Consider the following 57,671-nt stretch of genomic DNA (forward strand, 5'->3'; position numbering starts at 1 on the left):
GTACAATTGGTGGTGCTGCTTTGCCATTGGTAGCTGATTGTTCCTGATCCCGTAGCCACTACGCTGGTGAAGGCGCTGGGGTCGCTGCCGCTGCAAATAGTTTGATCGCTTCCTATTGTTCCGGCGGTTGCGTTATTAATTGTTACGGTAACGCAATTGCTGGTGGCGGAACAGGGAACCCCGTTGAGCGTAGAAGTTGCAATGCGGCGATAGTAGGTTGTTGTTGCCAGTCCGCCGGGAATATCATAGGTTGCGCCCGTAGCACCGCTGATGTTTGCGAACCCGTTAGTACAATCAGTAGTACTGCTTTGCCATTGATAGGTTATGGAACCGGAGCCTGTAGCGGCTGTTGTAATGGTGAATGCCGCAGGATCTCCGCCGTTGCAAATGGTTTGATCGGAGCCTATTGTTCCAGCTGTAACAGCATTTACAGTTACAGTAACGCAATTGCTGGTGGCAGAACATGGCACGCCGTTGAGCGTAGATGTTGCAATGCGGCGGTAATAAGTTGTTGCAGCCAGTGCTGCCGGTACATCATATGTGGCGCTGGTAGCGCCGCTGATATCTGCAAAACCGGTGGTACAATTGGTGGTGCTGCTTTGCCATTGATAAGAGATTGTTCCCAATCCGGTGGCGTCTGTGCTGGTGAATACATTGGGGTCGCCGCCGTTACAAATGGTTTGGTCGCTATTGATGCTTCCCGCAGATATGTTATTTATGGTTACCGTAACGCAGTTGCTGGTGGCGGTACATGGCACCCCGTTGAGTGTAGATGTTGCAATGCGGCGATAGTAAGTTGTTGTAGCCAGTCCGCCAGGTACATCATACGTTGCGCTGGTAGCACCACTGATGTCTGTAAATCCGGTGCTACAATCGTTGGTGCTGCTTTGCCATTGATAACTCAATGTGCCCGAGCCGGTGGCTGCTGTTGCTATAGTGAAGGCGGCCGGATCGCCGCCGCTGCAAATGGTTTGATTGGTTGCGATAACCCCTGGCGTTACATCATTGATGGCAATTGCCACATTTCCCGCCATGGTAGCTGATACGCCCGCAACAGTTCCTACTACAGTATAAGTTCCGGCTGCAGTTTGATTGCCAAAACTGAGGGCGCTTCCTGTACCGGCAATTGGAGCGCCAATATCAACACCGTTCAACTGAAGTTGATAACTTCCCCCCGCTTCCGAACCATCGAGCCCTACGGGCATTCCGCTGCCACCGGTGCAATAAGTACCCCCGCCAGTTACATTATATACAATGGTTGAAACTCTTAAAACTGAAGAGGCAGATCTGGCCTTGTGTAGAGAGTCGAGTCGTTTATTGTTATTGCCAAGGTGTTGTGCCTGAAGAAAGAGCGGCGCAGTAAGGCATAATAGCAAGCATGTAGATACCCATAAACGATTAATGCTATGCTTTAAATCGTGTGAAAGGGTCGCAGATTCAGTTGAAAAGATATGTGAGCAACAATCTTTCATTAACAGTTAGCTGTCAGTTTGTGGTAGTAACTAAATCCTCACTGCATTTCGGATTAATTATGAATGCGTATCCAAACTGCACCTGCGTAAAGGTTTAGAGCACCGGTAGCATGTTAGTTGATTAACTAACGGGCATAGATATCTTAATCGAGGAAGTATAAATGCTTCATCAATACATTTTGGTGATTAAAAACCTTTAGATCAGATCATGTTGGACCTGGATTCATGTTGGTTTTACCGAGAATAAAAGGAATAACTTAATAACAGAGTTACAGATAAATGGTGGCTACAAAGGCTTTCGGGGGAGATTGGAAATGAAACATTGTGGATTAAAATGTTTCCAGGTAATCAGGCTCACCTAAAAGGGTTCTATTTCTTATACAATATAGTTAAGATATTTTAACATTTAATGTGTAAAATAGATTATTTCAATATTATTGACTTTAAGCAAGTTTTGAATACAAAGTCTTGTTATTCAAATGCAGAAAGTGATGATCCTGGTCATAATTTTATTCTGTTCCAGCGACGGGACGTCATTTCTGACTAACCCGCCTGAATTTGTGCGTATTGGCATTGAGCGTAATGATGGGGTTAACCATATCAATCATTTCGCTATAACTGAAGAGAGTTTATCATGTTTCGTAATTGTGTTAAACAGCTTTCTGCGCCTGTTTGTATAATAAGCGTTATCTGGCCACTAACAAAAGTGACATCCTGTAACAATTAATTTTAGATGAGAATTGACTTGAATTAGCACTTTGTAAATCAGAGATCAGATTGACCTTGTAATTTTGTCACAGTGAAATAAAAATATTTAATTTTGTAAGGAACCAAAACCATTGTAATTGTGATTATGATAGGCGGAGCCTTACGCTCAGTTAAGTCAATTATCAATTATCCTTTCATTAAACCAGCGGCTTTTAATTCCTCGCTCTTCCTCCCAATCCAAATCTTATTTCTCCAAGTGCCTCATTTTGTAAAATCTAAAACAAAAACTTATGTGCAAAATGTTAAGATATGTGCTGATGCTTGTTGTCTTTCCGGTCTCTGTTACCGGTCAGTCAGATAAAATCACCTATGCCATCACATCTGCCAATATGGGAAGCAACGATTGGGTTGCCTTACGAACCGTGAATATGAGGACGGGGAAAGTAAACCAGATGCTGTTAAACATGAACGACAGGGGACTACTTCAATACGACACGGCTACTCACAAGTTTAATGATAAAATAGCCTGGCCTGTTTTGTCATTTCCTATAGTGGATAATAACACTGCTGTGCCCAAAGTAAACTCCGGAGTTGCAGCCATTGCCTTTGACCAACAGACAAACCGGCTGTTCTATGTTGCCATGAGCGATGACATACTGAGGTATATCGATCTTTCGACCATGAAAGTTTATGCCGATGCAGAGTGGTCTTTCAGCAAGGCAGGTAATTATACTTTTAAAAGCACCAATCCGGTTACCAGGCTGGTAATAACGCCCGATGGGTATGGATATACTATTACGACTGACAACAATCGCCTGATCCGCTTTACCACAAATAACAAGCCTTCATTTACCGACATGGGCGAGTTGAAAGATGATCCCCGCAACAAGGAAATGTCAATACTCAATACCTGTAGCAACCTTGGCGGCGATATGGTTGCCGATGATGCAGGAAACCTTTATCTTATTACTGCCAGTAACCACGTTTATAAGATCGAAATCAAAACCAGGCTGGCGACCTACCTTGCAACAATTTCAAAATTACCGGCTGCATTTACGACCAATGGAGCTGCAATAAATGAAAATGGGAACCTGCTTGTCAGCAGTTCGGTATACACAGAAGCATCTTTCATTGTTGACCCTAAAAGCTGGCAGGCATCGCCTTCTCCCGCAATACAGGACTTGTATGGCATCGCCGATCTGGCAAGCAGTAATGTGCTCCAAATAAAAAAATCAAACCCTTCAGTTATATTATTTGGCAAGCCACTTTTAAAAACCGGTAATATCAAAGTATATCCCAATCCTGTGTTGTATGATGAAGTAAATATTCAATTCAATGATCTGCCTACCGGTAAATATATAATTGAATTGACGGATCCATTAGGAAGAAAAGTAGTTCAACAGAAAGTAAAGTTGACAAGCCAACGCCAAACCGAACTAATAAAGATTCCTACCATTACAGCACAGGCTTTTTACTATATACGCATATTGAATGAAAAGAATGCGCTGGTAAGTACGCAGAAGCTGGCGGTAGAAAGGTGGTAGTTTTTAGGTTTCATTATTCCAAAACCTGTTGGAAAGCTTATAGATTGATTTCTAAATATTGACAGAAGCGTGGAAAGGATTGGAATCAAATTCGATCATTTTACACTTCAAACAGCGATCAGGAGTCGTTTTTGGGAAAGCCCGGCTGAAAAGTTGCTAATTATGCCGCATTATGCCGCATATGTTGCAAACGATGGGGCACTTGTTGCAAACGGTGGGGCACTTGTTGTAAACGATGGGGAGCTTGTTCGCAATCTATGGGACACTTGTTGCAAACGATGGGGCCAAAGTTGCGAACGCTGGGGTCAAAGTTGAAAACGCTGGGGTCAAAGTTGAAAACATTGGGGTCAAAGTTGAAAACATTGGGGTCAAAGTTTAAAACATTGGGGTCAAAAGTTTAAAACATTGGGGTCAAAATTGAGAACATTGGGGTCAAAAGTTTAAAACATTGGGGTCAAAGTTGCGAATTTACGCGGCAAAGTTTGACTGAATGAGGCAAATAAAATTTTTAATCATTTTGTAGCATATTTTTCAGGAAATCAATTTTTTAACTAAATTTGCACCCCCAAAGCGGACTTCAGGTGGGAGAAAACCTGTCAAAAGCAGGTCAAAAACCACTGAAATAAGCTGATTCGGGTGGTGGCGCAGCCCGGTAGCGCACTTGTATGGGGTGCAAGGGGTCGCTGGTTCGAATCCAGTCCACCCGACGAAGAAAGCTTCTGGTTATTACCGGAAGCTTTTTATTTTTTATCTTTTACCATGTTGGTGCTGCTTAGTTGCTTTTAAGGGATCAGGTTGAAATTTTGGGGGATTTAGGAGAAAGTAGTTGTTACCAGTAAGGAATTAATTGCCCTGCTTTTTAACGGCATCATGTGAACCACAGAATAAATAGTTCTTTCTGCTTTTGCTGCAGTCCGCATGTACTGCTCTATTACGTTGTTGAGATTGCCAGTGGTTGCATAAAGACGGATCCGTCCCATCGCTTTATACTGTAAGCAACAAAGATACTTGAGATGGAGGTAATTACTTTCGGGAATGATCGGAAAGCGCTGTTGTTTGGAAATCAAAAGATCAACCTTCATGAACAAGGTAATGAAATTGATCCCAAAGCGGCGTTTCTTACAAGTGGATCGGGAGATCTTTGTTTTATAGACACCTATTGAACTTGTATTGAAAGAGTTGGAAAGTAAAAATATTCAGATATTAGAGGGCGGGATCGTAGAAAGAACAGGTGCAATTGGTAAAATAAGATCGGTTTATTTCCGCGATCCAGATAACAACTTATTGGAGGTTAGTAATTATATATAAACTAAGAAGTTAATAATAGTACAGGCTGAATATTTGTAAAGTTTATAAAGTCACTGATTACTGCGTTGCTGTTTTGCCCTGTCGCTTTATTATATTCGGCTACATCTTTCACGTAAAAATAACCAACAGCCAAATAAGAGACTTTTTCATTTAGCGTTCTGCCTGCTATGCCTTTATTATGACGTGCCGATTAACTCCTTCATAAAATAGCAACTGAATTTATTTATATCTTCAAAGCATTGGGAAAAATATATGCGCAAAAAACTGGATCACTGACAACTATCAGGCATTAAATTGAGCCAGGTTATTTTAATAGAAGTTGCTGCATACTACTTTACCTTTAAAAAACACCAGAGACTCCTGCCCTTCCCATGGGTAAAAAATCGTGAACAAGGCTATTGCCGTTATATTCATAATTGTACCGGCAATTGGATCCTTTGCATTTGTTGCCGAACCAGCTGCACCGCATAAAGGCCAACCTGATCAAAATCAAATCCTGTGCTGCTCACCATCAAATAAAAAATATTGCAGAGAAGTTATTTTGAAAAACAATTTAAGCTATCATTAATCACAGCAAGTCAATTGTATGAAAACGATAAAATTCAAAAGTGACGAAGCATGGCAGAAAAAATTCGCCGCTGCAGTACGTAGCAATGTAAACAATTACTTTAAGGAAAACGGAATCTCTACCAAAGGGAATTTCACCCTCCTGACACAAACGGTAGGAATGTTATCACTCTATATCATTCCGTTTGTGCTTTTACTTACAATTTCCATGAATATATGGGCCTCCATTCTATTGGTGATAACTATGGGGATAGGAATGGCCGGAATTGGAATGTGCGTTATGCATGACGCGGTTCACGGTTCTTATTCCAGCAAAGAATGGATCAATAGAATATTTGGGGGAACCATGTATCTGCTGGGAAGTAATGTATTTACCTGGAAAGTACAGCATAATATGATGCATCATGCTTACACCAATATTGACGGTTGCGATGAAGACATTGCAGGAAAAGGACCCATTCGGCTCTCTCAATATGCCTCTTTAAAAAAGATTCACCGTTACCAATATATACATGCCTTTTTCTTTTATGGGCTTTTGACTTTTGCAAAATTGATCAATGATTTCACTCAGCTTGCTGAATACAATAGAGAAGGAATTACAGTAAAATACCATATAAACCCCGTACAGGAGTATATTAAAATGGTCGTGATAAAACTCATTTATTTGTTCACTTTCATCGGCCTGCCAATTATATTTACTTCATATGCATGGTGGCAGGTTCTTCTTGGCTTTTTTTTCATGCACTGGACCGCCGGATGCATACTTAGCACCATTTTCCAGATGGCGCATGTGGTGGAAGGAGCTCAGCAATTCAAACCGGATGCCAATGGCGTCATTCATTCTGAGTGGGCCGTCCATGAACTTCAAACAACAGCAGATTTTGCAAGAAATAACCTTATCCTGAACTGGTACATCGGAGGTTTGAATTTTCAAATCGAACATCATCTTTTTCCTAATATATGTCACGTACATTATAGAAAAATTGCTCCCATTGTAGAACGTACCGCCCGGGAATTCAACGTGCCCTATAATTTGAAACCTTCCTTTATTGCAGCGCTGCGTTCTCATATTCGCAGGCTAAAATTACTAGGGACACAACCCGAAAAAACTGGCGATCAAGTAAAAGACCAAACATAAATTTTTTTGCGGAAAAACTACGCCAGGCAACAGTCAAATAGGTTGTCTGAATTGAGACAGTAAATTGATTTAATTTTTTACCTTCAGAGATTAAGCTTGAAATTTTGTCCTTTTAACTCCCTATTTCATACGATTGAAGGTGGTAGGCTCCAATTTAAAGATGAATGCAGTGGTTACTTTGTGTGGAGTCATTTAAAGGAACAGGATATTATTTTCCAATAAAAGGAATTGTGCTGCCAGTCTGCCAGTCATCTGTTCAAACGATAAAAATTCAATCTTCTAAAAACTACCGGGTAATTTTTACAGGACCCTTCTGCCCTGGATTATTCTTATAATTATAGCAATCACTGCAATAACAAGCAGAACGTGAATGATTCCTCCAACATGAAAACCGAAGAATCCAATTAACCATCCAATGATGAGTATTACGGCAATAATATAAAGTAAGTTAGACATAAACATTTTTTAATTATTAGAGTATAATGATGCCTTGTTCACGATTTTTTATTCATGGGGGCAACATTGTGATTTCTACGCTGGATTCATCAAACGTTGGATTAGTTTACCGGAGATGATTTTTTGCTGAATCAAAAAACCGCCCCAGAATTTCTCTGAGACGGTTCCCGTATCAATCCTGTACTTTAGTTTTAAACTTATGGTTTGGTTCTCAATTCATGCTTTGCTATAGGCGCTTGTGCCCCTATTTATTAACCAAATAGTATTTTGAATGCTTGTCAACAATAAACTTTTACTTGTTTTTGGAAATTGCAACACGATACAAAAATGCGCTAATTTTCTCATACAACTGTTACACAATTGAAGGAATAAGTTATAATATTCACACATTTTATAGCATTCAGATTAATTGGTGTAGCTTAGAAGATCAACAAGGAGATTCATTTGTACCTTTAATAAAGGTTACCGTTCTAGCCGGGCATTCAACCCCTTCTTAAATACAGGTTGGTATAAGTGCAAACCACTGTTGATTTAATGATAAGCCTTTTGAAACTGTACATTAAAAATATTGTTTTGCATTCGTTGCAAGATGGTGGTGAAAGAGGCGTATGTGTACGGCGAAAAATATTGTTTGTTTTTGCAGTGCTTTTTGTTTTGCATTGCTTCCTTATTGTTGTGTATATGCTCAAGTAAACGACTCTACGGTACATCCCTTACCCAAAAAGAATATAACATTTTCGCGGTTTCTCTTAAATGTAATAACTCGAAGCAACGTAGATACGTCCATGCAGCCGGGTGCGCTCTTCAGTAAAAATGAATGGCCATTTCTGCCTCACCAGGGTAAAGGCATCAGGCGTATACTGATCAAAGAATTCGGGTTTGATAAAGCGCTTGCAGATACGACAAATGAAATCAATTATTTTGGTAAAAATTTTATAAAACACCTGCATAGGATTACCAGAGAAAGGATAATACGCAACAATCTGTTCATTAAAGAAAAGACTGCACTCAATGCTAATGTGGTGGCAGATAATGAACGATATCTTCGTTCACTGAACTACATACATGACGCACGTATACTGGTAGATACGATTGCGAATGAACCTGATTCCATCGATTTGATAGTTGTAACCAAAGACTTCCTTAGCCTTACATTTCAATTCGATAACGCTACCAGAGAAAAGTTTAAAGCCGAAGCAGGCGATGTTAATTTAATGGGTACGGCGCAAAGCATCCGGTTTACAGCATTGCTTGAAAAAAATCGCGACCCTCATTTCGGCTATGAAATACTATACGAAAAAAATAGTATTGCCAATACTTTCGTTAATGCCACTATTCGCTATTCAACAATCAACTCTGATCAGTACGATGGCACCTTGGATGAACATACCTGGCACCTTGCAATCGAAAGGCCATTGGTGTCGCAATACCTGCATGTTGCAGGTGCAATAAAGCTTGCTCATAGCCAAACATTTAATAATTATTTAAAACCTGATAGCCTGTTCTATAATTACCATTACGATACTTATGATGCATGGATTGGATATAACCTGGGTGTGCGTAAATTCCTGTTCCTGAAATCTATACTAAACAGGCAATTCATTGGCATTCGTTATTTTCGAAACAGGTTTAATCAAAGGCCGTACCAGGTAAACGATGGATTTAATTTCAGGTTAAATGATCAGGAAGCCATTCTGGCTCAATTCACTTTTTTCAGGCAAAACTTTTATAAAACCAATTATGTTTTTGGTTTTGGTATCACAGAAGATGTTCCTTATGGTTATAATATTGCGTTAACTGCCGGTTGGTATAAACAGTTGCACATGGAAAGGCTATATTCCGGGATTGATGCCAACCGGTATGTTGTAACAGACAGGGGATATGTGAGGCAGTACTTTTTGCGTGCAGGAACCTTTTTAAATGGAGGCAAAATTCAGGATGCAACGGTTTTAACAGGCGCCAGTATCTTCAGTCGTATTTATAGCTTCAGAAATTTAAAAATGCGGCAATACCTGAGGTTTAGTTATACGAAGCAATTTAACCGCATTGGTCTCGATCCGCTTGGGATTAATAATGTATTTGGACTTCAATATATCTCTTTTGATTCGGCAAGCGGGCACCAGCGTTCAAGTGTGCACACAGAAACATTCTTTTTTCTAAAATACAAAGCGTTGGGTTTTAAGTTTGCCCCGTTTACAACTGTCGACGTTGCACTCTTTACAACTGAAAATAAAAATTCCTCCAATTCAGGCTTCTATTTTGGTTTAGGCGGGGGGATGCGGATACGTAATGAAAATATATTGTTTGGCACCGTAGAATTACGGTTCATGTATTTTCCCCGAAAATCAATACAACACAATGCTTTCAAACTCACATTGGAAACCAACCTGCGTTTCAGGTATAATAACAGTTATGTAAAAGAACCGGATATTATTCAGGTAAACAGTGATCCTAATAATAATATATACTGAGCATCAGGCATGCTGTGCATCTTCGTATATGGCAATGTGTGAATGATATAATTTATTTGTTCAATTGTGTAACACTTTCCATCAAAAAGAGATCCACCTTTACACAATAAGTTTTTAATTTTAAAAAAGCAACTTAAATATTTACAAAAATGAAAAAATCAATTCTTATAGTAACATTATTGTTTGCCGGGTTTGCATTTAAAACTGCTACCGCACAATTTAATGTGAGTGTAAGGGCGAATATAGGCGCTCAGCCTGTATGGGGTCCCGTAGGGTATGATTACGTTGATTATTATTATATGCCTGATATCGATGTGTTTTATTATGTTCCCAATCACCAATATATTTATCAGCAACGCGGACGCTGGGTGTATGCCAGCGCTTTACCTTCCCGGTATCATAATTACAATATATACAACGGGTACAAAGTGGTAATTAATGATCCATATCCTTATCGTCATGCAGATACCTACAGAACAAGATATGCCGAATACAAAGGCCATCACGACCAGGAAATAATCCGTAATAGTCACGAGTCGAAATATTTTGTAAACAAAGGCCATCCTGAACATAATAATTGGAAAAGGGATCACGATCAGCGGAACTATGATCGTAACCAACAGAATGATCGCAATCAACAGAATGATCGAAATCGAGGAAGAAATGATCGAAATCAACAGGATAACGATCACAATCGACACAACAAATGAGAAGATCCTCAATGATCGTCAGTACTATTACTGACGATTTTTTAATAATTATAAAAAATAGTTTTATGGGGAATTTACTTTATATCGTTGCCCTCATTTTCATTGTTGGCTGGTTGGTTGGATTTCTCGGATTTCATGCCGGCGGCGCAGTTCACCTGTTGCTTGCTTTTGCATTAATTGCCTTATTGGTAGACACTATGCAGGTGAGCGACAAAAAAATTGCCAGCCCTGGTACTCCCTGACGTTCCATAACTTTAATATTTCTTGTGTATATTGCAGCCCTTGCTTATACCTGTTATAAAAAATATGAACCTATTTACCCGAAAACTGCTTTGTCTGTTTTTTTTGAATCTTGTCTTTTGTAGCCTGAAGAGCCAACTGATACTTCCCGTTGGGCCCGTTGTAGGGATCATTAGGGGAAGTGTACCAACGGTGAAATTATTCAAATCCTGTAAGTTTGATTCTTCCGATGCAATTTTCGGGATTGATCTGGCCGATACTACGAACGGCAGGGATGGACTATTTAATTTCATTATTGACAATTCAAAGGACCTGGCTGAATTAAAGAAAAGCTGGATCTTTAAAGATGCGGCCCGTTCACAAAGAGGTCAAAAAGTTTTCAAAGTTTTTTACACAAGAAATAAAGTGGTAAAACGTACCTGGGTTATTTTCCCCGAAGCGTTTTGTATAGCAACAGATGAGGGCGCTTATCTGTTTGATGTATCGATGTTGACAAAGCTTCATTCAAAAAGCCCGCTGGTGTATCGTGTGCGCACAGATACCCTCGGAAGCCGCGATGAATTTATAAAGTTTTATGATAGTGTTAAAGCAATTTCATCATTTCTTTATTTAAATGAGCCGGATGTGGGCGAAGGTTCGTTTGAGGTTAAATTAAAGGCTGCTACAAAGAATGTTCCTGAAGATATAGGTCTTAGAATAATTGACATTTGTAATGAAATAAAGCCAAAAACTGCCTTTAGGGTTTATTTTAAAAATGGTGAGGAGGCAGTGGACAGCAAGAGCAAGACTTATGTTGTACGGTGTGATCGCTCCCTGTTTGAACAATTTTCTTATCCCGATATGGAAAAGGGCGAATGGGCGCCGGCCACATATATCATACAATCTTATTGGCGCAAATAATGTTATTATGAAACTTGAAGTGCTAATACGCAACATGCGCCAAATAAACAATTGAATAACTGACCATACAGTAAATGGTTTCCGTATTTATTGTTTGAAAAAGAGGTTCCTTATTTGTATTGCTTCTCGTACAAAATATAGCCAGCAGCCAAAAACCAAGTGAAACATTGATATCCATTAAATCGAACCGGCCGTTCAAAAAATGGAATAACTGTAATACCTCCATGAGTATGGCTGCCAGGATGGGTACAAATACCAGGTCCCATTTTTTCTTTTTCACCTCTACGTAAAAAAAGCTTGAGGTCACCGTAATACAAAATACCCACAAGCCTTCTGGCACTGAATAAATAATAAAACCGGGCAGCGGCAGAAAAGACCTGATGCTGGTTTCTAAAGAGGAATACTCCGCTCGCGAAAACAACGAAATAAAGAGCCGGGTCACCAGGGTTTTATCTGTGCGGTAAAAAACATAAACAAATAAACAGAAAAACAGGGATACTGTCAGGAAAGGAAGATACTTTTTCACGGCCTTGTATAGATAAGGAGTTTATAATAAGAGCCTATTCCAAGCTCCATTTGCTTACGTAATGAAAAACGCTGCAGCCCTTTTATATTGTGCAGGTAAAAGATGGATCTGAAATGAAAAAGAAATGAGAGTGGTTGAAATAGCCAATCAATATACTTCAACCCGTTGTCTGGAGTAAAATGATTGAGGATAAACAATTTTCCTCCGGGTTTTAATACTTTATAAACCTGCTCCAATAACCGGTCTGCATTTTTTGTAACTGCCAGCACATGACAAATAACCACATAATCAAAACTTGCTTCTGAAAACAACAGCTCTTCTCCATTCATGAGCTGTAGCCTGGTTTTCTCCCCTTTATATCGGCTCGCTTTTTCAAGCATGGCATTCGAAATGTCGATACCGGTAATTTCATGCGCTTTGTACAAGGGTAAATGGGAGCCATCGCCAACACCGATCTCTAACAGGTTTCCTGGTAAAGCACTATTAACTGCTTCAATGAGGTTTTTTCTATGTGCTTTTAAAAAGTAATTGATGACGGGGTATATAAAGGAGATGCGGTTATAAAATATACGGGTAGAATACACAGTATTTTAGTTTTTAAAAGGGCTTTGTATTTCAAAGTTGATGAGCAAAAATAAAGGTATGATCAGTTGATGGCATAAAACATGGTAATAGGCATTGCTGTTGTTTTATTTGAACCCAAATAGTAAAGGGAAAATAAAGGTTACGATAATTGTCCAGATGAAATAAATGGGCAGGTAAAAAGAAATAGCCTTCCCTACCCCGCTTATGTTCGCTTTTTTAGTAACTGTTCGAACCAATTGCACAGTTACCAAAAGTAGGTTTATTAAGATCAGGATATTGCCCCCCAGCACCGCCGTTCTGTTGGGGGTAATTCCCCATTCAGCCATCCGGAATAAAATTGCAGAAAGCGCAATACCATTTACAAGTATGGTTACCAATGATAACAGTAAAAGGACCCAGGTTTCGGTGAGGCTTTTTGTAGTTCGGGCCGCTTCGGCAACTGAGAAGAATATAATGGCCATTACGCCTATTAATAATGCATTAAAGACGACTAAGAACTCACGGTCGTTATAAGGGTTTTTCCCTGAGTAGATCATGGCCACGAGATAAATTAACAACATCACCAACACGAGCGGACTGAAAATTTTAGCAATCACCGGTGAAACTTTACCTACTAACTGCGGATTGGTTTGGGTAAGATAAGTGCCTGCGATAGGGGCAGCAGGAAGGGCAAAAAATACAATATTCTCTATATAAAAGGTTTTAATATTAAGACCGATCAGGGAGAAAAGGCCAATGGTCATACCGCTCAGGATGGCCGCTGCTATCACAATGAGCGTTGTTATTACTACCAGGTCTCCGTTGTACTTTAAAAAGCCCAATCGCTTTTCATCGTTGTTGTTGAGATCGCCAACAAATGCAAAACCCAATACCGACCACAACAATAAGAGTAAATGAACGCATGATAAAATAAGGGTATCGCTTTGCTTAACATCAGGAAAGGAATTGATAAAAATTAAACCGGTAAGCGTTGTGCCGGCTATGAATGCAATTTTACCGGTTGATAATTTATTTTTCCAGGCAAAATAAGCGGTTAGAACCGGGAATAAGATAAAACCGATATTTCTGGGATAGAAAAAATCTTCACTGATATGCAGGAATGCCGGGAGCTTTGCAATAATACCTGCCAAAACAGCTGCCATGATCACCCATACGAGTTCTTTGCTGCCGTTGCGCGTGATCTCTTCCCTGGCAAAATTCAGCCGTTCATTCCAGAAAGCGGCAAGGGTGTTATTGGTAAGCTCAGGATACAACGCGTTAAATACGCGTTTAAAGGTTGATTTATCGGTTCTGTACAACCTTTCCAGCTGCCCGGGATTATTGAGATTTGACAGGATCTCCTCTTTCATAAATCAGTATTATGCGTTAATTAATATGACTGGCCAACGCTATATTACCCCTTCCCTTTTCTGATTGTTATCCTGTGACTTTCTTTGTTCTAAAAGTACTTTGTAATTCAAAGTTATAGTATAAATCACATTTATACAAGAACAATCCGAATTATTTATTTAAGGAATTGGAGAAACCGGGAATTGTTGTACATATATATTGAGGATGAAGAAATTATTAACGAACAACCAGCAATAACGGGTTAGCGGCAAAGTTTAGCATTACTAAATTATTAAGCGTCGGTATGCTTACTACTTCATTTGTATAATTGTGAAAATTACACCTTAACTGGTTTACAAATGCTAAACAACCTAATATGAAAAAAACAAACCTGTTCGCCCGGTTACTTTTGCTGACCTTACCATTGTTCTTTATTCTCATTGGTTGCTCTAAACAGCAACAAACGCAGGGATCATCTGCCAACGCGCAACAAGCTGCTGTTGCGTCAACAAACAATGCCCGTGTTATTACCGCTACAGGTGGTAGCTTTAACGTGCTTACCTACAATGTAGCAGGATTGCCGCAGATCTTGTCGAGCGCTTCCACACCAAGAGATTCCAGCACTGCTCAAATCGGCCGGCTTATTAATGCTTGCGATGTGGTACATGTTCAGGAAGATTTCAACTATCATGCTTATTTGTACGACTATGGGAATGCGCATCCGTATCGCTCGGCCACCAGCGGTGGTGCTGGTTTCGGTGATGGGCTGAATTCCCTCTCCTGGTTCCCGTTCGATGATTTTGCGCGCATTACCTGGAATAAACGGATCAATGAAAATGCGCTTACACCTAAAGGATTTACTTTTTGCCGCACACGTATTGCTGAAGGCGTTTATATTGATTTTTACAACCTGCATACCAATGCCGAATCTGATGCGGCTTCCATTGCCGCGCGTGCCGATAACCTGCAGCAGATCTCTGATTATATCAGCACGGTATCAAAAGGAAATGCCGTTGTGGTAATGGGTGATATGAATGCCCGCTATACCCGCGATAATAACGTGCGCCTGTTCCTGAATGTACATGGCATGACCGATCCCTGGATAACCCTGGTGCGTAACGGTTCTATCCCTGTCCTGGGCGATCCTGATATAGCATGCCCTTTCCCCAACATTGACAATACCTGCGAAATAGTAGATAAGATCTATTTCCGCAGCAGTAAATATATTCAGCTCACAGCTTCTGGTTACAATGTGCTGAAAACTTTTGTGAACAGCAGTGGCCAGCAATTGTCGGACCATTTGCCGCTTACCGTGAACTTTTCTTATTCATTGCAGCAGGCTTTCGATATGAGCGACTTGTTCGGTGGTCCGCATGGCACGCCGTTTAACGACCTTGAAACCCTGGTTGCCAGCAGTGCACCCGGTTCATTTACGATAAGGACCGGCAAACGGGTCGATAATGTTGGGGTTACGCTCACAAGCGGCCCGGCATTAACGCATGGCGGAACCGGAGGAACAGCGCAAACGCTTACCCTGCAAAGTGGTGAATATGTTTCCGCTGTTACTTTAAACGAAGGTCAGTATAATGGCCATACACGCATTTTCTATATTAAGCTCACGACTAACCTGGGCCGTACATTGGCTGGGGGTACACAAACCTCAGATGCGGTAACTTATACCACCCCTGCCGGTTATAAGGTTGCCGGTTTTTATGGCAATTCGGGCGATGAAGTAGATAAGCTTGGGTTGATCTATACAAAGCAGTAATAAAATAAAATGAAGATCCCCGTCTCAGCTTGTCTGGACGGGGATCTTTTATTTGTTTCCCGATAATTATTGAATATCTATTTCCTTTCTTATAGTTCCTTTAGCGGTGTTTACGTGTATCGTATATAATGCCCGTTCCAGGTCGGTAAACATGATGCGTCCTTCTTTCAGATCGCCCTGCTTAATGATACGGCCATTGATATCGGTTAGTTTGTAATTTTCTGAAGAGCCGTGTTGTAACCATACATTTACGATGCCGCTTTCTGTTACATACCAGGTTAGCATGTTGCTTTGTTTGTCGTATACCTTTTGGGGTTCTACGTTCAGGGTAATGGCTGGTTTTTCCATACTGATCATTAGATTTTTTGAATATTTGTTTTCTTGTTAATGGGTCGGGATCAATCCTGGGCAAAATAGATAATTTTAAATACAGAATTAACATTTAAATAAACTGGATATCTAAACGAATAATACTAACGTGAGATGATGACGAAAATGAATATAAAGTTTTAAAATAAAAGCCTTCAGCTCGTTTGTGCCGAAGGCTGATGTATATGGTTAGAACCGTATATGTTCTTTACCGGATCACCGTTACACGTAAGAAAGTAGCGGGGATATACGTGTGACTGGAATCTTCACTCCTGTTTTCGCGAATGAACAGTTGTTCCAGTTCCCGTTGCAGATCGGCCGCCCGGCCATCTTTTTCTGCTGCTTCAAATGCATTCATGGTTGGTCCATAAAACTTCCTGAACCTTTCCACCATTTCGATTGGTGAAAACAGCGCAATGAAAGTATAGGTATCCCGCTCAAATGAGATATTTGTTGGAGGTATTCCGGCTTTGCCGAACCGTTCAATAACATGGCTTTCCACACCCCATAACATCGGACTTACAAATCCTTCCGGTGGCGGTGGTGTATATGCTGAGCTGATCTTTAAGATCTGCGCTACCAGTGTGGGATCATTGGGTATCCAGTTGCCCATCACAATGCGTCCGCCGGGGCGGGTAATGCGTACCAGTTCTTTAGCCACATCAAATGGTTTTGGCGCAAACATGGCGCCGAAGATGCTTACTGCCAGGTCAAAGCTTTCGTCATTTATTCCTTCCAGGTTGGTGGCATCGCCTTCCCGAACGGTAATGTTGGTAAGTCCTTCTTCCTGGATGCGTTTGTTAGCTGCTGCCACGAGGTTGCTGGCAATGTCTATTCCGGTTACGTTGGCGCCCAATCTGGCTTCAGGAAGGGCTGTTGTACCATCACCACAACCAAGGTCCAGTACATTCATTCCGGGTGTGATCCCCAGTTTGTCGACCAGCGCTGTACCGCTTTCACGCATGGTGGTTGCAATGCTGGTAAAATCGCCTTTTTCCCATAATGCTTTGTTGGGGTTCACAGTCGTTGGCTGAATGCTTGTTGATTCATTCATGAGTTTCTTTTTTTTTGACGTTAAGAATAATTCGTCTTCAAAGTGGTAGTGAGGGAGGATTAAATAAGACAGGATGGAATGAAGGTACAACCTTTGGTGGGTTGAAATACCGTGTTTTCACCCCCATTGAATAATATATATTTTCCATTGGTAATGAAATTCCTACAGTCTGCTTTTTCATCACTGGTATGCTGGTCGAAGCGGCCGGAAACGCAAAGCCCCGGTCGCGATAGCTATCGGAACCGGGGCTTATATATGAGTAACATTTTTTGCGATCACTAAACGTTCAACCGTTCACGGCTGGCATCTATATTGATGCCGGCTTCAGCTATTTCGGTGAGCGCATTGTCAGCATTTTTTTCCTCTTTCAGTGTTGGGGTGAGTATATTGGCGACCTCTTTCTGACCCATAGTTTTGGCGAGGGTGATGAGGCTGCCGTAACTGGCTATTTCGTAATGTTCCACCTTTTGGGCGGCAATGATAAGGGCAACGTCGCGTTGTGCCGAGCCTGCTTCTGTTTCATCGATCACCTGCCAGCCTTCATCGAAAAGTCCCTGAAGACCTGCGCAACGTTCTGCCTGTGGCGGCAACCCCATCAGGGTAAATACTTCCTCAAGCCGTTTTTTTTGCTTTTCCGTTTCTTCCTTATGCACGATAAACGCTTCTTTAAGTTGCGGGGTGGTAGCCGCAATGCTCATGGTGTTGAGCATTTCTACCAAATGTGTTTCTGACCAATAGAGTTCCTGCAAACAGGTTACGAAAAAATCCTGGAGCATAGAATTTTTGGTACCTCGGGAATTAGAGTCCATATGGATGCATTTTTGTGGATAAATGTATACGCAATAAAAATCGTTTCTCTATACTTATAAAAATCATTCCATGTGTGAGTTGTGTAATTCCGGCGTGTGCAAAATGGACTATCCGCTTTATTGAAAGTGGCCTACGGCCAACAGCCCGGCAACCGGTACTTTTGCCATTCAAACGAACATCAACTATGGAATTTACTATTCAACCTGTATTGGAAAATGAAAGCGTGATCCTGCTTCCTTTGCAGCCGGCCGATTTTGATGAACTGTATGCCGTTGCCTGTGATCCGAAAATATGGGAACAGCATCCTAAAAAAGACCGTTGGAAAAAGGAGGTATTCCAGAATTTTTTTGATGGCGCCATTCAAAGTAAAGGGGCCTTCAAGATCGTGGAAAAAGCAACGGGGAATGTTGCGGGCAGTACCCGGCTGTATGACTATAATGAACAGGATGACAGTATCATGATCGGCTATACATTTTACGCTACCAAATATTGGGGCACGGGCTTTAATCCTATGGTAAAAGCATTGATGCTACAATACGTTTTTCAATTTGTAAGCAAGGTGTATTTTCATATAGGGGCCCATAATGTTCGTTCGCAAATGGCTATTGGCCGAATAGGTGCTAAAAAGGTTGACGAACGGGAAATAACTTATTTCGGGGAAGCGCCCATGCCGAATTTTGTATACTGTATTGACCGGGAAAACTGGCCTTAAACCGGTTTGGCGCCCAACTACGGGGAATAATGTACCTTTATAAGGAATAGTAAGTTTATGAATAATAAACTGATATACTGGATACCTGTGATTGGGGTGTTTGTGAGCCTGGCGCATTATGAAAAGGAAAATGACATGGGTGCTTTCTGGAGTTATTATCAGGCTGTAATGATGATGGCAATCATCTGGATCATTACATTTATTTATATGTTCTGATAGACTCTTATCGCCCCGGCATAAAGTAGATAGCCTCGGGCCGGAACCTCGAAACGGGTTGACTATCGCAAAAACCTGATTGGCCACGGCGTTCAGGTTGAAGGGCCGTTTGTTCCTTTAGGGCCGGTTTATGGCCTTTATCAGGATGATAGCCTCCTATTCTCATTTCTGCATCCAGCATCATTTGTTGTTCCTTCGACAATTTCCTTTCCCGCAACATCCGTTCATATGGTGTCATACGCTGTTCGCGTGTTAATCCAACTGCCGGTTCCTTTCTTATTTTGCGAATGCAGATCACCAGTCCGATAATAAAGCAAATCAATAATACCAGGCCTCCCCGCAGGTAAATGGTTTCCTGCCCTCGATAAGCCAAATGAATATCTGCTATAAATCCGATAGAGTTGATCCCATTTTTCACCTGTGTGGTCAACTGGTTCTGTATCAGGTAATAGATGCCGCCGCCGATGAGCACACAACAGAATAGAATGAATAATCCAATATACGCGGCTTTTATTCTTTGCAGGCTTTGTCCCCAGGATAATATGCCCGGCCGCAGCGGATACAATAAAACCACTATGGGATACAGGAGCAGAAACAAACCCGGTACCAGAATGAGGTCTATTGTTACCGGCAACTGGGTGGGTATTTCGGCAAAAACAACACTCGGATTGATTTGCGCAAGGCCCGATATGGTGGGAAGAAATTTAGTGACCAATAATTGTCCCGGATAAATACAAAGCGCCAGTAACACGACCATAATGGCCACTGCTGGAAACCGTCGTTGCTGACCTGTTTGAATGCTCATAAAATGTGATTATAAAAGGGATATTGCACGGCTACAGCACAGGCGCAATATGGTAACGGTTTCAGGGGGAGGAATTCAGCTATTCCCTGTACAAGTTTTATGCCTCAAAGTTTGTAGAAAATGTTAATGTGTTGCTGTAAATTTATATAACGCCAATAATGCAGTTAATTAACAAATTGGCAAAAATCTTCCTACCTGAGCAGTATAACCGTTCCTTTTTTATTTTCTTCAATCCCATTTCCCAACTGGTAAGTACAACTCCATACATAGGTGCCTGTAGCGGCCGGTTGGCCGTTTAGTTTGCCATCCCAGCCCCTGGTGTGATCATGGGAATCGAATACTTTTTGCCCCCAGCGGTTGAATATCATAAAATGATATTTGACAACTTTCCCAAATAACACCGGGCGGCACCATTCGTTCCTGCCATCATTGTTCGGACTAAAACCCGTAGGCATGAAAAAGCCATACCGGCATTGTTTGGTACCAATGAGTATACTGTCTCTGCCTGTACAGCCCTGTTGGTCGGTGGCCTGCAACCAGTATAAGCCTGGTTGATTTACGAGAATGGAAGCATGGGTATCACCGGTGCTCCATACATACTGTTGCAAACTTTTTGTTGGCCGCAACGTGATATCTTCATAAGAACAGAGGCTGGTATCGGGCGGTAAAAAGCCGGCGGGCAATGGTAACAGGCTTTTGATCGTTGCTGTATCGCGGGTTATACAACCGTTGTTGTCAGTGATCTGTACCCAGTATTCACCGGGGGCGCTTACTGAATGGCTTTCCCCACCCTGCCCATCGTACCATACATAGCTGGCATAACCGGTGGTGGCAGTGAGCATACGGGTAGAACCGTAACAAAGCGTTGTGTCTTTGTCGAGGTTGGCTGCCGGTTTAAGATCCATTAACAGCGAAACGGTATCCCCTGTAGTACCACATACATTGGTAGTATGCAACCAGTAACTGCCACGGGTATTAACAGTGAGGGAAGGCGTGGTAGCGCCATTGTTCCATAAATAAGAAACATCTGTTGGTTGTGAAGAAGATTGTAACGTGATACTGCTGTCTTCACAAAAATGCCTGTCATTGCCAATATCGGCAATGGGTAATTGTTTTATTGAAATTTGTATGCTGCCCGTTTGGGAGCCACAAAGGTCCTGAACGGTACAGGAATAGGTTCCCGCCGATGATACTGTTAAGGTTGAACCGGTACTGCCATCATTCCACAAAAAGCGGGAGTCTGGGAGAGGTGCTCCTGTTGAAAACGTAAGTGATGTATTGCTGCAGATGGTGGTATCATTTCCGAGGAATACCGTCGATGGAACATGTAATGAAATGGAATAACCTGATGAGGTGTCGGCAGGCTGAGAAGCTATTATGCGAATTTTATATTTATCACCTGCCGGCAAACCCGGCGGCAGCGAAGCGGAAATTATACCTGATGTATTGCTGCTTAATGAGCCAATGTTGGTGAAAGTGGTGAAGCTGCCATTGGGTGCTGAAAGCTGGGCGGTAAACACATTACCGGTTTGATATAACGTACTTGCTGTGTAGTGAATATCAAAAGTGGTGTTGTTGCATATTTCGCAAGGTGTCGGCGGGTGAATAAAAACTGGCGTGCTGAGGCGAATGATCCATCCGTCAGTTGTATTGGGCCCACAACTGGCTACCGTTTTGTTCCCGGAAATTGTGGAGGTTGTTTGTCCGGCCACAATTATATCCCCGTCAATCAGCGCAATACTAAATGGAATGTCTGCTCCGGTTCCTCCATACACCATTTCGCTAATATAATTTCCCGAAGCATCAAATTTGATTATTTGAAAATCCGAGTTACCAGTGGATACAGCTTTTTCACCTGCCACATAAATATCTCCATTTGTGGCTTGTATTGCTTTTCTAAAATAGCCGGGGTTACGACTTTGTATCCACAGCACATTGCCTTGTGCGTCAATTTTGCGGATGGTGCCTGCTCCTCCCTCAACTCCGGTCAACAGGTAATTACCGTCATTAAGCAGCATTACGTTATAAAGATAATCAGGTGTTGTTGTGGCAAAGGTTTTATCCCAAAGCTGGGTGCCATTGGGTTGAATGCACATGATCCATTGATCAGTATTGACAATTGATATGGCTGCATCCCCTACCAGCAAAAAGTTACCATTGGGCATTTGCAGCATATCCTTGATCCGCTGATTTCCTGTGCCGCCATACGTTCTTGACCACAACAAGTTGCCATTAGCATCCAGTTTCAGTATTAGAAAATCCTTGCCAAAGGAAGAACTTTCCTCTGTTGTTCCACCGATAAGAAAACCGCCGTCTGAAGTAGGAATTATTTTCTGTGCCAATTCATATTTTGGATTGACAAAAGTGTTTTCCCAGATAATATTACCATTGTCATCAACCCTGATCACCCAAATATCTGCATTGCCAGATGTTCCTGAAGTTTTGTTACCAGTTGGACCTGAGTCTGTCCACCCGGTAATAACAAAGCCACCGGAAGGAACGGGTTCTATATCATATAAAACCTCATCCTGACTGCCTCCATAGCTTTTCTCCCACAACTTATTCCTGTTATCATCCAGCATGAAAAGTACCATGTCATTAAAGCCATAATTAATACTGCTTTTTGTACAGCCTGGGATAGACAAAGAAGTGCCGGCGCAGAGGAATTTATTGCAATTGAGCGGTATTACTTTCATTACATGATCGTCAAAGATTCCACCCCAGTTATATTGCCAGCGTGAGATGAGCGACTGTGCTGTAGTGTGATGTAAAAAAGATAAAGAATAAAACAATAAGGATATTGTACGTTTCATCGGGCTTCAATAGGATTGGCTATACTAATGGCTAAAGTAATACATAAAGTTGATAACTGGAAGGTATACATGTTTTATGTAATACACGCTTATACGGGGCAGTTATTTTTGTGCTATTACTTTGGCTATTTGCCGGGCAAGTGCCGGTAATGCGCGGAAGATCTTTCCGTCGGATTTGTTAGCCAGGAGTATAATACCACTGTTTGTATAAGGATAAATTACCAGATAACTATTGAATCCATTGGTGCCCCCAATAGCACCTTTTATCCTATTTTTGCTTTATCATTCGTATCAGTTATGATCCTGGCAACAGACGTTCACTATAAAGACAATACTGCCAAAGCCGTAGGTGCGTTGATAGCGCACTGGAATGATGCTGTTGCGCTGCAACATGTGATCAGTTACATTGATGCAGTGGAGGAATATGTGCCGGGGTCCTTTTACAAACGCGAATTGCCCTGCCTGCTGGAAATAATTAAGAAAGTAGATCTTCAGCAAATCAAATATATAATTGTTGATGGATTTGTGGTGCTGGATGATTTTGGCAAACCGGGTTTGGGCGCTTATTTATTTGAAAGCCTGCCTGTAAAAGTGCCGGTTATCGGCGTTGCCAAAACCAACTTTCACCAGAATATGAAGTATGTGATCCCGGTGATGCGTGGAACCACTGAGCGACCTTTATTTGTTACTGCAATAGGTACCGATCTGCAGCAGGCTGCTAATTATATTCAATGCATGCATGGTGAATACCGGTTGCCCACCGTGTTGAAGCAACTGGACAGGATCACGAAGGAACCATAGACCGTTTTACAAATTTACAGATCTGTTATGAAGGGCTTTTGCAATCACTCATTCAGCTTGTTCATTACTTTCAATTTATCGATTGCCAGGAGCAGGATAAACAGGGTTACTACCAACCCCAGCAGGGAGAATATTAATATTGCGTAATATTTTATCGTCCACTCCAGGGCCACTTTGCATCTTCTTAAAAAACTTATTTTCTGTTCAGGCGCGCCTTCATACAGGGAGAACCGGACGGTGCAGAACTCATTTTCCGTATTAAAATTACCCAGTTCAACGCCCAACTCCTGCAGCTGCGTTTCTATCTCTAATATCTTATCATGAAGGGTGACATAATCGCTGATAGCTCCGCTCCTTGATTTTAATTCGTTTAAGGAAGCCAGGTTCTTTTCCAAAGAAGCCTTCTTCGCGTTTAATTGCCGGTATTCATTGGTTTTGTCGACTTTGGTGATGGCCATTGATTTCACCTGACCGATCTGCTGCACCTGCAGGTAAAAGCTGTCGAATTTTGCCGGGTTGATGCCGATGAGCCAGTGAATTTCGCGGCTGCCTTTATTACCTGTGTTTTGTTCGTACTGGATAAGACCCTGAAATTGGGTGGTCAGGTTTTTAATATGGTCTACGTCTTTATCGAACTGCGATGATTTGGACCTTACCGTAGCTGTTTTTTCATATTTCTGGTCGGTTGCAAAGCTGGCGTTTTGTGCATTTGATACTTTCATCTGGTTTTCAGAAGCGTAGTTCTTTCTCAAATGCTCCACGCCGCTGAAATAGTTAGCGTAATCGTTGTCGTAAGTGGTGGGGGTGATCAGGTAACCGTAAATAAGACGAAAGATCAGCATCAGGAAGAATAAGGCGATGAACCACCTGGCGGTTTTCCAAATGCGTTGGCGAAGGGTTTGGGTCATAAAGGTTGTTTTGGCCGTAGAAAGATAATATATACAACCCGGGTTTTATACAGGGAAGGCTGTTCTTAACAGTTATTTTGGTTCTTTTATGCTACCTGAACAGGATCGTAGGTTTTTGTGAAAAAACTTTGCCTGCAACTAAATGAATGAAAAAACGGGGAAAGCCTTCATAAGATCAGCCTGTTTGTTTTTTGAGTTAAATTGGGCTTTTAACAAGATGCAAACTTTCCCCGCCTTTTACAAATATTCAATATTTTAATTTCCTATTGTTTTGTTTCCTTACCTGCGGTTGCTGCTGCAGTCACAAACCGGTATTTGCCCGATCCTGCTTTTACAACTACATACTGATCCTCTTTACCGGCTACCTGTATTTCTTTTATCCCTGAAAGGGCTTTGCCGCTTTCGGTAATGGCATCGGCGCTGGTGGCAGGAATATAAATGTCGGCAGTTGTATTGGCCGGCACTTCTACTTCAAGCGTAAGTTCATTGCCGTTGGTAGCCCAGCTGCTGCTTGCGGTTCCATACCAGGTTTGCAGGCTGGCTGCTGCTTTGGTAAGCCCGCCGCCCGGGTGCGGTTGAATTTTGAGGTGTTTGTAGCCGGGGCCGTCCTCATACGTATCTAACCCGGCAATTACGCGGTACATCCAGTCGCCGATGGCACCGTACGCGTAGTGGTTGAAGGAATTCATATTCGGTGTTTGAAAGGTGCTGTCGGGTTTTTGTCCATCCCAACGTTCCCAAATAGTGGTGGCGCCCATCTTAACCGGATATAACCAGGATGGATAGCTTTCCTGTAACAGTAATTTGTAAGCGACATCGGTATAGCCATAGCGGCTTAATACATGGCACAGGTAGGGTGTTCCCAGAAAACCGGTGGTCAAATGGTTGTTGTAGCTTTTTATGTTCTCTGCCAACCGGGCTGCTGCCTGTGCGCGTAATGCTTCGGGCAACATATCGAACTGCAGCGCCAGCACATAAGCCGTTTGCGTGCCTGATACCAGGCGGCCATTGGGCGTAAGGTATTCTTTCAAAAATGCTGCTTTTATTCTTTCCAGCAAAGCCTGGAAATTTTCAGCATCATTGTTTTGGCCCAACAGTTTGGCTGTATTGATAAGCAATTGTGTTGAATTGGCATAGAAGCATTGTGCTATCAGGTGTTTGTCGGTAACGGCGGCTCTGCCGTCATTGTCGTCGAAGGGCCGGTAAAAAAGCCAGTCGCCATAATGGTTCCCGGTTTGCCACAGATCATTCTTACTTTGGGCCTGCATATACCCCACCCAGGCTTTCATGCTTTTATACTGGTTCTCCAAAATTCTTTTATCGCCATAGGCGAGGTACATATTCCAGGGAAGAATAGTGGCTACATCGGCCCACCCTGTTGATCCGCCGGAGTTAGCGCCTAGTACATTGGGTATTACGCTTGGTACCAATCCATCGGCGCGCTGATCGGCTGCTACATCGTGCAGCCATTTGGTAAAGAAATTATCGACACCGAAATTGAATGCGGCGGTCCGTGAAAATGCCTGCGCATCACCCGTCCAGCCAAGGCGCTCATCACGTTGCGGACAATCGGTGGGCACGTCGAGGAAATTACCCCGTTGTCCCCATTGAATATTATGTTGCAACTGGTTCAGTAATGGGTGCGAACAGGAGAAGCTACCGGTGGGGGCCATGTCGGAATACAGGGCCACTGCCGTGAAATTCTCGGGTTTTACTTCGCCGGGATATCCTTCCACCTGAATATACCGGAAGCCGAAGAAAGTAAAATGCGGTTCCAGCGTTCTTTCTTCCTTTCCATCGAGTATATACGTAGCTGTTGCTTTGGCGGCACGCAGGTTATCGAGGTAAAAATTGCCATATTTATCCAACACTTCGGCGTGTTTTATCACAATGCTGTCGCCTGCATTCCCTTTTGCTTTTACCATCACCCACCCTACCAGGTTCTGGCCAAAATCGAGCACAGTTTTTCCATTGGGTGTTGTAAGTACTTTTATGGGTTTAAATGTCTCGTGTTTTTTCACCGGTTCGTTGCAGGTAGCCGTAAGAATGTTTTTGGCTGAATCAACTACCTGTACGCCGCTCCAGGCGCCATCGTTGTACCCGGCTTTTGCAAAGCCGGTTTTGTCCTCACGCGTATCGATGGTTTCTCCATGATAGATCTCTACATAACGTATTGAGCCGGTAGAAGATTTCCAGTTATTGTCAGAAACTATGAGGTCACTTGTACCATCTGTATAGGTAACTGCCAACTGGAACAGCAGGCCGATATCTTTTCCAAAAGAGTTTTTATTGCCGCTCCAGGCCAGATAGCCGCGGTACCAGCCATTTCCAACTGATACACCGATGGCATTTTGTCCATTGGCTAACATGGGCGTAACATCGTACACCTGGTATTGCAGGCGTTTTTTATAACTCGTCCAGCCCGGGGTAAGATAAGCATCGCCTACCCTTTGTCCGTTTATCTGTGCTTCGTACAAGCCATGCGAGGTGATGTAGGCAAAGGCAGACCGCACCTTTTTATTTATTCCAAATGTTTTGCGAAAAAGAACGGCCGGCCTGTTCACGGCATCTTCCGTAAAACCGGGTGCAATCCATTGTGCTTTCCATTCGCCTGGTGTTAATAAGGCTGTTTGAAAAAATGCGGGGGCGCTCCAGGGCGTTGTATGGCCGGTGTTATCCCAAACGCGTACCTGCCAGCTGTATCGCGTGGCTGATTGCAGACTGCTGCCGCCATAGGGCACCTGTACCGATTGATCGCCGGCAACTTTTCCGCTGTTCCATACAGCGGTTTTACCTGCGGTCACTTTTATTTCCCAGGCTGTTTGTTTTACTGAACGCTGGCTGCTTTCCAATTGCCAGCTGAAGCGTGGTATTGTTACGTCGATACCGACGGGATTTTCGAGGTTCTCAGTTCGCAGTTGGTGTAATGTTACCTGGCCGGCAGCGCTAAATATATTCAGCAAAATGCTACAGCCAGCTATTAGCAATTCCTTGTTCATTGGCAAGCGATTTTTTTTGATTTGGTAAGGTAGGAAACGGCTTTTATTTACCATCCTGTAAAGTCCTGTATACGTTATAAATTTACCGAACCACCAGTTGTGAAAATAAAAAAGCTACCCCCGCTAAAGTTGGTAGCTTATCTGTTCTCTGGTATCAATGTACAGCTAAATATTTACAGCTCCACCAGCTGATCTTCTATAGCGGCGTCCTCTTTGGTATAGGTTACGCCGTCAATTTTAAGATTTTCCTTATTTAATAAGGTGATGTTGCCGCCTTTGTTGGTGAGTTGTGCGCCCTGCCCTGTGAGCTGTATGCGCAGGGTATCGCCGGCGGGTAACACCTTATTGCCAATGACGTCGCTTTTTTTGAGTTTGTCAACGATCTGCCAGCCGGCCAGGTTGATGTCTTTATTGGTTTTATTGAGCAGGATAATATATTCTTTGCCGGGGTCATCGCCTTCGGGGTTTACCAATGCTGCAATAATGCGCACACCTGCTTTGGCAGGCGCCGGTTGTGGATCACTGATGGGGTTGCCTGTATGGTCATCGGTATGAAACGATTGCGACTGGAAGGCGGTGAACACGGCTGCCCAGCGGTTGCGGGAAGCGAAATGGAACAGCAGTCCCCCATCCTGCCAAATGCCGTTATCACCAAAATAAGCCCCTTTGGGGTTACCCTGGTTCATATGGATATCGTGAATGCCCGTACTGGGATTTACTTCGGGAAAATACTTGTCGGCCCCACTGGCATCCTGCCAATGCTGGCCAAATGCGTATACAATGGCGGAAGAATCGCGCATGGCCTGCTGAACAAAAAAGTCGAGCCGGTCGTTCAGGTCGTCATTGTCGCCGGGGCCGCGCGATGGCAGCGGCACCATTTCGGAACGGTTGAAGAGGTTACGCCTGATGAAATCGAGCGCCAGCGTACCTGGTTTACTTTCAAGCGGGGTGAACCCATTAGCCAGGTTGCTTTGCGCCAGTGCATCGGTTATTTCGTGGTGAAAATCATTGCTGGCATAATACAGTACCTGGCTGGGCGCCTCGCTCGATTTGGTATTGATGGCAATGCGGTGTGGCGTGTGACCGCGGTTGATCAGGATCTGGAAATGCTCGCTTTGTGCGGTGGCCCGAAGGCTTTCGAATACCTGTCCTTTCAGCACACCATAATTTTGTATAGGCATAATCTAATGGGTTAAATTGGTGATTTTAGTGCCACATAAATGTAATAACAGACCGGATAATAAAAATCCGTGTTTTCACCTATTATGATTATGCTTTTGTTATCAGTTGCCTGTAGTTATACGGCTAAACCATTGGTATCGGTAGTAAGCACTTCGCTCATATAATCAAAGAAGGGCCGCATGTTTTTTAAGGTTTGGCTGGCTTCTTTCAGGAAGCCGGCGCTCAGCACTTCTTTATCTGTGAATTTCCTGATGAGCAGGAATTGTTTATAACGTAACAGGTCAATAGCTTCGTTACCGGCTTCGAATCCCCGGGGCGCGGTTTTTAGTTGTTCGCCTTTCAGCGCGCCGAAAGTGGTAATAAAGGTCTTGCTTTTTACTATTTTTCGCAATGGCGCCGCATCGAAGGCAATTTCCTCACGAATGCGTTTCATGTCTGCCGCATTGGGCCCCCAAAAGCCACCGGCAAGATAGCTGTTGCCCGGTTCCAAATGAAAATAATACCCGCCGCGGCGGTATTTGGTAGCGCGTTTAAAATTTCCGCTCCAGTTTGTTTTGTAAGGTGTTTTGTCGTTTGAGAAACGGATGTCGCGGTAAATGCGGTGCAGGCTTTTTTTGCCCGATGGTGTTTCAATAACATCGTGTTTATTGAGTTCGCGCAATAATGCTTCGGCAAACACCTCAACCTGTTCCTGTTCTTTTTGAAATGTCGCTTTATGTGCGTTAAACCAGTCGCGGTGATTGTTCTTTTTTAATGCCAGTAAAAAATCGAATCCCGATTTGGTGATAATTGCCTGTGCTGTTAACCTTTTTGCCATGCTTAATATTTTGCTGCCGACCTGTCTTTCGACATGATCCTTTTCCGGTGTTGCCTGCCCCATTTAGCCAATTCCAAAATTACAGGGTCCAGCGATTCGCCGTACTCTGTCATTGAATATTCCACGGTTACGGGAACAGTATCATAAACCGTACGTTTTATCAATTGGTTCATCTCCAGTTCGCGCAACTCTTTCGATAACATGCGGTCGGTTATTTTAGGAATATTCTTTGCGATCTCGCTGAATCTTTTGTTGCCAAATTGTAATGAAATAAGGATGGGCAGTTTCCATTTGCCGCTTAAGATCTGTATGGCATCCGATACAGGTAATATCATACCCGTACATCTTTCCTGTGTTCTTCCTTCTTTGATTGCCATGGTAATTTATTTTATCACTATACTTCAGTATAGCGCTATATCTCGGTATAGTCCTATACATCAGTATAGTACTTACTAATGTATAGCAAAGGTAAGTAGCTTTGTTGTGAAATCAAAAACACAATTACAACCCTGGCAATTCATCAAAATTTAATGAAAATGAAAAAGATATTAAACATAGTATCAAGTGCAAAGGGCGATCAGTCTTTCAGCAACAAACTGTCTGGCGTCATCATTGACAAATTGTTAACACTTTACCCCGGCAGCGAAATACGCACCCGCAACCTGGCCGCTGAACCGCTGCCCTACTGGCACGGGCAGCAGATCGCCGCTCATTATACGCCTGCCGATCAGCGCACGGCCGATCATAAGGACGTTCTTAGTAAGAGTGATCAGGCTATCAATGAGTTACTGGATGCTGATTTTATTGTTATCGGCGTGCCTTTATACAATTTCGGAATTCCTTCTATCTTAAAATCGTGGATCGATCATATAGCCCGGTCGGGCGTAACATTTAGTTACGGCGATGGCGCACCAAAGGGATTGGTGACCGGCAAAAAGGTATACCTGGCCATTGCTTCGGGGGGCATTTATTCAGATGGACCCATGAAGGCTTTTGATTCTACCGAACCATTTTTAAGAAATGTATTGGGCTTTCTGGGTATGACTGATATAACCACTTTCCGGGTTGAAGGAACCGGTATGCCTCAATTGGCTGAAATGGCATTGCCAAAAGCGAAGCAAGCCGTTCAGGAGTTTGCATTTTAGCAAGAGAGTAAATCCTGTTTAACATGTATAGGTATAATTAATAATCGGTTATGCCTATACTTTTTCATGCACTGGGTTGTTCTGGATTTAAGCTTTATATTTATGGTATGAAGATGACCGGCTGCCTGCTACTGTTCTTCTGCTTCTTTCATACCTGCTATGCTGCAATTGATCCCATTGAGGGTAGTGTTAAAGCCGGTGGCTTTAGCATAAAATATAGTGAAGCCGGCTCGGGCGAGTCATTGATCTTCGTTCATGCCGGTATGCTTGACCGGCATATGTGGGACAATCAATTGGCGTTTTTCAGCCGGCGTTACCGGGTAATTACCTTCGACCTGCCTGCTCATGGTGAAACAATGGGCACAGATACTACCATCCTTGTCAGTGAGGTGATCAACATATTAATGGATAGTTTAAAAATTCAACATGCCTCTTTTGTTGGATTATCGCTGGGGTCTGTTTGCGTCTCCGAATTTGTACTATCGCATCCGGAACGGGTTAAAGAGATCGTACTGGTTTCACCGGGTTTTATTGGGAGTACAAAACAGCTTACGGTTGATAGTTTAAGTAAGCAATTATATGCTAAAACAGATGCCGCTTTAATGGCTCATGACAATACAAAATATGCCCGGCTTTTTACATCGATCTGGTGTGTAGGGCCTTTCCGCGACAGCAGCCAGGTGCCCGCCACGCTTCGGCAATATATCTATCAAACGGTGTTAGCCAACTGTAAAAATCATTCCCAAAATGATTGGCGTCCTTTTGGCAAAATACCAACAGCCAGGGCACTCGGGAATATAAAAAGCAAAACGCTGCTTATCAACGGGGGAAAAGATGTTCCATTCAATTTAACAATGGCCAATTACCTGCTTGCAGTGATAAGGTCTACCGGATATGTGATCCGTAACGCTGCACATATGGTGAATCTTGATTATGCTGATCTGTTTAATAAGAAAGTGCTTGATTTCCTACTATTATATTGAATACCACCTCTTGTTAATTACGGCCAATAATAAACAAAGGCCACCCCGGTTCATTTGGGCGGCCTTTTAATTGTTCATGGCTATTACTGGTCAGGAAATATATCAGGCGTTCGCTTTATATTCTTTCACCTGGTTCAGCAATTCAATTGACTTCAGCACCGGGGTCCATTCTTTGCCATCGAAAATGAGGCGGAACCATTTTTTGTCTTTATTCTCATATTTTATATTCCGGAAAAGCCATACCGCCACAAAAGTGAATGTAAGGGTAACCGCTGTTTGAAGCATGTACAAAGGAATGGTGCCATTTAAGAGCATGCTTTTATTCCAGTAAAAGGTTGTCCATACCGGTAGCTGTAAAAACAGGATGCGCGTAACCCATAAGGTGGTTGATTTTAACCGGGCGAGTTTGTGTTGGGTTTGCAAAATGGGTTCGCTGATATCGGCCTGGTGAATAAGGATCAGCTGGTACAGGTATATTATAATGGCCAGTTTGGTAAGCAGCACCTGTATGCCGGCAGAAATGATGAAGAACCAGTTGCCGGTGGGAAGGTTGCTTATGATCAGGATGTCAATTAGCCCTACCCATATTATACCCACTATAATAGCAAACAACTTCACTGGTTTCATGGGGGAAAGGAATGATCGCACTTTTAGCCTTGTGATCTCTTCTGCATTTTGCCTGTTCAGGTGCAGGCTTTCTTCCAGTTTTTGCCCATAGGACTTCCAGAGATTGATGATTTCTGTGTCTTCCATTTTTTAAGTATTTATGGTTGCAAATTTATGTTTCAGGATCTTTTTGATGCGCGCGATGCGGGTACTAACATTGGTTTCAGAAATGCCGGTGATCCCGGCTATTTCTTTCTGGCTTTTTTCTTCGAGGTATAAAAGCATCAGGGCTTTATCCAGTTCTTTGAGGCCGGCAATGAATTGTTGCAGGTGACCAAGGTGTGTATCGGTTTCAATGGGGGTATTGTCTTCAGTAAGATCAAGGATGTTATCTGATAACGGACTGCTTAATTGTTTGCGGCGGTTTTCCTTCCGGTAAAATGAGATGGCGGTGTTCAGGGCTATGCGGTACATCCAGGTGCTGTATTTATACTGGTCGTTATACCGGTGAAACGATCGCCATAATTGCACAATGATCTCCTGTATCAGGTCTTTTCTATCCTCTGCGTTCACGCAATACGCATTGGCCACCTTATAGATGATGCCCCTGTTTTTTTCAATTATTGAAAGAAATATCGTTGTTTGTTCTGTTTGCATAAAATAATCAGGAACCGGTTTCCTTAATTATTCGCAGCAAGATCAAAAAAATCACATGTTTATGGGAAGTTTTTTTTATGGTGGGAATTTAGGGCTGGTTCTTCAGGAAATCGCCGTCAATGATCAACAGTTTAACGCCGTTCTCAGTCATGGAACGATGTGAGCTGAGGTCGTCAGATACTATATAGGTCATGCCCTGGGTTAAGCTGAACGATTCGCCGCTTTTCAGTTCGCTTACAAATGCCCCTTCGAGGCAATGAACAATATGGCCTTTTTCGCACCAATGATCGGCCATATATCCTTTGGAGTATTCTACTATGCGAACCCGCAGTCCGGGGTATTGAAGCGTTTGCCACCAGGCGATCCCGGTTTCCCCGTTGTGCCTGGTTTTTGTAATGGTTGCCCAGTCAATGGTTTGAAAAGGTATCTGGCTCATAGTGTTGGTATGTGTACAAATGTAAAACTGTTAAGTAAGCAGTTTACTGCTGATTTATATAATTTTATATGACATATAGTATATAGAAATATGACCAAAAAATACCGGACTGGCGCAATTGGCGCCTTGCTCGATGAGTACGAACGCGCCATTTCAGATCTAAAAAGAGTGATCGCCCCTGTTTCTGACCGGGAATTGGTAGCAATTGTTGATCCGCATACGAACGATGACAACTGCCGGAGCATCCAGACCATTTTAACGCATGTAGTGCATTCCGGTTACGGGTATGCCACCAGCATTTATAATTTAAAAGGATATAATAAGGTGCGGCCGGAGAAAAAGGGGTGTTTGACGATTGCAGAATATTTGACTGAGCTGGATGGTGTTATTGTTTTCACCGAAAATGTGTTTGGCGAGTTTACCGATAATGACCTGGAAGAATTTAATAATGATAAAAAGATAAAGGCTGGTTGGGGACAGGTATACGATATTGAACAAATGATGGAACACGCCATCGTTCATATTTTACGCCACCGCCGGCAGCTCGAAAAATTTAAAGAAAAGTTGGGCGTGGTTTAAGGGTTCTGCAGATAAAACAGCCCATTGGTAAATTTCGTTCCCGTTCGAAAAAGACCGTTTCCAGTTTCGGAAACGGTCTTTTAGTTTCGTTTCTGCAGCTTTTTGCGGCCAGTATATAACATAATTAAACAATGCAACCGTTTGCGTAATATTTTTAAACCAAAACAGCTTAAAAAAACTTAAACATTTATTAAAACAACTTCTTTTCAAATAGTACATTTGGTTGCTAAGTTTGCGCCATATGAATTTTCAACCAATTGTTCCCGATGACGGCGAGTTGTTGCTGCAGTTGAAAAAAGGGGACAGAATTGCTTTTGATGAAATTTTTAACCGGTTCGCCGATCCCATTCACACGTACATACGGTCACGGCTGAATGGGTCCGAAGAGGCCGATGATGTACTGCAGGAGGTTTTTATACGCCTGTGGAACAAAAGGCAGTCTATTGTCATCCATTCTTCTTTCCGCAATTATTTATATACCATTGTTCAGCATTGCATCAGCGATCACCAGCGGGCTTCAAAAAGAAAACGGTATACGTTAACGGCCGAAATGCCGGAACATACTGAAGGACGTCCCCTGCCCGATGAACAGTATCAGTATAAACAGGCCATTTATTTTTGGAAAAGGGCTACCAGCAAGCTGCCCGGTCAAATGCGCAGAATTTATGCCATGAAGAACGAGGACCAGCTTTCTGTTAAGGAGATCGCTGCTGAATTACGGCTGAGCGAACAAACGGTCAAAAATCAATTGCATACTGCCGGACAACGCATTGTGAAAATGTTGCGGCAGGTGCAGCTGTTCATTTAAAGTTACCGGTTACCGGGTCCCGGTTTCCGGACAAAAAAATTCGGAACTCCCTATTATTGGCAGGCTGCTCATAATTCAAGTCCTGGCAACCGGCAACCGGCAACCGGCAACCGGCAACCGGTAACCGGCAACCGGTAACCGGTAACCCCAAAATGACCAAATTGTTAACTCCCGCTTTTTTCTCCAATTCCTCTAGTACCAGTTTCTTTTTACGAGCGTCTATTAACCAACAATTAACCAAAGCTGTTTGCATGCCCCGCCGATCAAAGCACCATAAGGATAATAAAGAAAACCAGGCCGATGAGCAATGGCTGCAGGCATGGGATTCGCCTGTGAACATCGGCATGCAAAAAAAGCAAGGGCTGCTAAACAGCATCAACGATCGCATTGACAACCGCCAACGCCGCAGAAAACAGCTTTTTTTCATTGGCTTAAGTGCTGCTGCTGCCATGCTGGTGGCTTTATTTATTAAAATGCCAGGCGGGGGCCTGCAACCGGACAAAGATCCCTGGCAGGAGCTGGCCAGCAACGACAGTTCAAAAAAGATCCTGCTTGAAGATGGATCGGTGTTATGGCTGGCGCCTTATTCAACTGTAAAGGTGCATACTGATTTTTCGAAACAGCGCAGCACCATGCTCATGAAAGGAACGGCTTTTTTCAGTGTGGCCAAAGATGCGCAGCATCCCTTTACCATAGGTGTTAACCGGCAAATGGTAACTGTTGTGGGAACGGCATTTACCATTCGAAAAATTGATTCGGTTGACCTGCAGCTGACCGTAAAGGAAGGTAAGGTGGCGCTGAATAATACCAGTGGAAACAAACTGGTGACCGCCGGCCAGCAGGTACTTACAGCACGGGCGGTAACCGGTTCGTTGCAAATAATTGATCCTGATGCGGCCGACTGGTGGTTGCAACAACAGGTACGGCTACAGAATATTCCATTGGAAGAATTGCTTAACAGAATAGAAACATATTACCAGGTGAAGCTGACGCATGGCACTATTAAAAAGAATAATAAAGTAACGCTTACCTGGGACCTGACGATACCATTGAACGAGAACCTGGCGGTACTGAACACATTGACCGGCTTAAATATCCACTAGAAATTCCTTATCACACACCCATTTTTTGCGCTGCTGAAAAGCGGACAGGTATTGTATTGTTTATAATGTAAATGAAAATATGGAAACCGTAAAACCAACCAAAAATCTTACTGCGCTTTTACTGGTGTTGATAGCAGGGATCCTTAACCTGCAGGCACAAACAGTAAATGTACATTACCGGCACGCGGCCGGTAACCTCGCTGCAATTGCCGAGGATTTTGGCCGGCAGTTTAAAGTGCAGCTGGCTTATGCAAATGATGAACTGGCCGGGGTAAATGTGCCTGGCGCTTCTTATGAAGCAGGCAGTGTGGGTGAGTTGTTAAATAAAGTACTGGCGCCCGGCGGTTTTAACGCCATCGCGAGCGGAAACAGCTGGGTGATCAAAAAAAGCGATGCTCCTAAAAAAGCGCCCACGATGGTATTGAAAGGTATTGTCACTGAAGGTGGGGCTCCTCTTCCGGGGGCTACTGTAATTATTAAGCAGGATGGGCAGAAGAATGTGGTAGCCATTGCTGATGACAATGGCCGTTTCAGTAAAACCCTGCCGGTAATATCAGAAGGAACTATTGAGATCTCTGCTGTTGGCTATCAGCCGTTGAGAAAAAAATTCGCTGCCGAAGCGCAACAGTCATTAAGCCTTGTGCTGAATAAAGATGACCAGCAAATGCAGAATGTGGTAGTAACTGCATTAGGTATCAAAAAATCAGAAAGATCGTTGGGCTATGCGCTTACAAAAGTAGATAGCACGCAGCTTACCCAGGCGGCAAGTTTAAACTGGACGGATGCGCTCTCCGGAAAAGTAGCCGGGTTGAACCTTATCCGTTCCGGTTCGGGCCCCGCCGCTTCGAGCAAAATTATTCTCCGGGGCGAAAACAACCTTACCGGCGATAATGAAGCCCTCATAGTAGTGGATGGTGTGGTGATCAACAATAGTAGTGGTAAACGCTCTGCAGCCAAAGGCGACGCGGTTTATGCTACAAACTCCGACAACCTGCCAGCTGATTATGGCAGCTCATTAAACGACATCAACCCGCAGGATATAGAAAGCGTTTCAGTATTGAAAGGGCCTGCTGCGGCTGCCCTGTATGGACAGCGGGCGGCAAACGGCGCTATCATTATCACCACCAAAGCGGCAGCCCAGAAAAAGAAAGGCCACTTTAACGTTCGTTACACAATGAACGGAAACATTGAGCAGGTAAACAGATACCCTGAGCTGCAATATGAATATGGCCAGGGCCTGGGTGGGGCTCAATATTATTCTTACGGCGCCACCGAAGATGGCGCCAGCACCAGCGGTACCAGCTCTGCTTATGGGCCAAAGTTCGACGGGCAATCGTTCTATCAGTACGACCCTGTTCGCCAGGCAGTGGGTTTAGAGCGCACTCCCTGGAAGGCTTATGACAACATCAATGATTTTTGGAATACAGGAACCGACCTCAAACACAACCTCAGCATAGACGGTAGACTGGGTACTACAGGTGTTCGGGTGAGCCTTGGTACAGAAAACGACAATTGGATCGTTCCCAATACAGGTTTCAAGCGTAGTAACATAGCATTAAGCACCACTTCGGACATTACCAAAAAATTAAAACTTTCTACCAAAATAAACTACGGTTACAGAACCAGCGATAACCTGCCTGCAGCAGGATATGGAAATCAGTCCTTAATGTACTGGTACATTTTCTGGCAACCCAGCGCCGATTATAACTGGTTGCGAAATTACTGGCGCGGTTCAGAAGGCAGTATTTACTCAGATACCAACATGTACAAGATCATTCAGTATCCCTTCTCCTCATTTCCTGAAAACCCATTTGCAGTCGTAAATGAGTTTTTGAACAAAACAAGAAGGAACAACATAACAGGGAACGTAACACTGAATTATCAGCTTACCAAAGAACTGAGCCTCATGTTGCGTGGCAACCTTGACTGGATGAACGATAAACGTGAACAGGACCGCCCTTACGATGCAGGCACCCGCCTCATCAAAGGTTCTGTAAGAAAACAAAGCATCTATTCGCAGGAAAAGAGTTACGACTTCATGGCCAGGTATCTCAAAGACATAAATAAAGACGTAAAATTGGGTGTAACCCTTGGTGGCAGCCAGTTAAAAAATACGTATGACAAAAAAGATATCAGGGCCGATGGATTAAGATATCCCGTGTTCCCAGACTCATTGAAAGGCAGCTCACCTTATTCGCAGATATATAACCCGGACAACAACCTGTATGGATTGACTTATTACCCCGATACTAGCCGTTACCAGATCAACAGTTTTTACGGGATCATAAATGCCACCTATAAAAATTATCTGTTTGCAGAGATCACTGCCCGGCAGGACTGGAGTAGCGTATTGGCCACTCCGAAAAGAACGAACCCCGTAGGGTTTTTCTATCCTTCAATTAACACCAGTTTCATTTTGTCGGAAGTGGCCAAGCTGCCAACTTTTATCAACTATGCCAAGCTAAGGGCTTCGGTTGCAGGTGTTGGTAGCGGTGGTACCACAGCTTTCCTGACTTCCTATACATACCATTATGCAGTAACCGGTGGTTATTATCCGGATAGCGCTGTAACAAGTCCAACAACTTTACCCAACGTCAATTTAAAACCACAGTTTACCACCACCTTCGAACTGGGTACAGAACTGCAGTTTTTCAACGGCAGATTGGGGTTAGATATGGCCGTTTATTTTGGAAATACCACCAACCAGATCTTCACCAGAACGGTAGATGCGTCTTCAGGTTACAATTTTGCCTATATCAATGCGGGAAGAGTAAGGAACAATGGGATGGAAATACAGCTTAATGCCAAACCCATTGCAAGCGCTAAAGGTTTTAACTGGAGCCTTTATGGAACTTTTTCTTTCAACCAGAACAAGATCATGTCAATGCCCGATAGTTCGGTGTTGCTGCGGGCCGGCAACATAGCCAGCGGTCAAATAGTGGCTTCGGTTGGTGGCAGCATGGGCGATCTGTATGGCCTGGGTTATCAACGCAGTCCCGACGGGCAGGTGATCTTTGACGCTACCACGGGCTTTCCAAAGATCACTGATAACATCATTTACCTCGGGAACACAATACCTAAATACAGATTCAGTCTTGGCAATACCTTCCGCTATAAGAACTTCAATTTAAACCTGCTCTTCGATGCACAGGTGGGCGCTGTGGCTTACTCGCTTACCCATTACAAACTGGCCGAACAGGGCAAATTGAAAAGTACATTACCGGGCAGGTACAATGGTATTATCGGTAACGGTGTGGTACAAAACCCCGATGGAAGTTTCCGCAAAAACGATGTGGTGGCTACCGATATCGACCAGTATTATCAATATAGCATTGGCAGCTACAATGCAGAGGGAAGCACCTTTAGTACCGACTTTGTAAAATTCCGCGAAGCCTCTTTAAGCTATGCCTTTAAGCCCACGTTGCTTAAAAAGATCGGGTTAACGGCAGCAAGCGTTGGAGTTTACGGGCGCGACCTGTTCATTTGGTCACCCTGGCCAATATTCGATCCTGAGTTTGGCACCCTGGCCGGGTCAGACATTGTAAGAGGTTTTGAAACCGGGCAGTTTCCTTCAACCCGCAGCATGGGCTTCACGGTAACAATCGGGTTATAATTATTGTGTAAAAATCTTATCAATAATAAAAGAATAAACGGATGAGAAAGCAATTATATATAGCATGTTTGGTTTTGGTGGCAATGTCAACAGGCTACTCATGCAAAAAGGGATTTGAGGAGCTGAACACAGATCCGATCAATATTCTCGAAACAACTCCAGACAAGTTGCTGGCTCCTGCCCTGGTAAACTCCATTTGGCCCGGCATGAGCCGCAACAGAAGCTTTAACAACGAATTGATGCAGGTCACCGTATCGCAAAGCGATGGTGATAATACCGTGTTCAGGTATGCTTTCAAGAGTAGCATGAGTGACTATTTATGGAATGCCTGGTATGTGCAACTGACAAACTTTAAACAGGTAGACAGCCTGGCACGCACAGAAAAGATCTCCAATGCCAGTTACCAGGGTATTGGAAAAATAGGCAAGGTATGGCTGTTCTCTATGCTTACAGATATTTATGGTGATATTCCTTACTCCCAGGCCCTGCAGGGCGATCAGGGAAATGTAGTGCCGGCTTTTGACAGGCAGAAAGACATTTATCTTAATATGTTCAACCAGTTGGAAGCTGCCAACAGCCTGCTTGCTTCGGGCGCTTCTATCACTGTTTCGAGTGATCCCGTATACAAAGGAGATGTAGCTAAATGGAGAAAATTTGGCAATTCATTATATCTGCGTTTATTGTTGCGCGTATCGGGTAAAACAGAAGTGCAACAGCAATGTATCTCAAAAATAAAACAGATCGTAGAAAACCCTTCCCAATATCCGATCTTTCAAAGCAATGCCGACTGTGCGAGAATAATCTGGAACGGCGGCACCAGTACTACCGATCCTTATACCTCGCCTTATGTAGGCGGAATTCGCGCGCAGGATTTTCGCGCCCCGGCTATTTGCAGTTTCTTTTTAGACAATTTGATTACCTGGGCCGACCCGCGTTACGTTTCTTCCACTCCGTATGGATCGGGCAGCATTGGCCGTTTCGGTATTGCGCAGGCCAGTGGCGGCGGATGGTATGGTGTAAAAAGTGGTTACCTGCCCGGTACAGGTGATTTAAAAGGTTGCTATTTTCAAAGCTATGATAACTCCAGCACCGGTGGTACCTGGTCGCTTCAGCAAAATTGGTATACCGGTATTATCATGCAATATGCCGAAGTACAATTCATACTGGCCGAAGCGGCTGCAAAGGGATGGATCACCGGCGATGTAAAAACCTTTTGGTACCAGGGCATAGCATCTGCCATCAATTATTGGGTACCCAACTTTCCTGAAAGTATTACTTCTACCGAATTTACCAACCATTTGACCAACCTCAGCGCTGCCAGTGAAATTTGGGATGATAATCTTTCTTTAGATAGTAAAATGGAATTGATCCACTTACAGAAATACTATGCACTGTTTATGACCGATCTGCAACAGTGGTTTGAATACAGGCGCACCGGGCATCCTGTTTTGCCCAAAGGACCAGGATTGCAAAACAACGGCGTAATGCCGGCCCGGCTGGTATACCCTGTGTATGTACAGGCTGCCAACCCTTCAAACTATAAAGCTGCGGTAGCTGCAATGGGCCCCGATGAAATATACACCAATGTATGGTGGCAGCAACCTTAAGTGAATCAACTATAAAAATTATGAAGATGAAAAATTCATTATATCTTTTATTGGTCATAAGCATAGCTGTGACTGTAAACAGTTGCACTAAAACATACAAAAATTATCCGGGAGGCGAGCCTAACGCAATCGTTTCTATTCTGGATATTCGGCCGCTTTATAAAGGACAGGATATTATTCTTTCGAAAGATAATCTGTATGGTGGTTCCAAACTGGCCGGGGTAGTTATATCGGACCATATCGAGAAAAATCTTCCCGATGGCTTGCTGGTGGTGCAGGATAGCCGCCGCCTGAGTACGCTGAAAGGTATTTCTATAGACATTGGCGGTGCTGCTGCCAACTACCATCCGGGCGACTCGGTAGTGGTAGAAATTGCCGGGGGTACGTTAACCCGTAAAAATGGCATTTTAACCATTACAGGCCTTACAGAATTGAACGTTACTAGTAAGGGTAAAGGAGTGGTTGCCATAAACGCGATAACAGTTGCTCAGTTACTGGCTAATCCCGACAACTATGAAAGCTCGCTTTGCCTCATTAATAAAGCCAGTTTCAATCCCTCTTTGAAATCAGGAGAAACGATAGGTGGGGCTAAACCGGTCAATGATGGTTTTGGCGACCTTGTTCTTTATACTGATGCTGGTACAAGCTATGCCAAAAATGCACCTTATGCGCTGGCCGCTTATGTAGGCATTCCATTTGGTACTGCTGACGGACCTGTACAGTTAAGAACAAGGAACGTATATGATATAGTGAATATGGGATCTTCTGCACAGGAGCTTCTTATAACCGGATACCAGAGCGACCCTAAAGGTGGCGACGGTGGTTATGAATACGTACAAATGATGGCTACGAAAGATATAGACTTTACAGTTACTCCTTACAGCATTGTATTTAGCGCCAATGCAGGCACTAACAGTTCTGCCACCCCGCTCGATGCCGGCTGGGCTACAGGTGGGCAGCGTACCATTAAATGGAACATTACAACAGGCAGTGTACAAAAGGGGAAGTTCTTTTATTTTGGTTTCCAGGGTAAAAAGATCAATGGTTCATTAGGCACGTATTCTTTTCCGGCCAGCGCAAACTATTATCAGAAAACATTTACTACCACCGGTACAAACCCCAATAAAGGAGATGGCGGGCTGGTTCGCGCCAGTGCGTTTAGCACCTCAGGCCCCTGGGCCAACAGTGGAAACACTTGTGGGGTAGCAATATTTAAAGGAACTACTGTTACCGAAACTTCGGTGCCCGAAGATGTATTGTTTATGGCAACAGGTGGAGGCGCCGCTATTTATGACGTAACTAAAACGCCCATATTAGGGTACAGGATCTGTAATAACGACTGGTACTCTATGTATTCGGTAAGTATTGACCCCGTTACTTACAGGCCTGCGATAACTCCTTATCTGTATTATCGTTCCAATGGCAATACCGCCAGTGCGGCGTATCCATTTAATGAAGCGCACCCGGCCGGATCTACTGCTTCCGATGCCGGCTTGTATAGCATGATGGGTGGTGTATATAATATTACCCTTGGCCGGTGGACAACCGCCCGTAAACAGGTGATCGTGGAATTGTTTCAGGCTACTGCTACTATCGATACATTAGAATTGCATTCCAGTGTAACAAAGCTGGTTGAGTAATACTTTGAAGTAGGAGGTAGGAAGTATGAAGTAAGATGTTTCCAATATTCGAGACTCGAAATAAATGGCGAGGCTCTGCATTCAGGAGTTTCTTACTTCTTACCTCTTACTTCCTACTTCGTATTTCTAATCACCCGTAGGCACAATCTCACTCGTTTCTACCATTAACATCACTGTTTTTACCAGCGCCCGTGTTCTGTGTACAATACCTTTTGAAATGGTAAATCCTTCCCAGGGATTTAATGCAACTGTTCTGTCTTCGAGATCGATGAGCAACTGTCCCTCCAGCACAAAGAAGAATTCATCGTCGTTATCGTGTTTATGCCAGTGGTACTCCCCTTCTATAATGGCCACGCGTACCACGCTGTTGTTTACCTGGGTAAGTGTTTGGTTGAACCATTTGTGCTGATTTTCTTTCACGATGGCAGGCACATCAATGAGCTGCAGGTGATCGTACTTAACATTGAGCCGGGTATCGTAGGGATAGTTATTTTCCATATGTGTAGCTTTTCAGTAAATATACCGATAAACTATGGATAGGGACTGTCAATACCGGTTGAGCGCATTGCCCCACTGGTCTTCATAATAGAACGCGTTATCAATTTTGATATCTGCAGTGTTCTTACATTTTATTACCGTGTTGTTACCTGCAGGGCGTACCATTTTTACAGCAGTAATTTGGGCGCCGATGACATCGTCGAGGAACAGGGCATAGCGGCTGTCGCGGGTTTCATAATTGAATGAGCTTTGTTTGATGGTCAATGCCATTACATGCCGGGCCCATAGCCCGTACGATGGCTGCACTTTCAAATTGGAAGCATTGTATTGACCCACGCCCAGTTCAGGTGGCGCAGCTGCTGTATCTGACAAAGGATTGCCGCCTTTCACCAGCACGTGTACGTCATTAAAAACAACATTTTTGATATAGCCGGTATGTTTGCCATTCGGCAGGGTGAAATCGAGTCCGCCGGTAACATCGGTAGTTGCCGGCAGGCTATAGCCTGCAATGATGGGTGTGGCCCGGCGTTGTTTGCCATCATAGGCTTCCCATCTTTTTCCGCGAAATGAACTTCCGGCATATACTTCGTAAATATCGATGCCATTTATAATGATGTTCTCAACCTGACCGATGTTGACATTTTTTACCAGCAGCTCATTGTGTTTTTCCCCATTGTCGGTAAATGCATATTTCCCCACTTCGGCCCCTATTACGCGGCCCCGGTTACTGATAGAGATAAAAAAAGGCGTAAAGGTGCGCACCATTTTTGACCGGGTGTGCAGGCTGCCGGTGTGCCCACAATTGAGGTGGATATTTTTTACCGATCCGCCGTCGTTGGTAGAAATGGAAAAGCCCGCTTTGTTGGCGCCCAGTACATAAATATTATCAACGCAAATGTCGGTAATGTCGTCAGCGGTTTCGGAACCGATCTGGAACAAATTGCAATTGGTATCGCCGATCACATTGCGCACTTTATAATCGTGTGCCGGCCGGGTAAAGCCTAATGAACAATCGGAGCCGGGTTTTACAATATCATCTGAGCTTACTTTTGAATAGATATTCGTAACCGTAACATGGCTGCAGGCCATGAAATCATAGATATCCCTTACGCTTGCCGTGCTGCCCCAGGAAAAATAAGTATTGTGTACATAAATGGTATCTGTACCGGTAGCCAGTAATGCAAAATGACCGGTGCGGTCAATATGCAGCATGTTACCGGTGTTGAAATCATTTGAACCGTCTTTGTTTATATAATACGGTTCGTCTTTAGTGCTATCGTACCAGAGGTCGGCATCGCGGTAGATACCGCCAATTTCAATATTGGTGCATAATTTAAAGGTGAACATTTTATCGGCGCGGTTATCGGGCGCGTTGTTCATCACGTTATCGCCGGTGGCCAGGTTGCCATTGCCGGTAATATATCCATTGCCGATGATCTTTACATTGTTTAGCCGTTCCCCAAAGAACATGGAATTATGAAAATAGTGATGCCCTACATCCTGTTTGGTGAGGTAGTTCTCGGGATCGGTATAGGGGCCGGCATCTGTAGGCGATAAACCCGAGCGGTATTTTTTATCACTGAACCAGGTGATCTCAGGCGCATCGGCGCCTTTTAATGCTTTAATGGTGGCGGCTGCGTTAATATACAGGTACACATTGCTTTTTAAATGAACGGTGCGCACGCTGTAGGTCCCTTTGCTGAAGAGTAGGGTGCCGCCGCCTGACCGGCTCAAATGATCGATGGCGGCATTTATTGGTTGGGTGTAATCCTGGCTGCTGTCGCCGGTGATGCCAACCGATCTTACATCAAGCATGCCGGTATAATACCGGGCTGTATTCGAAAGGCCTTTGTGGTTGCCATCTTTTACCAGTAAACGGAATGTATACCAGCGATCGGGTTGTAAACCGGTGATGGTGGCCTTTCCTTTTCTCCCATCGATGTTTGCATTGGCAGCCGCCCAGGTTTTACCTGAATCAGGTGATTGCATCAGCTGCACTGCAGAAGTGGTTATTGCGCTCCAGGTGAAACGAGCGGTGGTATAAGCAGATAATGCGGTGTCGGCCATTCTGGTAAAATCAGCAACCGTTGGTGTTACCCTGAGCGTTGCCGTTTCTGATCCGGTACCTGCACTGGTTAACACTTCGGGTTTTGAGGTGGTATAAATGGCTTTAAAATGATAGTCGCCGGTTTTAGGCAGGGTTACCTGGTGGATCACAATTTGCAGATCAGTGCCGTTGGCCGGCCGTAGATCAAGATGACTGAAATAAAGGATAGAACCGCCACCAGGCGAAGGCGTTATAGATACTGTTCCTACCTTATTATACGAATATTTTGTACCGGTTCGGCCGATAGATTGTTGCGCGAGCTCCTGCAGCGTTACAGCCCCCCGGCCTATTATATTGACCGTAGTATTTTTTAGGGTAATAGGAATGCCTGCGGGCAGGTATATTTTAACAGCCGCATCGGGGCTTCTTTGACCAGCTGTAAAATAAAGCGTGAGGTCATTGTTGGTATTGAGGGTGATCTGTTGTTGTTGCAAGGCAAGCTGTCCACTCAGGGCCATCAACTTTATGGTAACCTGATATGTTTTGGTAGCCTTGCCATTTTGTGAGGTTACCACCAGCCGGTCGCCGGAGATAATTTCATCGCCGATGCTTTTAGCATTTCCGCTTTTACCGGTTATATGATATTGCTGTATTGATCCATCACCTGATTGCAGCTGCAACAGCAACTCTTTTACTGTGGGGCTTGTTGAAACGAGTCCCCGGCCTTCGGGCGTATCAACAGTAAAACGGTAGGTGCTTCCTGTAATAACAACAACGGCATCGTTTGTGATTGCTGCAATATGGGTAGCCTGTGCAGTGGGCTTAACACCGGTAGAATATGGTGAAGGAACAGCGGTGGCCCGCAAAATAATAATACAGGTTACAACAACCAGCAAGACGAACTTTCTTAATACAGGCATATGCAGTAAAAGGGATCAGTTAACTATTGAAAGTAAGGTCTTTCCCAGGACTGCAATTAATACTAATTGGCAATTAATGAAATCATCTTTGCATCCTTCGGCTTCGCTCAGGACCATTACCTGGTTAATCTGTTGCTATTCCAGCACCGGAAACGGCCCGTCGGTGAATTTTTCGGGGTGATAGCCTTTGACGCCGATCTGTATGGCCAGTGGACTGCGCAGGTCATTGGTGGCTTTTATATGTTGCAGCATATATTTGAAATCGTATTTAGGTTGCCAGCCCAGTTCATTGCGGGCGCGTTCGTTCACGTACACCCGGTCGATGGAGGGAAATAGCTGCCAGCCGCGTTGTTCGTACAGGTCAACACATTCAGGCACCAGCCGTTTTACCACCTCCCTTGCATGTACCCGAAGGTCCCATCCGTCGGCGGGGGTAAATGGTGTGGTGGCGCTGATGATATAGGTTCCAAACCCAATTGCTTTGGCCTGCTGCATGGCGGCCAGGTGGGCGCTTACCACATCTTCAATTTCGACCCGGCGATACAAAAACTCATTGAGTTTAAGGTTAATGTCGGAGTAGATCGACCGCATTTTGCGGTTATCATCTTCCTCGGGGAAGAACCGCGACGTACGTAATATAATAACCGGCAAACCAAAATTCCTGAAATACAACTGGCAAAGGTTTTCCGCTGCTGTTTTGGTAACCCCGTAAATATTTTTCGGTACGGGCGTCACCTCTTCCGTGATCCAGGCGGCGGGTGCGCCTGCCGGTGGTACCAGGGCGTCGCCAAACGTACTGGTGGTGCTGGTGAATACAAATGAGTGAACACCGGCGGCTACTGCTTCCTGTAACAGGTTAAGCGTACCGGTAATATTGGTGTCAACAAATTGTTGCGGGGTGTGCGTAGCCACATGGGGTTTGTGCAGCGTGGCAGTATGTAAAACTACGTTTACCCCGGTCATACATTGTTTTACAAAATCGCGATCGGTAATGGAACCGGTATGGGTAGTGAATGGTGAGGGCAATATGTCGATGCCTGCCACCTCATATTTCATTTCCTGTAATGTACGTACCAGTGCTTCGCCCAAATGCCCCGCACTGCCGGTGACCAGCACTTTCATGGTTGAAAAGTTTTATTTAATCTTCCTTCACGTATTTATACACGTTCTTTTTGTAAGCGTTCAGGTCTTCGAGTGTTGAAATTTCTTCGAACCGGTAGGTTTTTCCATTTGCCGTTCTCTCCAGCGCTACCACTTCCCCACCCACTACGGCACTTTGCGCCTTGCGAAAAATGGCGTCAAGCGATTGCCGGTCGTTCAACATCTGGTATTCTTCTATGTGGGCAACGTTGATAATATAGTCTGCCATGTGAATGTTTGAAAAATTATTGCGAAGATATGCTGTTACCGGTTACCGGGTGCCAGTTACCGGGTACCAGTTACCGGGTACCAGTTACCGGGTACCAGTTACCAGGTGCCAGTTACCGGGTACCAGTTACCAGGTGCCAGTTACCGGGTACTGCTTCAACTGTCTTTGTTTCTTTCCCGGCAACCGGTATCTGGCAACCGGCAACTGGTAATTTGTTTCCCCTTATTTTTGTCGTTTTCTCATTTGTTATAATAGCATACCAATGATAAAAATCGTAGTAACTGACGGCTATACGTTGAACCCGGGCGACCTGAGCTGGTCGCCAATTCAACAATTTGGCGAGGTAACCGTTTATGACCGAACAAAACCGGAAGAAATTATTGACCGGTGCCATGATGCAAATATTATTCTTACCAATAAGGTTCCGCTTAGCGAAGCAACAATAGCCCAATTGCCGCAATTGAAAATGATCGGCGTAACGGCAACAGGTTATAATATTATAGATGTGCAGGCGGCTGCCAAAAGAAAGATCGTTGTATGTAACGTACCGGCTTACGGTACTGCTTCGGTTGCACAACATACGATTGCTTTGTTGCTTGAGTTAACGAACCAGGTGGGCAGGCATGCTGCCTCAGTGGCGGCTGGCGAATGGGTGCAATCGCCTGATTTCAGTTATCAAAAAACACCCATCACCGAACTGGCCGGCAAAACCCTGGGCATTATTGGCTGGGGCAACATAGGGCAGCAGACGGCCCGCATTGCGCAGGCCCTGGGCATGCATATAATATATTATAATCCCTCCAAAAAAGAAAAGGAATGGGCCAGCTGGCATCCATTGCCCGATCTGTTTGCCGAAAGCGATGTGGTTTCGCTTCATTGCCCCCTGAAGCCGGAGAATACGGGTTTTGTAAATGCCGGGCTCATTGCGCTGATGAAACCATCGGCTTTTATCATCAATACCTCCCGCGGGCCGCTGATCAATGAGCAGGACCTTGCCGATGCCCTCAACAGCGGCCGTATTGCCGGAGCTGCGTTGGATGTGCTGTCGGCCGAACCGCCTTCTGCCAAAAATCCCCTGCTCACGGCTAAAAACTGTATCATTACCCCGCACAATGCCTGGATCAGTAAGGAAGCACGGCAGCGGGTAATGGATGTTACGGTACAAAATGTTGCAGCATTTTTTAATGATAAACCTGTAAATAAAGTGAATTAGCGGAAAAAGTTACCAGTTACCAGTTACCGGTTACCAGTTACCAGTTACCGGTTACCAGGCCAGAATGATGATCACGCTGCCTGTAGCCGGGGTCTTCGAATTTTTTGCCCGGAAACCGGGAACTGGCAACCGGTGACAGAAACATCCATAGCCTTACAAATCAATTACTAAGAACAGATATCCACTTAAATCAGAAAAACGTATCTTCGCTCAACTTTTTGAGAATGAAGATTCTAATTCAACAGGTTACAATTACTGACCCATCATCCCCATTTAACGGAACAAAGCAGGATGTCCTTATTGAATCAGGAATTATCAGGGACATTCAACCTGCTATTTCAGTAGAAGCCGATAAAGTGATCACAGGCAACCAGCTGCATTTATCGCCAGGCTGGGTTGATGTGTTTGCGCATTTTGCCGATCCCGGTTATGAATACAAGGAAACGTTGGAAACCGGTTCCCGCGCTGCGGCTGCAGGCGGTTATACCGATGTGTTCGTGATCCCCAATACCAAACCGGTGGTCGATAGCAAAACGCAGGCAGAATACATTAGCCAGAAATCAAAGTCCCTGCCGGTGAATATTCACCCCATCGGCGCCGTTTCCAAAGGCACAGAGGGAAAAGACCTGGCCGAAATGTATGATATGCGCGGTAGCGGCGCCGTTGCCTTCAGCGATGGGTTGAACCCCATACAAAGTGCCGGTCTGTTGCTGAAAGCCCTGCAATATGTAAAGGCTTTTGAAGGAACCGTAATACAAATTCCCGACGATAAGAGTGTAGGCGCCAATGGCCTCATGCATGAAGGCATCATTAGCACGCGACTGGGTTTACCCGGCAAACCAATGATGGCAGAAGAACTGCAGGTGGCCCGGGATATAAAGCTGGTGCGCTATGCCGATTCCAAACTGCATTTCACGGGGGTTAGCTCGCCCAAATCGATCGAGTATATTCGCCGCGCAAAAGAAGCGGGACTGGCAGTTACCTGTTCGGTTACTCCCTATCATCTCTTCTTTACCGATGAAGACTTGCTGGAGTACGATACCAACCTGAAAGTTTTTCCGCCCCTGCGGGCGAAAAGCGATGTGGAAATATTACGCGAGGCGGTGCTCGATGGAACCATCGATTGCATTGCATCGCACCACCTTCCTCATGAATACGACAGCAAGGTGCTGGAATTTGAGTATGCCAAATACGGCATGACCGGCCTTGAAACATCATACAGTGCTGTAAAGACAGTGTTGCCCGCCCTGAGCGAAAGCCGGTGGGTAGAGCTGGTTAGTATTAATCCCCGGAAGATCTTTGGTTTGGATGTGCCGGTTATTAATAAAGACGAGCGGGCCTGCATAACACTGTTTGAACCCGGGGTACCCGTAAACATTACGGCGGCTGCCTTTCGTTCCAAATCGAAAAATTCTGCTTTTACCGGTAAAACCCTGCAGGGTAGCGTAAAAGGAATTATCAATAAGGAAACCTTAATTCTAACCTAACATTTATTGTATGACCGTTGAATCATCCTCTTCCCCCAAAAACTTAGGGGTACTCTATGGCCTTATTTGCGGTGGAGTGTCCATTGTTTTTACAGTAATTCTCTACCTGAGCGGAGCAAAAACGTTCGTGAGCCCGCTTGCCTGGTGTGGTATGGTTTTACCGATCGTGGTTTGTGTAATGGGCGGTTTGGCGATAAGAAAACAACGTGGCGGTTATCTTGAATATTCAGAAGCTTTAAAAGCCACTTTTCTGATCCTGGTGTTAGGGTCATTGATCGCTACTGCGTTTCAATATATTTTATTTAATTACATAGATGTATCGTTCAGGGAGGCGCTAGCCCAGGTAACGGCCGAGCAGGTAGAAAAAATGATGCACAAATTCGGGGCCACCGATACTCAGATCGATGAAGCTGTACAGAAGACCTTAAGCAAAAACAACTATACTATTGGAAATTTACTCCTGGGTTTTGTTTTTAGCTGCATCGGGTCGTTCATTATTGCCTTAATTGTATCGGCGATCATAAAAAGAAAACGACCGCCGTTTGAAAATACTTTTATTATCAACCAGTAATCTATGGATGTATCCATTGTAGTGCCATTGTTGAATGAAGAAGAATCCCTGCCAGAATTATGTGCATGGATCGAGCGGGTGGTAACGGCAAACAATTTTTCCTATGAAATAATCATGATCGACGACGGCAGTACCGATAATTCGTGGCAGGTCGTTGAAGAATTACGAACTAAAAACCGTCATATAAAGGGGCTCCGTTTCCAGCGCAATTATGGTAAGTCGGCCGCTTTGAACGAAGGTTTTAAAGCAGCTCAGGGCAATGTGGTGATCACCATGGATGCCGATTTGCAGGACAGTCCCGATGAAATACCCGGGTTGCGCAAAATGATCGTGGAAGAAGGGTTTGACCTGGTTAGCGGCTGGAAGAAAAAACGGTACGATAATACCCTCACCAAAAATATCCCAAGTAAATTTTTTAACTGGGCTACCAGGCGTATTTCGAAGATCTGTTTGCACGACTTCAATTGCGGCCTCAAGGCATACAAGCTTAAAGTTGTTAAAAGCATTGAAGTATATGGCGAAATGCATCGCTATATACCGGTGCTGGCCAAATGGGCCGGGTTTAAAAAGATAGGCGAAAAAGTGGTGGAGCACCGCAAACGCAAATACGGCACTACCAAATTCGGCTGGGAGCGTTTTGTGAACGGTTTCCTCGATCTGGCCTCCATTACCTTTGTGGGTAAATATGGCAAAAGACCCATGCACTTCTTCGGTTTGTTTGGGTCGGGTGTACTGCTGACCGGTTTCCTGCTATTTATGTACCTGATCATTTCAAAGGTCATTGAACCGGAATATGCTATTACCAACCGGCCTGTATTTTATATTGCTCTAACGCTTATGATCATTGGTACGCTCCTGTTCATTGCAGGATTTTTGGGTGAACTCATTTCGCGTAATTCGCCCGGCCGTAACCACTATTTGATTGAAAAGAAAACCGGTATTGAGTAAATGGCTCAAAAAAAGATCGTTATCATTGGGCCAGGCCACCCTTTGCGGGGCGGATTGGCTACTTTTAATCAGCGGCTGTGCAAACAGTTTAATGATGAAGGGCATTCGTGCAGCATCTATTCCTTTTCGCTGCAATACCCCGATTTCCTGTTTCCCGGAAAAACGCAATATTCCACCGATCCGGCGCCAACCGATATAGAGATCTATTCGGTGATCAATTCCATTCATCCCCTGAACTGGTTGCAGGTAGGTAATGAATTAAAACGCATCAGACCCGATGTTATAGTGGTGCGGTTCTGGCTGCCATTGATGGGGCCGGCATTGGGTTCCATTTTGCGCCGGGTGCGAAAGAATAAACATACCCGCATTATTGCCATCACTGATAATGTAATTCCACACGAAAAACGGCCGGGTGATGTTCCTTTTACCCGTTACTTCCTGAAAAGTTGCGACGCTTTTATCACCATGAGCGATAAGGTAATGAACGACCTGCGCCAGTTTGAAAAAAGCAAACCTGCACAGGAGGTATTGCACCCGTTATACGACAACTTTGGCGAACCAATTTCAAAAGAGGAAGCCAGAAAAAAACTGGGCATTAATACCACCGAAAAGATCATTCTGTTCTTTGGGTTCATTCGCGAATACAAGGGGCTTGATATCCTGTTTGATGCTATGGCGTTGCTGAAACAGAAAAATATAAAGCTGTTGGTGGCCGGTGAGTTTTATGAAGATGAAAAGCCTTACAGGGAACAGATAAAGCGGTTGAATATAGAAGACAGTTTAATATTAAGAACAGATTTTATTCCCGACAGTGAAGTAAAATATTATCTCTGTGCTGCAGATGTAGTGATACAGCCTTACCGGAATGCCACCCAGAGCGGCGTTACTCCCCTGGCCTATCATTTTGAAAAGCCAATGGTGGTTACCAATGTGGGCAGTTTGCCTGTTAGGGTGCCACACGAAAAAGCAGGGTTGGTTTGTGAGCCGGAACCTGCTTCCCTGGCAGCGGCCATTACCCGGTATTTTGAACTTGGAGAACAGTATTTTATACCGCATCTTCGCATCGAAAAAGAAAAATATTCCTGGCATAATCTCGTTAAAACGATCTTAGAATTGTGAGTAATGAGGAGGTTGGCATATTTTTTTAAATATCCTGCACATGATCTACAGAAGTAAAGCTCCCTTACGGATTGGTTTGGCCGGTGGCGGAACCGATGTTAGCCCATATAGTGATCTTTATGGCGGGGCTATTTTGAACGCAACGGTTTCGTTGTATGCCTATGCCAATATTGAACCTATTCAGGAAAAAACGATCTGTTTGCAAGCCATGGACCGCAATGAAAAACAGGAATATGGCTACAGCAAGGAATTGCCCGTTGATGGAAAGCTCGATCTGCTAAAGGGCGTGTATAACCGTATTCAAAAGCAATACGGCATGCCGGAGACCGGGTTTAAATTATCTACATATGTTGATGCCCCCGCCGGTTCAGGGTTAGGAACATCCTCAACCCTGGTAGTGGCCATTGTAGGCGCTTTTGCAGAAATGCTGCGGTTGCCATTGGGAGAATATGACATCGCCCATTTGGCCTATGATATAGAGCGGAACGATCTTCAAATGGCGGGTGGTAAACAAGACCAGTATGCCGCCACTTTCGGTGGTGTGAACTATATGGAGTTCTATGGCGAAAATGTGGTGGTGAACCCGCTTCGTATAAAACAGCAATATTTGTTTGAGCTGGAAAATAACCTGGTTCTGTATTATACGGCCACAAGCCGTGAGTCGGCAAAGATCATTGAAAAGCAAAGTGCGAATGTGGTATCCAGGAAGGAGAAATCGATCGATGCCATGCACCAGCTGAAAAAGCAGGCGCAAATGATGAAAGAAGCCCTGTTGAAAGGCAAGATCCATGCAATTGGCGAGATCCTTGATTTTGGTTTTCAACAAAAAAAGCAGATGGCCGAAGGTATTTCCAATACATTGATCGATGAGATCTATGAAACAGCCAAAAAAGCCGGGGCAACCGGGGGTAAAATATCGGGAGCCGGCGGTGGTGGTTTTATGACCTTCTATTGCCCCAATAATACCAAGTACAGCGTTATTGAAGCGCTGAAAAAATTTGGCGGTGAAGTAAAGAACTACCAGTTTGTTGATCACGGGCTTACCAGCTGGACGATATAAACTAATCCCCCGACAAAGGCCGGGGCCAAGTTGTGCTAATTACCAAAACCTTTTGATAATTAAATTAAAACATCTATGATTAACAAGATAACGGACATTATCAAAGCATCGATCAGTACCAAAGAAAGCATTCTGAGAGACCCCGTGTTGTTGGGTACTATTGAAAAGCTGGCCAATATCATTACCAGCGCGCTGCGTAATGGCAACCGCGTTTATTTCTGCGGAAATGGCGGCAGTGCGGCCGATGCGCAACACCTGGCTGCAGAATTCAGTGGCCGTTTTTATACCGACCGCGATGCCCTGCCGGCAGAAGCATTGCATTGCAATACCTCCTATTTAACCGCAGTGGCCAATGATTACAGCTATGATGTGGTATATGCCCGTTTAATTAAAGGCATCGGTTTGAAGGGAGATGTACTTGTAGGATTATCTACTTCAGGAAATTCAGCCAATATTGTAAAAGCATTTGAAGTGGCCCGTGAAAAAGGCATTGTTACCGTAGCATTTACCGGTGACGGTGGCGGTAAAATGAAACCGTTGAGCGATTACCTGGTGAACGTTCCGTCGAAAGATACTCCCCGTATACAGGAAAGCCATATCATGCTGGGACATATCATTTGCCAGTTGGTAGAAGAACAATATTTTAATAAATAGTTACAGGTTGCAGGGCCTGCCCCGACGAGTCGGGGTTACAGGTTTCAGGGAAAATATACGGCGAGCCCCGTGTAACCTGAAACCTGTACCTTGTAACTGTATGTTGTAATTCAAGGCATGACAATAAAAGAATGCATTATTCTTGCAGGAGGTTTAGGCACACGCCTACGCAGCGCTGTACCCGATCTGCCAAAATGCATGGCGCCCGTTGCCGGCAAACCATTTCTTTCTTTTGTAATAGACCATTTCAGAAAGCAGGGCGTTGAAAAATTTATATTCTCCCTGGGGTACAAGCATGAAGTAATACAGGAATTCCTCGATACCGCCTATGCAGATTGCAGCAAACAATATGTAATTGAACAGGAACCGCTGGGAACCGGCGGCGCCATTCAGCTCGCCTGCCGCCAGGCCACTGAAGAGCAGGTGGTGATCCTGAACGGCGACACGCTCTTCTCTATTCAATTGCCCGAACTCACCGCCTTTCATCAGCAACACCAGGCTCATTGTACGCTGGCATTAAAACCCATGCAGCATTTTGACCGCTATGGCGTGGTTGAACTGCAGGAGAACGGCGCTATAAAAAGCTTTAAGGAAAAACAATTTTACGAACGCGGACTGATCAATGGCGGCATTTATGCATTGCAGGTAGCTGCATTCCTGAATGAAGGATTGCCTGAAAAATTCTCCTTTGAAAAAGATTACCTGGAAAAGCGCTATACGCAACGGCCAATGTTTGGCCTTATACAGGATACTTATTTTATAGATATTGGAATACCCGAAGATTTCGAAAAGGCAAACAGGGAACTCGCTGGTTAATGCCAGTTGTAATATTTTATTATGTTAGATATAAAACAGATAGACAAGACCTGGACTTTATTTCTCGATCGCGATGGTGTTATAAACCATGAAAAGCACCAGGATTACGTGTATAATTACGATGAGTTTATTTTTTATGATGGTGTAATTGAAGCCATGAAAACACTGTCTGATCTGTTTGGACTGGTAATAATAACAACCAACCAGCGTGGTGTTGGGCGCGGACTGATGACGGAAGCCGATCTGAAGCTGATCCATGACCAAATGATCACCGACATTGAAAAAGCCGGTGGCCGTATTGATGGCATTTATTATTGTGTTGCCAATGATGCCAACGACCCCTGCCGCAAACCCAACCCCGGTATGATCCTGCTGGCTAAAAAGGAGTACCCCAACATCGATCTGCAAAAGTCATTGATAGTAGGGAACAATATGAGCGATATGGAATTTGGGCGTAATGCGGGCATTCATACCGTATTTGTAAAGACAACACAACCTGAGCAGGCGCTTCCCAACCCTGCTATTGACCTGGCATTTAACACTTTACCCGATTTTGCAAAAGCTTTGCAAACAGTATAAAATTTTATCAAGCCTTTCACGTTCCTGTTGGGGCAACCCGGAAAGCATCTTTGTAACTTTATGTTAAAGAAAGCATAAGGGCATGATTCATGCTTATAACCGTTGTCTTGATTTTTGAATTAATACTATGAATCGCTACTTTATAAAAGTTTGTATAACCAGCTGGTTATTGATCATCGGCCTTTTAGGTATTGCCCCGGCATTTGCACAGCATATATTACCTGCTGATAAAAAGGAATTGCAGAAGAAAGAAGATTCATTAAAAGGGTTGTCGACCAATATGGTGTTCAGTGAACAGGCGGCTGACCGTTTCCGTAGTGACAGTGTGTTTACCCGGATTTTTGTGCGGGCATTGAAAACAAAGAATGCGTTTTATTATCCATTCGATTCGTTGAATATTTCCAAATTATATGCACCCGATAGCACGTTCCGCATTTTCACCTGGCAGTTGAAAAAAGATGAATATGTGTACCTGCAAAAAGGCGCCATACAAATGAATACCCCCGATGGCTCGTTAAAGCTGTTCCCTTTGTTCGATTATTCGATGTTCACCGCAAAACCGCTTGATTCGGTTCGCACCCGTAACAACTGGATAGGCGCCATTTATTACCGCATTATAGAAAAGGAATTCAATGGACAGAAATATTACACGTTACTGGGCTTTGATGATTTTAGTATCAGCAGTAACCGGAAATGGCTGGATGTATTGCATTTTAACGAGCGTGGAGAACCGGTATTTGGCGGCCAGATGATCTCGTTCAAGGACGATTCAACTAAAAAACCGGTACAATCGCGCTTTGAAATTGAATATAAAAAGGAAGCTAAAACATTCTTCAATTACGATCCTGAAAAAGACATCATCGTTTTTGACCACCTCATTTCAGAAAGCAATGAACCTGACAGAAAATCTACTTATATCCCCGACGGTGACTTTGAAGGGTTCAAATGGCAGAATGGCCAGTGGGTGCATATACCACAACTTGATTTTGAGCTTAAATTAAAGGACGGAAATTTCCCGACAGAATCAAAGATCTTCGACGATGCCGGTAATGCCAATGAGCAACAGCTGGAGGAAGCGTCGAGGCGGAATATGGAGAAGGAATCAGGAACACCACCGGAGCAAACTGCTACCAAACCTAAAAAAAGTACACCTCCTAAGAAGAAAGGATAATATAATTAACAATAAAACGAAAACCCCGATAAAGTCGGGGTTTTTCGTTTTATAATTAACTGTTCCCGATCATTAATGACATGCGCAGATAGTAAAAGTTGCTGCAAACAGGAAAAATAAGATAGAGTTAATTTTCATGGCATGGGTTGGTTAACGATGCCGCTAAACTAAAAACCGGTATGCAAAATTGCAAATACCGGCATTGTAAAGTTTCGTTAACAGGCTTTTGAACTTAACCCAGTAGTTTATTCTTCGCTTTAATATATTCTTCTTCGGATATAACTCCCTGTTGCTTTAACTGATGCAATTTCTCCAGTTCAGAAGCAATGCCCGATGAGCCCGAGCCGGCTGAGGCGTATTTTACTTCTCCGGCCTGAATGCCCATGGCAGAAGCCATATGCTGCGCCTGGTTGGCCAGTTGTATGTTCTTGTATTCGGCCTGGGCAAGGGTGATGGTATCTTTCAGGCGTTTGGGACCATGTACATTGTAATAATCGGTGGCGCCAATTTCTGCGGCGGTTTGAATTTCAACATGGCCGTAATTCATGATGCGGCCCCAGATCGTTTGATCGTACGATACGTTGTTTATTTTTTCGAGCGGACTTTCCTTTGCAAAATGATTGAGTAAGCCGGCTTCATCGATAACCCGGAAATTGGTAACTACCCAGATGTTCACTTTCCAGGAAAAATAAGCTATCAGGAGATATAGGGAACCCACCAGTGCGGCCGTCCACCCCCATTGCAGGAAGCCAATAAGAATAGCAGCGACCCAGCCTGCGAGGGCAATCAATACGGGCATAATTAATTTAACCCAGCTGGTATGGGTAACCAGTA

Annotated in this window: 53 protein-coding genes and 1 tRNA gene (1 of these 54 running past the window's edge); 31 read left to right on the forward strand and 23 right to left on the reverse strand. The window is 44.0% G+C overall.

Annotation, left to right across the window (positions count from 1 at the left end; genetic code table 11):
* Positions 1-1,376: hypothetical protein (locus tag A3860_RS31130; protein WP_216823553.1), on the reverse strand; the 1,376-nt coding region annotated here is incomplete at its 3' end.
* Positions 1,377-2,470: 1,094 nt separating this feature from the next.
* On the opposite strand from A3860_RS31130, the gene A3860_RS31140 reads away from it, so the two are divergent.
* From A3860_RS31140 to A3860_RS31155, 4 genes are all read left to right on the forward strand, one after another.
* On the forward strand, positions 2,471-3,724 hold the full coding sequence (locus tag A3860_RS31140; RefSeq protein ID WP_081154090.1) for a T9SS type A sorting domain-containing protein: 1,254 nt from the start codon (positions 2,471-2,473) through the stop codon (positions 3,722-3,724).
* Positions 3,725-4,357: 633 nt separating this feature from the next.
* Positions 4,358-4,431: transfer RNA gene (locus A3860_RS31145), tRNA-Pro, on the forward strand.
* Between the two features lie 986 nt (positions 4,432-5,417).
* On the forward strand, positions 5,418-5,600 hold the full coding sequence (locus tag A3860_RS40750; RefSeq protein ID WP_143774345.1) for a hypothetical protein: 183 nt from the start codon (positions 5,418-5,420) through the stop codon (positions 5,598-5,600).
* 18 nt (positions 5,601-5,618) lie between these two features.
* The gene (locus A3860_RS31155; RefSeq protein WP_081154092.1) at positions 5,619-6,737 is read left to right on the forward strand and encodes a fatty acid desaturase family protein; all 1,119 of its coding nucleotides are present in this window, start codon (positions 5,619-5,621) and stop codon (positions 6,735-6,737) included.
* 300 nt (positions 6,738-7,037) lie between these two features.
* Here A3860_RS31155 and A3860_RS40755 read toward each other — a convergent pair whose 3' ends face one another.
* Complete coding sequence (locus tag A3860_RS40755; RefSeq protein ID WP_317043515.1) at positions 7,038-7,199, reverse strand: lmo0937 family membrane protein; 162 nt, start codon at positions 7,197-7,199, stop codon at positions 7,038-7,040.
* Between the two features lie 779 nt (positions 7,200-7,978).
* Here A3860_RS40755 and A3860_RS31160 point away from each other — a divergent pair.
* The 4 genes from A3860_RS31160 (at position 7,979) to A3860_RS31170 (ending at position 11,514) form a co-directional block, all read left to right on the forward strand.
* Positions 7,979-9,664, forward strand: a complete 1,686-nt coding sequence (locus A3860_RS31160) for a BamA/TamA family outer membrane protein (protein WP_081154094.1) — start codon at positions 7,979-7,981, stop codon at positions 9,662-9,664.
* Positions 9,665-9,813: 149 nt separating this feature from the next.
* A complete protein-coding gene (locus A3860_RS31165) occupies positions 9,814-10,374 on the forward strand; it encodes a hypothetical protein (RefSeq protein WP_081154098.1) in 561 nt (186 codons plus the stop codon).
* 65 nt (positions 10,375-10,439) lie between these two features.
* Complete coding sequence (locus A3860_RS40760; RefSeq protein WP_143774347.1) at positions 10,440-10,616, forward strand: lmo0937 family membrane protein; 177 nt, start codon at positions 10,440-10,442, stop codon at positions 10,614-10,616.
* 190 nt (positions 10,617-10,806) lie between these two features.
* On the forward strand, positions 10,807-11,514 hold the full coding sequence (locus A3860_RS31170) for a hypothetical protein (protein ID WP_143774348.1): 708 nt from the start codon (positions 10,807-10,809) through the stop codon (positions 11,512-11,514).
* 22 nt (positions 11,515-11,536) lie between these two features.
* On the opposite strand, the gene A3860_RS31175 is transcribed toward A3860_RS31170, so the two are convergent.
* The 3 genes from A3860_RS31175 to A3860_RS31185 form a co-directional block, all read right to left on the reverse strand.
* Positions 11,537-12,040, reverse strand: a complete 504-nt coding sequence (locus A3860_RS31175; RefSeq protein WP_081154102.1) for a hypothetical protein — start codon at positions 12,038-12,040, stop codon at positions 11,537-11,539.
* Positions 12,037-12,624 carry a class I SAM-dependent methyltransferase gene (locus A3860_RS31180; protein ID WP_081154104.1) on the reverse strand — a complete coding sequence of 196 codons (588 nt, stop codon included), beginning with the start codon at positions 12,622-12,624 and terminating at the stop codon, positions 12,037-12,039. Before A3860_RS31180 ends, A3860_RS31175 begins: the two co-directional genes overlap by 4 nt.
* Positions 12,625-12,729: 105 nt before the next feature.
* Entirely contained in the window at positions 12,730-13,974 is a 1,245-nt protein-coding gene (locus A3860_RS31185; RefSeq protein ID WP_081154105.1) for a hypothetical protein, read from the reverse strand.
* A gap of 356 nt (positions 13,975-14,330) precedes the next feature.
* Here A3860_RS31185 and A3860_RS31190 point away from each other — a divergent pair, with 356 nt between their 5' ends.
* Positions 14,331-15,722, forward strand: a complete 1,392-nt coding sequence (locus A3860_RS31190; protein ID WP_081154107.1) for a jacalin-like lectin — start codon at positions 14,331-14,333, stop codon at positions 15,720-15,722.
* Positions 15,723-15,788: 66 nt separating this feature from the next.
* On the opposite strand, the gene A3860_RS31195 is transcribed toward A3860_RS31190, so the two are convergent.
* The 3 genes from A3860_RS31195 to A3860_RS31205 form a co-directional block, all read right to left on the reverse strand.
* Positions 15,789-16,070 carry a hypothetical protein gene (locus A3860_RS31195; RefSeq protein ID WP_143774349.1) on the reverse strand — a complete coding sequence of 94 codons (282 nt, stop codon included), beginning with the start codon at positions 16,068-16,070 and terminating at the stop codon, positions 15,789-15,791.
* 229 nt (positions 16,071-16,299) lie between these two features.
* A complete protein-coding gene (locus A3860_RS31200; RefSeq protein ID WP_081154111.1) occupies positions 16,300-17,145 on the reverse strand; it encodes a class I SAM-dependent methyltransferase in 846 nt (281 codons plus the stop codon).
* Between the two features lie 278 nt (positions 17,146-17,423).
* A complete protein-coding gene (locus tag A3860_RS31205) occupies positions 17,424-17,954 on the reverse strand; it encodes a YciE/YciF ferroxidase family protein (protein ID WP_081154113.1) in 531 nt (176 codons plus the stop codon).
* A gap of 185 nt (positions 17,955-18,139) precedes the next feature.
* Here A3860_RS31205 and A3860_RS31210 point away from each other — a divergent pair, with 185 nt between their 5' ends.
* The gene (locus A3860_RS31210; protein ID WP_081154115.1) at positions 18,140-18,667 is read left to right on the forward strand and encodes a GNAT family N-acetyltransferase; all 528 of its coding nucleotides are present in this window, start codon (positions 18,140-18,142) and stop codon (positions 18,665-18,667) included.
* 57 nt (positions 18,668-18,724) lie between these two features.
* On the forward strand, positions 18,725-18,883 hold the full coding sequence (locus A3860_RS41325) for a hypothetical protein (protein WP_158085425.1): 159 nt from the start codon (positions 18,725-18,727) through the stop codon (positions 18,881-18,883).
* A gap of 7 nt (positions 18,884-18,890) precedes the next feature.
* Here A3860_RS41325 and A3860_RS31215 read toward each other — a convergent pair whose 3' ends face one another.
* Together A3860_RS31215 and A3860_RS31220 are read right to left on the reverse strand one after the other, a co-directional pair.
* On the reverse strand, positions 18,891-19,688 hold the full coding sequence (locus A3860_RS31215) for a hypothetical protein (protein WP_143774350.1): 798 nt from the start codon (positions 19,686-19,688) through the stop codon (positions 18,891-18,893).
* 191 nt (positions 19,689-19,879) lie between these two features.
* Positions 19,880-22,501 carry a T9SS type B sorting domain-containing protein gene (locus A3860_RS31220; RefSeq protein ID WP_081154119.1) on the reverse strand — a complete coding sequence of 874 codons (2,622 nt, stop codon included), beginning with the start codon at positions 22,499-22,501 and terminating at the stop codon, positions 19,880-19,882.
* Between the two features lie 297 nt (positions 22,502-22,798).
* Here A3860_RS31220 and A3860_RS31225 point away from each other — a divergent pair, with 297 nt between their 5' ends.
* Positions 22,799-23,302 (forward strand): endonuclease V, encoded by a 504-nt coding sequence (locus A3860_RS31225; protein ID WP_081154122.1) that lies wholly within the window; start codon positions 22,799-22,801, stop codon positions 23,300-23,302.
* Between the two features lie 44 nt (positions 23,303-23,346).
* Here the strand turns inward: A3860_RS31225 and A3860_RS31230 are convergent, their stop codons facing one another.
* The 5 genes from A3860_RS31230 to A3860_RS31250 form a co-directional block, all read right to left on the reverse strand.
* The gene (locus A3860_RS31230) at positions 23,347-24,210 is read right to left on the reverse strand and encodes a DUF4349 domain-containing protein (protein WP_081154124.1); all 864 of its coding nucleotides are present in this window, start codon (positions 24,208-24,210) and stop codon (positions 23,347-23,349) included.
* A gap of 263 nt (positions 24,211-24,473) precedes the next feature.
* Positions 24,474-27,209 carry an alpha-L-rhamnosidase gene (locus A3860_RS31235; RefSeq protein ID WP_081154238.1) on the reverse strand — a complete coding sequence of 912 codons (2,736 nt, stop codon included), beginning with the start codon at positions 27,207-27,209 and terminating at the stop codon, positions 24,474-24,476.
* 173 nt (positions 27,210-27,382) lie between these two features.
* Positions 27,383-28,390, reverse strand: coding sequence for a DUF2278 family protein (locus tag A3860_RS31240; RefSeq protein ID WP_081154126.1), 1,008 nt, complete (start codon positions 28,388-28,390; stop codon positions 27,383-27,385).
* Positions 28,391-28,506: 116 nt separating this feature from the next.
* Positions 28,507-29,208, reverse strand: coding sequence for a DUF2461 domain-containing protein (locus A3860_RS31245; RefSeq protein WP_081154127.1), 702 nt, complete (start codon positions 29,206-29,208; stop codon positions 28,507-28,509).
* A gap of 2 nt (positions 29,209-29,210) precedes the next feature.
* Entirely contained in the window at positions 29,211-29,585 is a 375-nt protein-coding gene (locus A3860_RS31250) for a winged helix-turn-helix transcriptional regulator (RefSeq protein ID WP_081154129.1), read from the reverse strand.
* Positions 29,586-29,744: 159 nt separating this feature from the next.
* On the opposite strand from A3860_RS31250, the gene A3860_RS31255 reads away from it, so the two are divergent.
* A complete protein-coding gene (locus tag A3860_RS31255) occupies positions 29,745-30,353 on the forward strand; it encodes an FMN-dependent NADH-azoreductase (protein WP_081154131.1) in 609 nt (202 codons plus the stop codon).
* Positions 30,354-30,403: 50 nt separating this feature from the next.
* Entirely contained in the window at positions 30,404-31,336 is a 933-nt protein-coding gene (locus tag A3860_RS31260; RefSeq protein WP_081154133.1) for an alpha/beta fold hydrolase, read from the forward strand.
* Positions 31,337-31,438: 102 nt separating this feature from the next.
* Here the strand turns inward: A3860_RS31260 and A3860_RS31265 are convergent, their stop codons facing one another.
* The 3 genes from A3860_RS31265 to A3860_RS31275 form a co-directional block, all read right to left on the reverse strand.
* A complete protein-coding gene (locus A3860_RS31265) occupies positions 31,439-32,089 on the reverse strand; it encodes a hypothetical protein (protein WP_081154135.1) in 651 nt (216 codons plus the stop codon).
* 3 nt (positions 32,090-32,092) lie between these two features.
* Positions 32,093-32,599, reverse strand: coding sequence for an RNA polymerase sigma factor (locus A3860_RS31270; RefSeq protein WP_081154137.1), 507 nt, complete (start codon positions 32,597-32,599; stop codon positions 32,093-32,095).
* Positions 32,600-32,687: 88 nt separating this feature from the next.
* A complete protein-coding gene (locus tag A3860_RS31275) occupies positions 32,688-33,035 on the reverse strand; it encodes a DHCW motif cupin fold protein (RefSeq protein ID WP_081154139.1) in 348 nt (115 codons plus the stop codon).
* A gap of 90 nt (positions 33,036-33,125) precedes the next feature.
* On the opposite strand from A3860_RS31275, the gene A3860_RS31280 reads away from it, so the two are divergent.
* The 6 genes from A3860_RS31280 to A3860_RS31310 all read left to right on the forward strand — a co-directional run bounded on the left by A3860_RS31280 (position 33,126) and on the right by A3860_RS31310 (position 42,385).
* Entirely contained in the window at positions 33,126-33,614 is a 489-nt protein-coding gene (locus tag A3860_RS31280) for a DinB family protein (RefSeq protein WP_081154141.1), read from the forward strand.
* Between the two features lie 241 nt (positions 33,615-33,855).
* A complete protein-coding gene (locus A3860_RS31290) occupies positions 33,856-34,422 on the forward strand; it encodes an RNA polymerase sigma factor (protein ID WP_081154146.1) in 567 nt (188 codons plus the stop codon).
* A 251-nt stretch (positions 34,423-34,673) separates the two neighbouring features.
* Positions 34,674-35,525, forward strand: a complete 852-nt coding sequence (locus A3860_RS31295; RefSeq protein ID WP_158085426.1) for a FecR family protein — start codon at positions 34,674-34,676, stop codon at positions 35,523-35,525.
* Positions 35,526-35,604: 79 nt separating this feature from the next.
* Entirely contained in the window at positions 35,605-39,138 is a 3,534-nt protein-coding gene (locus tag A3860_RS31300) for a SusC/RagA family TonB-linked outer membrane protein (RefSeq protein ID WP_081154151.1), read from the forward strand.
* A gap of 41 nt (positions 39,139-39,179) precedes the next feature.
* A complete protein-coding gene (locus A3860_RS31305) occupies positions 39,180-40,745 on the forward strand; it encodes a SusD/RagB family nutrient-binding outer membrane lipoprotein (protein ID WP_081154153.1) in 1,566 nt (521 codons plus the stop codon).
* A 26-nt stretch (positions 40,746-40,771) separates the two neighbouring features.
* Positions 40,772-42,385, forward strand: a complete 1,614-nt coding sequence (locus A3860_RS31310; protein ID WP_173820287.1) for a DUF5689 domain-containing protein — start codon at positions 40,772-40,774, stop codon at positions 42,383-42,385.
* Positions 42,386-42,511: 126 nt separating this feature from the next.
* Here the strand turns inward: A3860_RS31310 and A3860_RS31315 are convergent, their stop codons facing one another.
* From A3860_RS31315 to A3860_RS31330, 4 genes are all read right to left on the reverse strand, one after another.
* Positions 42,512-42,883: a cupin domain-containing protein gene (locus A3860_RS31315; RefSeq protein ID WP_081154156.1), complete on the reverse strand. Its 372-nt coding sequence runs from the start codon at positions 42,881-42,883 to the stop codon at positions 42,512-42,514.
* A 48-nt stretch (positions 42,884-42,931) separates the two neighbouring features.
* Positions 42,932-45,850 (reverse strand): endopygalactorunase, encoded by a 2,919-nt coding sequence (locus A3860_RS31320; RefSeq protein WP_081154158.1) that lies wholly within the window; start codon positions 45,848-45,850, stop codon positions 42,932-42,934.
* Between the two features lie 135 nt (positions 45,851-45,985).
* Complete coding sequence (locus A3860_RS31325; RefSeq protein ID WP_081154160.1) at positions 45,986-46,972, reverse strand: NAD-dependent epimerase/dehydratase family protein; 987 nt, start codon at positions 46,970-46,972, stop codon at positions 45,986-45,988.
* 16 nt (positions 46,973-46,988) lie between these two features.
* On the reverse strand, positions 46,989-47,219 hold the full coding sequence (locus A3860_RS31330) for a hypothetical protein (RefSeq protein ID WP_081154163.1): 231 nt from the start codon (positions 47,217-47,219) through the stop codon (positions 46,989-46,991).
* 4 nt (positions 47,220-47,223) lie between these two features.
* Here A3860_RS31330 and A3860_RS31335 point away from each other — a divergent pair, with 4 nt between their 5' ends.
* The 11 genes from A3860_RS31335 to A3860_RS31385 all read left to right on the forward strand — a co-directional run bounded on the left by A3860_RS31335 (position 47,224) and on the right by A3860_RS31385 (position 56,837).
* Entirely contained in the window at positions 47,224-47,430 is a 207-nt protein-coding gene (locus tag A3860_RS31335; protein WP_081154166.1) for a hypothetical protein, read from the forward strand.
* 51 nt (positions 47,431-47,481) lie between these two features.
* Positions 47,482-48,432 (forward strand): D-2-hydroxyacid dehydrogenase, encoded by a 951-nt coding sequence (locus tag A3860_RS31340; protein ID WP_173820289.1) that lies wholly within the window; start codon positions 47,482-47,484, stop codon positions 48,430-48,432.
* A gap of 224 nt (positions 48,433-48,656) precedes the next feature.
* On the forward strand, positions 48,657-49,919 hold the full coding sequence (locus tag A3860_RS31345; RefSeq protein WP_081154168.1) for a dihydroorotase: 1,263 nt from the start codon (positions 48,657-48,659) through the stop codon (positions 49,917-49,919).
* 10 nt (positions 49,920-49,929) lie between these two features.
* Positions 49,930-50,490: a DUF4199 domain-containing protein gene (locus A3860_RS31350; RefSeq protein ID WP_081154170.1), complete on the forward strand. Its 561-nt coding sequence runs from the start codon at positions 49,930-49,932 to the stop codon at positions 50,488-50,490.
* Between the two features lie 3 nt (positions 50,491-50,493).
* Entirely contained in the window at positions 50,494-51,438 is a 945-nt protein-coding gene (locus A3860_RS31355) for a glycosyltransferase family 2 protein (RefSeq protein WP_081154172.1), read from the forward strand.
* Complete coding sequence (locus A3860_RS31360) at positions 51,439-52,557, forward strand: glycosyltransferase (RefSeq protein WP_081154175.1); 1,119 nt, start codon at positions 51,439-51,441, stop codon at positions 52,555-52,557.
* A 40-nt stretch (positions 52,558-52,597) separates the two neighbouring features.
* Positions 52,598-53,617 carry a GHMP family kinase ATP-binding protein gene (locus A3860_RS31365; protein ID WP_081154178.1) on the forward strand — a complete coding sequence of 340 codons (1,020 nt, stop codon included), beginning with the start codon at positions 52,598-52,600 and terminating at the stop codon, positions 53,615-53,617.
* A 75-nt stretch (positions 53,618-53,692) separates the two neighbouring features.
* Entirely contained in the window at positions 53,693-54,271 is a 579-nt protein-coding gene (locus A3860_RS31370) for a D-sedoheptulose-7-phosphate isomerase (protein ID WP_081154181.1), read from the forward strand.
* 117 nt (positions 54,272-54,388) lie between these two features.
* The gene (locus tag A3860_RS31375) at positions 54,389-55,087 is read left to right on the forward strand and encodes a nucleotidyltransferase family protein (protein ID WP_081154183.1); all 699 of its coding nucleotides are present in this window, start codon (positions 54,389-54,391) and stop codon (positions 55,085-55,087) included.
* Between the two features lie 21 nt (positions 55,088-55,108).
* Positions 55,109-55,666 carry a D-glycero-alpha-D-manno-heptose-1,7-bisphosphate 7-phosphatase gene (locus A3860_RS31380; protein WP_081154186.1) on the forward strand — a complete coding sequence of 186 codons (558 nt, stop codon included), beginning with the start codon at positions 55,109-55,111 and terminating at the stop codon, positions 55,664-55,666.
* Positions 55,667-55,793: 127 nt separating this feature from the next.
* Positions 55,794-56,837, forward strand: coding sequence for a hypothetical protein (locus tag A3860_RS31385; protein ID WP_081154189.1), 1,044 nt, complete (start codon positions 55,794-55,796; stop codon positions 56,835-56,837).
* Between the two features lie 232 nt (positions 56,838-57,069).
* Here A3860_RS31385 and A3860_RS31390 read toward each other — a convergent pair whose 3' ends face one another.
* Positions 57,070-57,671, reverse strand: partial view of a PH domain-containing protein gene (locus A3860_RS31390; RefSeq protein ID WP_081154247.1) — the 3' portion only. It continues 34 nt past the right edge of the window; 602 of the gene's 636 nt are visible here — the last part of the coding sequence; the start codon falls outside the window, past its right edge — the gene reads right to left on this strand; the stop codon is at positions 57,070-57,072.

Origin of the sequence: Niastella vici (assembly GCF_002077945.1) — a bacterium.
GTDB lineage: Bacteria > Bacteroidota > Bacteroidia > Chitinophagales > Chitinophagaceae > Niastella > Niastella vici.

Coding starts and splice junctions, on each gene's coding strand:
- A3860_RS31310 (WP_173820287.1), top strand. CDS start 40,772: ATGAAAAATTCATTATATCTTTTATTGGTCATAAGCATAGCTGTGACT.
- A3860_RS31295 (WP_158085426.1), top strand. CDS start 34,674: ATGCCCCGCCGATCAAAGCACCATAAGGATAATAAAGAAAACCAGGCC.
- A3860_RS31205 (WP_081154113.1), bottom strand. CDS start 17,954: ATGGACTCTAATTCCCGAGGTACCAAAAATTCTATGCTCCAGGATTTT.
- A3860_RS31255 (WP_081154131.1), top strand. CDS start 29,745: ATGAAAAAGATATTAAACATAGTATCAAGTGCAAAGGGCGATCAGTCT.
- A3860_RS31325 (WP_081154160.1), bottom strand. CDS start 46,972: ATGAAAGTGCTGGTCACCGGCAGTGCGGGGCATTTGGGCGAAGCACTG.
- A3860_RS31330 (WP_081154163.1), bottom strand. CDS start 47,219: ATGGCAGACTATATTATCAACGTTGCCCACATAGAAGAATACCAGATG.
- A3860_RS31345 (WP_081154168.1), top strand. CDS start 48,657: ATGAAGATTCTAATTCAACAGGTTACAATTACTGACCCATCATCCCCA.
- A3860_RS31385 (WP_081154189.1), top strand. CDS start 55,794: ATGAATCGCTACTTTATAAAAGTTTGTATAACCAGCTGGTTATTGATC.
- A3860_RS31165 (WP_081154098.1), top strand. CDS start 9,814: ATGAAAAAATCAATTCTTATAGTAACATTATTGTTTGCCGGGTTTGCA.
- A3860_RS31260 (WP_081154133.1), top strand. CDS start 30,404: ATGCCTATACTTTTTCATGCACTGGGTTGTTCTGGATTTAAGCTTTAT.
- A3860_RS31240 (WP_081154126.1), bottom strand. CDS start 28,390: ATGCCTATACAAAATTATGGTGTGCTGAAAGGACAGGTATTCGAAAGC.
- A3860_RS31235 (WP_081154238.1), bottom strand. CDS start 27,209: ATGAACAAGGAATTGCTAATAGCTGGCTGTAGCATTTTGCTGAATATA.
- A3860_RS31300 (WP_081154151.1), top strand. CDS start 35,605: ATGGAAACCGTAAAACCAACCAAAAATCTTACTGCGCTTTTACTGGTG.
- A3860_RS31230 (WP_081154124.1), bottom strand. CDS start 24,210: ATGACCCAAACCCTTCGCCAACGCATTTGGAAAACCGCCAGGTGGTTC.
- A3860_RS31380 (WP_081154186.1), top strand. CDS start 55,109: ATGTTAGATATAAAACAGATAGACAAGACCTGGACTTTATTTCTCGAT.
- A3860_RS31220 (WP_081154119.1), bottom strand. CDS start 22,501: ATGAAACGTACAATATCCTTATTGTTTTATTCTTTATCTTTTTTACAT.
- A3860_RS40760 (WP_143774347.1), top strand. CDS start 10,440: ATGGGGAATTTACTTTATATCGTTGCCCTCATTTTCATTGTTGGCTGG.
- A3860_RS31355 (WP_081154172.1), top strand. CDS start 50,494: ATGGATGTATCCATTGTAGTGCCATTGTTGAATGAAGAAGAATCCCTG.
- A3860_RS31370 (WP_081154181.1), top strand. CDS start 53,693: ATGATTAACAAGATAACGGACATTATCAAAGCATCGATCAGTACCAAA.
- A3860_RS31350 (WP_081154170.1), top strand. CDS start 49,930: ATGACCGTTGAATCATCCTCTTCCCCCAAAAACTTAGGGGTACTCTAT.
- A3860_RS31190 (WP_081154107.1), top strand. CDS start 14,331: ATGAAAAAAACAAACCTGTTCGCCCGGTTACTTTTGCTGACCTTACCA.
- A3860_RS31365 (WP_081154178.1), top strand. CDS start 52,598: ATGATCTACAGAAGTAAAGCTCCCTTACGGATTGGTTTGGCCGGTGGC.
- A3860_RS31315 (WP_081154156.1), bottom strand. CDS start 42,883: ATGGAAAATAACTATCCCTACGATACCCGGCTCAATGTTAAGTACGAT.
- A3860_RS31280 (WP_081154141.1), top strand. CDS start 33,126: ATGACCAAAAAATACCGGACTGGCGCAATTGGCGCCTTGCTCGATGAG.
- A3860_RS31290 (WP_081154146.1), top strand. CDS start 33,856: ATGAATTTTCAACCAATTGTTCCCGATGACGGCGAGTTGTTGCTGCAG.
- A3860_RS31265 (WP_081154135.1), bottom strand. CDS start 32,089: ATGGAAGACACAGAAATCATCAATCTCTGGAAGTCCTATGGGCAAAAA.
- A3860_RS31215 (WP_143774350.1), bottom strand. CDS start 19,688: ATGAGCATTCAAACAGGTCAGCAACGACGGTTTCCAGCAGTGGCCATT.
- A3860_RS31225 (WP_081154122.1), top strand. CDS start 22,799: ATGATCCTGGCAACAGACGTTCACTATAAAGACAATACTGCCAAAGCC.
- A3860_RS31245 (WP_081154127.1), bottom strand. CDS start 29,208: ATGGCAAAAAGGTTAACAGCACAGGCAATTATCACCAAATCGGGATTC.
- A3860_RS31140 (WP_081154090.1), top strand. CDS start 2,471: ATGTGCAAAATGTTAAGATATGTGCTGATGCTTGTTGTCTTTCCGGTC.
- A3860_RS40755 (WP_317043515.1), bottom strand. CDS start 7,199: ATGTTTATGTCTAACTTACTTTATATTATTGCCGTAATACTCATCATT.
- A3860_RS31340 (WP_173820289.1), top strand. CDS start 47,482: ATGATAAAAATCGTAGTAACTGACGGCTATACGTTGAACCCGGGCGAC.
- A3860_RS31250 (WP_081154129.1), bottom strand. CDS start 29,585: ATGGCAATCAAAGAAGGAAGAACACAGGAAAGATGTACGGGTATGATA.
- A3860_RS31160 (WP_081154094.1), top strand. CDS start 7,979: ATGCAGCCGGGTGCGCTCTTCAGTAAAAATGAATGGCCATTTCTGCCT.
- A3860_RS31320 (WP_081154158.1), bottom strand. CDS start 45,850: ATGCCTGTATTAAGAAAGTTCGTCTTGCTGGTTGTTGTAACCTGTATT.
- A3860_RS31375 (WP_081154183.1), top strand. CDS start 54,389: ATGACAATAAAAGAATGCATTATTCTTGCAGGAGGTTTAGGCACACGC.
- A3860_RS31195 (WP_143774349.1), bottom strand. CDS start 16,070: ATGGAAAAACCAGCCATTACCCTGAACGTAGAACCCCAAAAGGTATAC.
- A3860_RS31305 (WP_081154153.1), top strand. CDS start 39,180: ATGAGAAAGCAATTATATATAGCATGTTTGGTTTTGGTGGCAATGTCA.
- A3860_RS41325 (WP_158085425.1), top strand. CDS start 18,725: ATGAATAATAAACTGATATACTGGATACCTGTGATTGGGGTGTTTGTG.
- A3860_RS31275 (WP_081154139.1), bottom strand. CDS start 33,035: ATGAGCCAGATACCTTTTCAAACCATTGACTGGGCAACCATTACAAAA.
- A3860_RS31200 (WP_081154111.1), bottom strand. CDS start 17,145: ATGAATGAATCAACAAGCATTCAGCCAACGACTGTGAACCCCAACAAA.
- A3860_RS31210 (WP_081154115.1), top strand. CDS start 18,140: ATGGAATTTACTATTCAACCTGTATTGGAAAATGAAAGCGTGATCCTG.
- A3860_RS31335 (WP_081154166.1), top strand. CDS start 47,224: ATGTTTGAAAAATTATTGCGAAGATATGCTGTTACCGGTTACCGGGTG.
- A3860_RS31360 (WP_081154175.1), top strand. CDS start 51,439: ATGGCTCAAAAAAAGATCGTTATCATTGGGCCAGGCCACCCTTTGCGG.
- A3860_RS31185 (WP_081154105.1), bottom strand. CDS start 13,974: ATGAAAGAGGAGATCCTGTCAAATCTCAATAATCCCGGGCAGCTGGAA.
- A3860_RS31270 (WP_081154137.1), bottom strand. CDS start 32,599: ATGCAAACAGAACAAACAACGATATTTCTTTCAATAATTGAAAAAAAC.
- A3860_RS31155 (WP_081154092.1), top strand. CDS start 5,619: ATGAAAACGATAAAATTCAAAAGTGACGAAGCATGGCAGAAAAAATTC.